Raw genomic sequence first — 56291 nt, 5'->3', positions numbered from 1 at the left:
CCGTGCGGCTCAACGCCCCGCGCATCGACTGGTTGATCGCGCTGCCGACCGGCCCGACCCGGCTCGCGTCACCGAGCAGCTCGAACCAGAACTTGTCCGACTGCGACGGCGAAATCGCCCAGCCGATGCCGTACACCGCCACAAACGCGACGAACGACCACACCGCGGCCATCCACCGGCGTTGGACCAAGAAGTACAAACCGGAGATAGCGGGCGTCAGCTTGATGCCCGCCGTGAAACCCACGCCCGCGCCACCGACCCAGTTGCGCGCACTCGCGAGCGTGCCGATCAGGATCGCGCACAGCACCAGGTTGATCTGCCCGTAGTTGAGCGTCGTGCGCACCGGCTCGATCCACAGCACCAGCGCGGTCCACATCATCGCGCGCCGCGGATCGCCCAGCTTCAACAGCTTGAGGCTCGTGCGCACGATGAAGTACAGGCAGGCCAGGCAGATCAGCTGCCAGACCCACCGCGACGCCTCCCACGGGATCCAGCTCATCGGCGTGAAGATCGCGGCCGCGAACGGCGGATACGTGAACGGCAACGGGAACACGTCCGCGTACTGGTCGAGCCGCCACTCGTACAGGTCGCCGGAGAACAGGTGCGGCGAGCCGTTGCGGTACACGAGCAGGTCGATCATGGTCATCTTGACCTGGAACTGGACCAGGAGCAGGTTCCCGACGACCGACAACCCAAGCAGCCACGGCGCTACGGAGAGCACACGCGCTTCCACAGCACGGAGTTTCACCCCGAAAACGTTACCCGAGGCAACGAACGGGGGTACCCCGGCGTCATAAGGACGGGAGAGATCGCAAGAGGGAGTTTCGTCAGTCATGTCTGTTGATGTTGTCGTCGCCGCCATCGCCGCCCTGGCCATGCTGGGGGTCGCGTTCGGAGTGTTCGCCGTGGCCGCCCGCACCAGGGGCAACGTGTAAAGCCGATGCAGCGCAAGCAAAAGGGGTGAGCCTCCTTTGTGGAGACTCACCCCTTCACTTGCATCTCACGTGCTTCTGCGGCGGTTAGAAATAGTGCGCACGACCGCCGACCGGCTTGCCCACTGCGCCGAGGACGGCGAGGATCGCGCCGATCACCAGAAGCACCACTCCGATGGTCGTCAGAATGCTGATACCGGCCAGCCATCCGACGACGAGCAGGATCAGACCGAGAACGATCATGACACCTCCAGGTGGGGAATCCTTCTCTGGGCTACCCCACAGAGGTCGGTACAAACCTAATCGAGTGAAGCGAGCAGTTCACGGGCTTCCCCGGTCCCCGCGGACCCCAGCTCCTCGTAGATCTGCACCGCTTCGGCCAGTGCCGTCCGAGCAGCTCCGCGGTCTCCCGCCGCGATGTGGGCCTTCGCCAGCCCAGCCAGCGCATCGGCCAGATCAGCGACGCTGTGGATGGCCCTCAGCATCGACACCGCCCTCTGGTACTGAACCGCGGCCTCGCCGTGACTCCCCATGGTCAGGTAGATGTCGCCGAGGGTCTCGTAGACCGTGGTCACGGCAACGGTGCCCACCCGGTCATCGAGCTCCGCGTACAGCGCGTCCGACTCGAGACACAGCTCAAGGCCGCGCGCGCTGTCACCCAGCAGGTGATGAACACGGCCGAGCGCACCCAGGAACAAAGCTCTTTGGTACTCGCTCACGAGCCCACCCACAGCGATGGGATGCACACGCTGCAACGCCTCCAACGCGTCCGGCAACCGCTCCTGCATTTCGAAGACAAATGCCAGACCACGGGAGACGTCCACACGCCCGTTGTTGTTGCCCCGCACCTCTTCACACCGCAGCGCGGAGCGCAGGTGGTGTTCCGCCTGGAGGTAGTCGGTTTTGGCGATGTACACGCCTCCGAGCGAACGGTGCAGCCGGGCTTGGCCGAAAACATCGTCCCGCCGTTGCGCTGCGGCCAGGGCGAGCAGTTCGGCTGCCTCGACCTCGACCAACCGCCTCGGTCGCAGCAACGGGAGGTGCAGGGTGTAGCCCAGCCGCCACACCAGATCGTCCGCGCCGGCTGCCACCATCTCCGTCAACACCCTCAGCAGCACCCTCCATTCGACGCGGAACCACTCATCTGCGGCCTGCCAGTCCGGGATCGCGGCCAGGACGACGGCAGGTGAGGGTGGCGCCAGCGGCGTCCAGCTGACGGTGAGCTCCGTCCGCTGGTTCGCCTCCAGCGAGGTGTGCAGGTAGTGGTCGAACATGCGGTGCAACGCATCGGCCCGCTGGTCCGGCGGCAACTCGGCGGCGCGCTCGGCGACGTAGTCCCGCACGAGGTCATGCAGGATGAAACGGGTGCCCTGAGCCATGACCAGGCTGCCGTTGGCGAGTTCGGTGAGCATCCGCCGGGCTTGCACGCGTGAGACCCCGGCGAGGCTCGCCGCGGCCTCGACGGAGAAGTCCGGACCAGGATGCAGACCCAGCAGCACGAACACTCCGGCAGCAGCCTCGCCGACCGCCCGCAACGACCACGAGAAGACCGCGCGGACACCAGAGGCGTCGTCGAGGTCGAGTGCGTCGAGCCGCTCCTGCTCCAGCTCGTCCGCGAGTGACGTGAGCGAATCCCCGAACGCCGCGCGGGCGGCCACGATGCCGAGCGCCAGCGGCAACCCCGCGCACCGCTTGACCAGCCGCAACACCGCGTCCGGCTCGGCCGCGACCCGAGCCGCGCCGATCCGGTCGGTCAGCAGGCCGACCGCGGCGGGCTCGTCCATCACGTCCAGCGCGACCGGCTGGGCGCCCTTCCTCGCGACCAGCCCGCTGAGCCGGTTGCGGCTGGTGACCAGCACCAGGTTCGCCGCACCACCGGGCAGCAGCGGACGGACCTGCGCCACGTCACGGGCGTTGTCGAGCAGCAGGAGCACCCGCCGTTCGGCCAGCGCCGACCGGTAGGCGGCGAGCAGTGCGTCCTCGGAGGCGGGGACGTCCTTCGCGGGCACGCCGAGCGCCAGCAGGAAGTCGCGGGCCGCGGTGAGCGGGTCCAGCGGCTCGGCCCGCGTGTCGAAGCCGCGCAGGTTCACGTACAGCTGGCCGTCCGGGAAACGGTCGGCGACCTGGTGCGCCCACTCGAGCGCGAACGCGGTCTTGCCGACCCCGCCGATGCCGTTGATGGCCGAGATGAGCACGGGTTCGCCCGGTCGCGTGGCCAGCATCCGGGTCAGCCGGGCCAGTTCCTCTTCGCGGCCGACGAAGTGCGGGACCCCGGCCGGAAGCTGACGCGGCACCGAGGCACTCGGCACCTCGCCGCTCAGCACCTGCTCGTGCGCCTCGCGCAGCCGTGGGCCGGGGTCGACGCCGAGCTCGTCGACCAGGCGGTCGCGGACCTCCTGGTAGACCGCGAGCGCCTCGGCCTGTTGGTTGGAGCGGTGCAGGGCGAGCATCAGCTGTGCCGAGAACGTCTCGCGCAACGGGTAGCGCCGCACCAGCGCCCGCAGCTCCGGCACCAGCACGTCGGTGTCGCGAGCCAGGTCCTGGTCGATTCGGCGTTCCAGCGCGACGACCTGCTCCTCCACCAGCCGCGGCACGTCGTCTCGGTGCAACGACTCCGAGGCGACGTTCGCCAGCACCGGGCCGCGCCACAGCTCCAGCGCGGCACGGTGTTCGCCCTGGCTCGCGAGCGCGCGGAAGCGGCTGAGGTCGAGCTGGTCCGGCCGGACCAGGGCCGAGTAGCCGCGCGACGACGTCTGCACGCAGTTCGCGTCCCCCAACGCCTGCCGCAGCCTGCTCACCGTCATCTGCAACGTCTTGTGCGCGCGGTCCGGGGCGGGCGGTTCACCGTCCCAAACGCGGTCGATCAGCTCGTCGACGGTCACGAGCTCGTTGGCGCGCAACAACAGCGTGGCCAGCAGGACACGGCCGCGGCCGGCGGGAACGGGAACCGGTACGCCGTCGGCGAGCACCTCCAACGGCCCCAGCACCCGGTACTCGGCGATCACACCAGGTGATTCTAGGTACGCGTCCAAGTCCTGAACACGCCGAAGGCCCCTCACGCAGAGGGGCCTTCGCACAGGTGGCACATCAGACGTTGAAGCGGAACTCCACCACGTCGCCGTCGGCCATCACGTAGTCCTTGCCCTCCATGCGGACCTTGCCCGCCGCCTTCGCCTCGGCCTTCGACCCCGCCGCGACCAGGTCCTCGAACGAGACGACCTCGGCCTTGATGAAGCCCTTCTCGAAGTCCGTGTGGATGACGCCCGCGGCCTGCGGGGCCGTCGCGCCCCGCGGGATGGTCCAGGCGCGCGCTTCCTTCGGGCCCGCGGTCAGGTAGGTCTGCAGGCCGAGGGTGTGGAAGCCGGCGCGGGCCAGCGAGTGCAGGCCCGGTTCGTGCTGGCCGATCGACTCCAGCAGCTCGCGCGCCGACTCCTCGTCGAGCTCCAGCAGCTCCGACTCGACCTTGGCGTCCAGGAACACCGCGTCGGCCGGGGCCACGAGCTCGCGCAGCTCCTTCATGCGGGTCTCGTTGCTCAGCACGCCCTCGTCGGCGTTGAAGACGTAGAGGAACGGCTTCGTCGTCAGGAGCGAGAGCTCGCGGATCAGCGAGTGGTCCACTTCGGACTGCGCGGCGAACAGGGTGCGACCGGAGTCGAGGATCTCCTTGGCCTTCTGCGCGGCCTCGAGGGCGGGACGGCGGTCCTTCTGCATCCGCGCCTCCTTCTCCAGGCGCGGGATGGCCTTCTCCAGGGTCTGGAGGTCGGCGAGGATCAGCTCGGTGTTGATCGTCTCCATGTCGGAGGCCGGGTCCACGCGGCCGTCGACGTGCACGACGTCCGGGTCGTCGAAGACGCGGATGACCTGGCAGATCGCGTTGGCCTCGCGGATGTTGGCGAGGAACTTGTTGCCGAGGCCCTCACCTTCCGACGCGCCCTTCACGATGCCCGCGATGTCGACGAACGACACGACGGCCGGCACCTCGCGCTCGGAGCCGAAGATCTCGGCGAGCTTGGTGAGGCGCGCGTCCGGCAACGGCACCACGCCGACGTTCGGCTCGATGGTCGCGAACGGGTAGTTCGCGGCGAGCACGTCGTTGCGCGTGAGCGCGTTGAAGAGGGTGGACTTGCCGACGTTGGGCAGGCCGACGATACCGAGGGTCAAACTCACGGGTGACGAGTCTACGGCAGGCCACGGTGATGTCCGATTCCCGCGAGCCATTGCCCGTTCCCGCTGGCAGGATCGTTGACATGGTCATTGACGAAGAGCACGCGTATCGGGTGTGCGCCGCACGTGACGCCCGTTTCGACGGGTGCTTCATCCACGCGGTCCGCACGACCGGCATCTACTGCCGGCCGTCGTGCCCCGCGGTGACCCCGAAGCGCCGCAACAGCCAGTTCTTCCTGACGGCCGCGGCCGCGCAGTCGGCCGGGTTCCGCGCCTGCCGCCGGTGCCTGCCGGACGCGGTGCCGGGCTCGCCCGAGTGGAACCTGCGCGCCGACCTGGCCGCCCGCGCGATGCGGCTGATCAGCGACGGCGTCGTCGAACGGGACGGCGTCTCCGGTCTCGCGTCGAAGCTCGGCTACTCGGAACGCCACCTCACCCGCGTCCTGACCGCCGAGCTGGGCGCCGGGCCGCTGGCTCTGGCCCGCGCCCACCGCGCGCACGCCGCCCGGCTGCTCATCGAGACGACCGAGCTGCCGTTCGCCGACATCGCGTTCGCGGCCGGGTTCGCGTCGGTCCGCCAGTTCAACGACACCATCCGCATGGTCTTCGCCTCGACGCCGTCCGACATGCGCGGCCGCGGCAAGGCCCCCGTCGGCACGCCGGGCCGGATCGTGCTGCGGCTGCCGTACCGGCCACCGTTCGACGCGGCCGGGATGCTCGCGCACTTCCGCGCGAACGCGCTGCCGGGCGTGGAGGAGGTGACCGCCGACTCCTACGCGCGGACGCTCTCGCTGCCCCACGGCGAGGCGACGGTCCGGCTGACGTTCCCCGCCGACCACGTCCTGTGCTCGCTGCGGCTGGCCGACATGCGCGACCTGGGGGCGGCGGTCTCCCGGGTCCGCCGGCTGCTCGACCTCGACGCCGACCCGGTGGCCGTGGACTCGTTCCTGGGCGCGGACCCGGTGATCGGCCCGCTGGTCCGCGCAACGCCCGGAATCCGGGTGGCGGGCAGCGTCGACGGGGCCGAGACCCTGCTGCGGCTGGTCGCGCCGTACGCCGGCGTGCCGTTGCAGGTCCCGGACGGCGCGTTGACCCACCTCTACTCGGCGGGCGACCACCCGGTCACCGAGGCGCTGGCCACCGGCAGACTCGCGGTGGACGTGGGGCGCTCGTTCGAGGACCTGACCGCGGAACTCGCACCCCTGGTCGGCCCACGAGTGGCCGACGAGGTGGCCATGCGGGTGCTGGGCGCACCGGACGTGCTGGTGCTCCCCGAGAGCATGCGATCCCTGGCTTCCCACGGCCCCGACTGGCGGCCGTGGCGCTCCTACGCGGGAGCACACCTGACGAGGAAGGCAGCAACATCATGAGCGTCGCGCACACGTCCACTGTGGACACCCCGGCGGGGCCGTTCACCGCGATCGTCGCGCCGGACGCAGCGGTGCTGGCCAGCGGCTGGACCGCGGACATCGCCCTGCTGACGCCCCAGATCCACGCGACCCTGATGCCGTCGGAGATCACGCCCAAGCGCGACCTGGGCGACGTCACCAAGGCCGTCATCGCCTACCACGAAGGCGACCTGACCTCGATCGACTCGGTGGAGGTGCGGCAGAAGTCCGGCCCGTTCCTGCAGCACGCGTGGGACGTTCTCCGCACGGTCCGCGCCGGCGAGCCCGTCACCTACAGCGAGTACGCGGAACTGGCCGGACGTCCGGCCGCGATCCGTGCCGCAGCCTCGGCCTGTGCGCGCAACTCCGCGGCGCTGTTCGTGCCGTGCCACCGGGTGATCCGGGTCGGCGGCAACCTGGGCGGGTTCCGCTGGGGCCTGGACGTCAAGCGCTGGCTGCTCGCCCACGAGGCCTAACCGACGAGGGTGATCTCCGGCGCGGACCCTGTCAGCAACTCCGTCTCGCACCGCGGGCACGGGGTCGTGACCGGGCCCGTGCCGGAGGCCAGGTGGCCTTCGAGGCCCAACCAGTCGTCGATCCCGTTGTCACGGCAGGTGTGGCAGCCGACGCGGTAGTGCAGCCGCACCCGCGGTTCCGCGGCCAGTTCGGAAGCCCGCACCTCAGGCTTCGTCAGGTCGTCGAACGGCGCCCACCACGACGTGATCCGGCACCGCAGTGCGCGCTCGGCACCGTGGTCGGTCGTGTCGAACGCGCTCACCCGGATCGGCGCGGGGTGCTCGTCGGTCGCGCACAGGCCGTACGACATGCCGTGCCGCAGCTGCACAACGCGCCCCACTCGGCGGCACACGAAGCAGTCGTGCGAGTACTCCAGCCGGTTCGACCACACGAAGTGGGCGGCCGGGGTGACCGTGACGCGCGCGGTGATCTCCACGTGGGACAGCACAGCCCGAGGCTAATGGCGCGACCCGAACGCTGCCGTGCGACGTCGCGGCTGAGCCCGTAACCCGCCTGCCGAGCAGCTAGGTGGATGAAGGGCGCCTTCCTCCACACCAGGTGGAGGAAGGCGCCCTTCATCCACCTCACCAGACGACGGGTTGCGGACAAGATTTCCGGCTACACCGCGCCGGCGTCCAGCCGCGCACTAACCCAGTGACACCTCCAGCGTGGATCCCGTGCGCGCCTTGCGGACCCTCAACCGGGTGGGAATTCGCTGCCGCAGTTCCTCCACGTGCGACACCAGTCCCACCACTCGGCCACCGGCGCGCAGCTCGTCGAGCGTGTTCATCACGATGTCGAGCGTGTCGGAGTCGAGCGTGCCGAAGCCCTCGTCGACGAACAGCGTGTCCAGCAGCGCGCCGCCGGTCTCGTTGGCCACGACGTCGGCCAGCCCGAGCGCGAGCGACAGCGAGGCCAGGAACGACTCGCCGCCGGACAACGTCTTCGCGGGACGGGACCGGCCCGAGTAGTCGTCCAGCACGTCGAGGCTCAGGCCGCCGCGGGTGCCGCGGGCGCCGGCCGAGTCGGAGTGCACGAAGCTGTAGCGGCCCTGGCTCATCCGGTGCAGGCGGGCGGACGCGGCGACGGCGACCTCTTCCAGCCGGGCGGCCAGCACGTACGAGCGCAGCGTCATCTTCTTCGAGTTCTGGCCGCGGCCGTTGATCACGTCGGTGAGCGCGTCCAGCTCCGCGTACGAAGCCTCCAGGGGCTCCAGCGACTTCCACTCGGCACGCAGCCGGGCCGCCAGCTGACCGACCCGGTCCAGCGCCGCGCGGGCACGGGCCAGGCGGGTCTGGGCCTCCGACGCGGCGGCACGGGCCGAGGACGCCGCGGCGGTCACCTCGTTCAGGTCGACGGCGGTGGACGGGTCGACCTCGGCCAGTTCCTCCAGGGTGGCCATGGCGGTGGCGCGGGCGCGTTCCCAGGCGGCGATGCGGTCGTCCAGGGCCTGCAGCTTGATCGCCGGACGGGCCGCGGACAGCGCGGTGTCCACGTCCGGGAAGCCAGCTTCGGCGGCCAGAGCGGCCACGGACGCCTGCTGCTCCTCGACGCGGGCGAGGGCGTTGGCACGGGCGGTGCGGCGCTCGTCCAGCTCCACCAGCGCCTTGGCCAGCCGCAGCAGGTGGTCGCGGCGGGTCAGGACGTCCTCGTGCTCACCGCGCGCCTTGTCCAGACGGGCTCCGCGTTCCTCCACGACCGCGACCAGCGACGCGTGCTCGGTGCACAGGCCGACCAGGTCCTGCTCGACCTCGGCCTTCTCGGTGCCCAGCTCTCGGGTCTTGGCCTCCAGGCCGACGAACTCGGTCTGCCGCTGCGAACGGGTGCGGGCCAGCTCCACGGCCGCGCGGTACTCGGCCAGCGCCGCCGCGGGCTCCTCGGACCCCAGCGCCTCCCAGCAGGCCTGGATGCGCAGCTCGGCGGCGTGGGCGGCGCGTTCGGCCTCGTTGCGGCGGTCCAGCGCGGCCTGTTCCTCGCGCGCGGCCTCTTCCTCGTCGGCCGCGTCGACGCCGCCCAGCATCGGTTGCGCGGGCGCCGGATGCGACGGAGAACCGCAGACCGCGCACGGCTTGCCGCGCTGCAGGGCCGCCGCCAGCTCGATCGCCATGTTCTCCAGGCGCTGGTGGCGAACCTGCTGCAGCACGTCCTTGGCCTTCTGGTGGACGTCGATCGCCTGGTGCAGCTCGTTCTTGGTGCGCTCCAACGCCTGCGTGGCGCCGGGCAGGGCCTCGGCCGCGTCGGCACGGGTCTTCAACGACTCCAGGCGGGCGGAGGCCTCGACGGCGGCGTCCAGCTGGGCGCGGCACTGCGCGAGGCGTTCCGGCAGCACCTCCAGCTCGGCGTTCAACGCCAGCAGGCGGCGTTCCACCTGGTACGAGGCGTGCTTGAGCTCCGACAGCCTGCGCTCGTCGGACTTCTGGCGTTCCGCCTCGGCGGCCAGCTCGGCCAGGCCGCCCGCTTCCTCGCGGTGGCGCTCGGCGTCCTCGCGCAACGTGGAACCGGAATAACCCAAGCGCGCCAACGCTTCCGCCGCACGAGCCTCGTCCCGGACCGCGAACTCGTAGGACTGCTGAAGTTTCGCGATCTCCCCGTACGCGGGGACCACCGGGATCGCGCGGCGGGCCGCATCCCGCTCGGCGAACCAGGAAGCCGAGTCGGCGGCCTCCACGCGGTCGAGCATCTCGCGGGCCTCGCGGACGCGGCGGATCTGGTCGGCCTGCACGCGGGCCTGAGCCAGCAGCGCGTCCGCGCCGTCGGCCACCCCCGCCGTCTCCTCCGACAACGCCTCGGCCTCGCGAACGGCAGCGGAAAGCCTGTCCAGCACCGATTCCAGCCAACCCGGCTCGAACGACGGCTCCTCGCCCGCGGCCTCGGCCACCCGGTGCATCAGCTCGGCGGCGGCCTGCCGGCGTTCCTCCAGCACCCGCCCTGCCACCACCCGCTTGTCGCGGAACCACTTCTCGACGTCGAGGAACCGCTCGGTGCCGAAGAGCTTCTCCAGCAACACCTCGCGTTCCGCGGTGTCCGAGCGCAGGAACCGGGCGAACTCGCCCTGCGGCAGCAACACCACCTGGAAGAACTGCTCGTACGACATGCCCAGCAGGTCTTCCACCGCGCGGGCCACGTCGTCGATGCGGGTGATGCCCTCGCCGTCCCAGCCTTCGAGCCACGTCAGCGAGCACTTCGCGGGCTGGGTGGTGAACCCGCCGCCGCGCTTCTTCGGCCGGTCGAACTCGGGCGAGCGCACGATCCGGAACCGCCGCGACTGCACGGTGAGCTCCAGCGACACCGACGTCGGCACCTCCGGGTCGGCGTACTCGCACCGCAGCTTCTTCACGTCACCACGAGCGCCCGGCACGCGGCCGAACAGCGCGAACGCCACCGCGTCCAGCAGCGTCGTCTTGCCCGCACCCGTGTCGCCGTGCAGCAGGAACAGCCCGTCGGCGCCGAGTTCGTCGAAGTCGACGACCTCCGGCCGCGGGTACGGGCCGAAAGCGGTGAGCTCCAGGCGGTGCAGCCTCATTGCTCCTGCTCCCTCGCGACAGCGGAGAAAGCCTCGCGCAGCAACGACATCTCGGCCTCGGTGGGCTCGGAGCCGCGGGCGTCGGACACGAAGCAGCAAGCTACTTCCTCGTCGGTGCGGCCGCGCACCCGATCCGCGTACGTCATGGCGTGCTGCAGGCCCTGCTCCGGCCGCCACTCCACGTGCACCGCGTGCTCGAACCTGGTCTGGAGCTGCCGCAACGCGTCCATCGGCCGCACCCGGTCGGTCAGCACGACCGACAGGAAGTGGTCTTCCAACGGGGTGTGCGCCGGATCTGCCAGCACATCCGCCAGCGTGCCGGTCACCGTCGCGAGCTTGCGCGGCACCGGGAGATCACGCCGCTCCACCCCGACGAGACCGCCCGCGTCCAGCTCCACCAGCCACACCGACTTGCGCTGCCGCGCCTCGGAGAACGAGTACGCCAGCGGACTGCCCGAGTAGCGCAGGTTCTCCGCCAGCGTCTGCGGGCCGTGCAGGTGCCCCAGTGCCACGTAGTCGACGCCGGAGAACACCTGCATCGACACGTCCTGCACACCGCCCACGGCGATGGTGCGCTCGGACTCCGACGGTGCCCCGCCCGTCACGAACGCGTGCGCCAGCACCACCGACCGCGCCCCGCGCGATGCCAGGTCAGCGCGAATCCGCCGCATCGCCTCGGTCAGCACGGGCGCGTGGCCCTTGTCCGCGACGCCGAGGACGTGCCGCGCCGGTTCCGGCTCCAGGAACGGAATCCCGTACACCGCGACGGGCCCGTGCTCGTCCGCCAGCTCGACGGGCTTGTCCAGCAACGAGATCTGCGTGCGCAGGTGCAGCCCGCCCGCCGCCGCGAACTCGCCGAACACCCCGATCCGCGCCGCCGAGTCGTGGTTGCCCGGCGTGATCACGATCCGCGCCCCGGCCGCGCGGATCCGCATCAGCACCCGCGCGCACAACGACACCGCGTCGGCCGACGGCACCGCGCGGTCGTAGAGGTCGCCGGAGATGACCACGACGTCGACCTTCTCGGTGGACACCAGGTCAGCGAGGCCGCTCAGCACCGACTCCTGCTCCACGAGCAGGTCGCGGCCGTGGAAGGTCCGGCCCACGTGCCAGTCGGAGGTGTGCAGGATCCGCATGGCACCAACCGTAGAGACGGGGTCCGACAAAACTCCGGGAGGGTTCCCGGCGTGTCACCCGATCGAGTTCAACATCTCTGGGGGAGCATCATCGGTGCCGTGACCGCAGTGATCATCACCGCCTCGCTCGTCCTGGCGCTCGTCTGCGCCGGGGCGCTGGTGTTCGTCCACCGCCTCTACCAGGACAGCGTCCGCCGCACCGACGAGGCGCTCCAGGCCATCACCGCCGAACGCGCGCGCTACGACGCCCAGCAGCAGGCCCTGCAGCGGTACGAGGTGGCGTTCTCCAGCGTGAGCGGCCGTGGTGAGCTGGGCGAACAGGTCCTGGTCGAAACAGCGCGCGCACTCGGCCTGAGGGAAAACCTCCACTACACGCTCCAGACGGACGTGGCAGGCGGCGGAGCGGTGCGCCCGGACATGGTCCTCAACGTCGGCGGCGGCCGGATGGTCCCGGTCGACTCGAAGATGTCCATGGCCTGCTGGGCGGAAGCGGTCGAAACGGACGATCCCCAGGAACGCCAGGACGCGCTGCGGGTGCACGTCCGCAACATCCGCTCCCGCGCCGCCGAACTGGCCGGCAAGGGCTACCAGCGCTGGGCCGACGCGATCTACGGCACGATCATGTTCGTGCCCAACGACGGCGCCGTCGTCGCCGCTCTGGACACAGATCCCGAACTGCTGCGCTGGCTGCTCGACCGCCGCGTCTTCCTGTGCGGGCCGACCGGGTTCGCCGTGATCGCGTCGAGCGCGATGTTCGCCGTCACGGAACGGGCGCTGGCCGACGACGTGGAGCAGGTCAGGCTGCAGGCCGGCCGCGCCAACCGGGCCGCCGACACCGCCATCGAGGCCGTCAACCTCTCCACCACCCACCTGCAGCGCTTCCTCTCCGCGCGACGGCGCGAGCTGGACGCGCTGGAGGGCTTCCGGGCGAGCGTGGAACCGCTGACCGAGGCCTCCGCCACCCCCACGCCGCTCCCGCTCGTCCGAAGGGCGGACGAGCAGTCCGCGTAAAACGCACGGAGCGTGCCGCCAGGTTGCTTCTGGGTGAGAAAGCAGCGGACCCACGAACACCTAATGGCGGAACGGCTACCGTGTGCGGCGTGAGTGACGTGCGCGACCGTTCGGCGGCCTTCGACGACGACATCGAGGACTACGACGCCGTTCCGTGGAACTACCGGGCCATCTTCGGGTCGTTCAAGGGCATCCCGTGGTGGGCCGCGATCCTGTCCGCGCTGGTCCCGGCGTTCATCGGCGCGTTCATCGACATCAACTCCAGCAAGACGGTCGGCTGGACGTTCAACGCCGTGTTCTTCCTCGGCGCGCTGGCCGGCATCCTGCTGGTCCAGCGCCGCAGCCTGTTCGCGCCGATGGTTCAGCCGCCGCTGATCCTCGCCGCCACGGTGCCGACGCTCGTGCTGCTCACCGGCGGCGTCCAGAAGGGCGGCATGTCCGCCATGGCGCTCGGCCTGGCCAAGCCGTTGATCGACAGCTTCCCGGTGATGGCCATCACGACCGGTGTCACGGTCGCGCTCGGCATCATCCGCATCGTCATCCAGAAGGACCCGAACCGGCCGTCCAAGGACGAGGTCCGCGAGGCCAAGGCCGAGCTGAAGTCCCGCAGCAAGCCCGCCCCGCGCAAGCCCGCGCGTGAGGAGGCCGCGGAGGAGGAGCGTCCGCGCCGCCCCCGTCCCGAAGGCGCGCCGGCCCGTCGGCCGCGTCCCGAGGGCGCGCCGGCACGCCGTCCGCGCCCGGAAGGTGCCGCCCGCGGTGAGCGTCCGGCAGGTCAGCGCAGGCCGCGGCCACCGCGCGAGGACCGCTAGCGGGTTGTTCGCCGTCGCCCGGCGAACCACGTACAACGGATCACGGACAACAAGCCCCTGACCAGCGCGCACTCTGCCAGCATGAGTGCGATGCCTAGGGGAGAACGTCCACTGGACGCAGGTGACAGTCCACTGCTGCTGTTCGCCGCAGACCTGAGACAACTGCGCACCGACGCGGGGAAACCGAGCTACCGGGAGCTGTCCCGGCGTGCCCACTTCTCGGCGAGCACGCTGTCCGACGCGGCGGGCGGCCGGAAGCTGCCCGGCCTCGACGTCACGCTCGCCTACGTCAGGGCGTGTCACGGCGACGAGGCCGCGTGGGAGAGGCGCTGGCACGACCTCGCCGTAGCCATGGCGCAGAGCAGGGCCGCCGACGGGCCGTCCCCGTACGTGGGCCTGAACCCGTTCACGATCGAGGACGCCGACCGGTTCTTCGGTCGCGAGGCGCTCACCCACACGTTGCTCGACCGGCTCGAACGCCAGCGGTTCCTCGCGGTGTTCGGCGCCTCGGGCGAGGGCAAGTCGTCGCTGCTCAGAGCGGGTATCGCGGCGAAGTTCACGAACGCGGCGATCTGCACGCCCGGCGCCGACCCCGACGCCGCCATCGCCGACGCGCTCGCGCGGAACCCGGACCTGCTGGTCGTCGACCAGTTCGAGGAGCTCTTCACGCTGTGCGAGGACGAGGTGCAGCGCGCGGCGTTCCTCGACGCCCTGCTCTCCGCCGACTGCCGCCGAGTGATCGCGATCAGGTCCGACTTCTACCCGCACTGCGCCCAGTACCCGAAACTCGCCGACGCTCTCACCGACGCACAGGTGCTTCTCGGCACGATGACCCCTGACGAACTACGGCGTGCCATCACGCAGCCCGCCGCCGCCATGGGCTGCACGGTCGAAACGGCCCTGTTGACCACTCTCGTGGCCGAGGCAGCGGGACGCAGCGGTGTGCTCCCCCTCGTCTCGCACGCGCTGCTCGAAACGTGGCACCGCAGGCGCGGCAACACGCTCACGCTCGCCGGCTACCAGGCCGCGGGCGGCATCCAGGGCGCGCTGGCCCAGAGCGCGGAAGCCGCGTTCGCCAGCCTCGACGACTCCGAGCAGCACCTCGCCAAGCAGCTCCTGCTCCGGCTGAGCTCCGACGGCACCAAGCGCCCGGTCCCGCGCCCGGAGGTCGTCGGCGAGGAGGTGCTGAACGTCCTCGCGGAGACCAGGTTGATCGCCGTCGGCGAGCACACCGTCGAGGTGACCCACGAGGCGCTGTTCCAGGCGTGGCCGCGGCTGCGGGCCTGGCTGGACGAGGACCGCGAGGGCCTCAGAACGCACCGCAGGCTCACCGACGCCGCCAGGACGTGGGTGGAGCTGGGACACGACACCGGCTCGCTCTACCGGTCCACCCGGCTCGCCGAGACCACCGAGTGGATCACCCGCGCCAGGCCGGAGCTGACCGGCACCGAACGCGAGTTCATCGACGCCTCCAAGGCCCTGCGACGCGGCCGCTCCCGCCGCCTCCGCTGGATCGCGGCCGGACTGTCGGCCCTGCTGGTGGCCACCACGGCCACGGCGGTGGTCGCCGTGCAGCAGCGGCGCGAGGTCGAGCGGCTCAGCCTCATCACGCAGTCGCAGCAGCTCGCGTCGGTCTCGGACGCGCTGTCCGTCAGCGATCCCCTGCAGTCCGCCCGCAAGGCGGTCGAGGCCTACCGGACCTACCCCACCACCGAGGCACGCAGCCGTGTGCTGAGCGCGGCGGCGGCCGCACGCGGACGCAAGATCGACCACAACGGCGCGTGGAGCGTCAGGATGGGCAAGGACACCGTCAACCTGATGGGGCCTGACGGGCTGATGCAGTACGACGCGGCCACCCTGTCACCGAAGGCGAAGTGGTGGTCCGGCCCGGACGACTACGTGTTCTCCTGGGACGTCGCACCGGACGGCCGTACGATCGCGGTGGTCATGCAGAACGGCCGGATCGTCCTCTGGACAGGCCGCCCCGGGACCGAAGCGGTCGTGCTCCAGGATCGCGGCGTGTCCGGCGGTCTCGCCTTCACGCCAGACGGCCACTCTCTCGTCGTAGGTGGCGATGTCTGGGACGTGTCCACCCACAAGCTCCAGTTCGCGATGCCGGTGGGCCCGGCCACCCGCTCGTTCGCGCTGACCGACCACCTCCTGGCGTTGCCGTACGGCGATACCGCCACGTTGTGGGACCTGCGGACGCACGAGCGGGCCGGCACCCTGCAGGTGCGGACCGGCGAGATCAACCGGATCCGCCTGCTGCCCGGCGACAAGCTCGCCGTGATCGCCACCACCGAGGGCCAGGTGCAGGTGCGCGACCTGGCGACCGGTGCGGTGGTCTCCACTCCGCCCGCGCACACCGGCCTCGTCCAGAGCCTCTCGCTCAGCGCCGACGGCACGGTGCTCATCTCCGCGGGTGAGGACGGTCGTGTGCACCTGTGGGACCTGACGCGCAACGCGGTCATCACGACGCTCACGGTCAACGAGCCCACCCGCGGCGCGGAGCTCACCCCGGACGGCACGCTGGCCGTGCTCACCCCGCGCGCCCTGCGGTTCTGGCCGCCGGGCAGCCTGCCGACCCGAGTCGGCTACACGGTCCAGGCACTCGCGATGGACGGTGGCGGCTCGGTGGTCACCCTCGACGAGATGGGCGTGATCGAACGCCGCGACGCCACCCTGCGCACGCGGCAGCGCGTCGAGACCGGAGCCGAACAGCCCGACGCCGGCCGGTTCAGCCCGGACGGCGAGCTGGTCGCGACGAGCCGGCCGTTCGCGGTGCGCGACGTGACCACGGGGAAGCCGGTCGTCGAGCCGGAAAGGATGTCGTTGACGTCGCAGTCGGCGGTCGCGTTCGGCGAGCAGCACATCGCCGTCGTGAACGCGGGCGCACCCGACGCCGTCTGGTCGCTCAAGGGCGCGGCCGAGCCGACGTACCTCGGGGGCGACGCGAGCGGCCCGCGCACGGCGGTCTCGTTCGGCCGGCGCGACCAGGAGGTCGTGCTCGCGCGCGGCGACGGCGAGGTGCAGGTGCACGAAGACGGCCTGAACACGCGCACACTGCCGCACACCCACTCCGCAGCCGTGCGGGTGCTCGCGCTCTCCCCCGGCCGCAAGTTCCTCGCGACCGGCGGCGACGACGGCCTGATCGCCCTCTGGGACACCAGGACGTGGCAGAAGCTGGGCGAGCTGCGCGGGCACGCGGAGGCGGTCACCGCGCTGCAGTTCAGCCCGGACGGCAACCGGCTCGTGAGCGGCAGCAAGGACCGCACGGTGATCGTGTGGGACGTGCGCGAGCGGACGACGTGGGCGACGTTGCGCGGGCATAGCCGAGGCGTCACGCACGTGGCGTGGGGCAAGGACGGCGGCACGGTGGTGACCGCCGGCCCCGATGGCATGGTGGTGTGGGGCCTGGACGTGGACCAGGCCCTGCGCACGCTCGGTTAGCGGACCAGGTCCTTGCGGAGCTCGCGCGGCAGCGCGAAGGCGATCTTCTCGTTGGCCGTGGTGATCTCCTCGACGTCGCCGTAGCCGTGCGACTCGAGGAACTTCAGCAGCTCCATCACCAGGATGTCGGGCACCGACGCGCCCGACGTGACGCCGACGGTCTCGACGCCGTCGAGCCACGCCAGGTCTACCTCCTTGGCGTAGTCGATCAGGTACGCGGCCTTCGCTCCGTGCTGCAGCGCGACCTCGACCAGCCGGACCGAGTTGGAGGAGTTCTTGGAGCCCACGACGAGCACCAGGTCGCACGACGGCGCCATCGTCTTCACCGCGGTCTGGCGGTTCGAGGTGGCGTAGCAGATGTCGTCGGACGGCGGGTCCTGCATCTCCGGGAAGCGGTCCTTGAGCTGCCGGACCCGCACCATGGTCTCGTCGACCGACAGCGTGGTCTGCGACAGCCAGATGACCTTCGACGGGTCGCGGACCTCGACGCGGGCCGCGTCCTCGGCGGTGTCGACGAGCTGCACGTGGTCGGGGGCCTCACCGGCGGTGCCCTCGACCTCCTCGTGGCCCTCGTGGCCGATCAGGAGGATGTCGTAGTCCTCCTTGGCGAACCGCACGGCTTCCTTGTGCACCTTCGTCACCAACGGGCACGTGGCGTCGATGGTGCGCAACGAGCGCTGCGCGGCCTCCTCGTGGACGGCGGGCGACACGCCGTGCGCTGAGAACACCACGAGTGCGCCCTCAGGAACCTCGTCGGTCTCGTTGACGAAGATGGCACCGCGGTCGGACAGGGTCTCCACGACGTACTTGTTGTGGACGATCTCCTTGCGCACGTAGACGGGTGCGCCGTACTGCTCGAGGGCGCGCTCGACCGTCTCCACGGCACGATCAACGCCCGCGCAGTAACCACGCGGCTTCGCCAACAGGACTCGCTTGGGCATGCCTCAAGGGTACCCAGGCGCAGTTCCTAGGCATTCCAGACGCGGTTGCGGCAGGCTAGTGGTCATGAAGCCACTGCCATTGGGTGTCCGCGTCGCCGCTGGACTCGCGGTGACCGCCCTCGAACAGGCGCGCAAGCTGCCGCAGCAGCTCGCCGGACTTCCCCTCACGGTGGTCAGCGAGGCGATGCAGTTGTCCATGCGCGTGCAGCAGCATGTGACCGAACTCGCCATCAAAGGAGACGACGTCCTCTCCGGACTGAGGCCCGCGGAGGAGGAGCCGGAGTGGGCGACCTTCGACGAGGACGAGACACCGGTCACCACGACCGCCGAGCTGCCGGCCGACGACCCGTGGGAAGAGGAGGAGCGGGCGATCGCCGAAGTGCCCGAGTTCCTGCCGTCCTACGACGAGCTGTCGATCGCCCAGCTGCGCGCGCGGCTGCGCAACCTGAGCCTCGAACAGCTGGAAGAGCTGCTGCGCTACGAGACGGCGCACGAGTCGCGGCCTGAGTTCGTCGGGATGCTCAACCGCCGGATCGCCACGGTCAAAGCTCAGTGAGTGAGGCAAAATCCACGCCGGAGAACCCGTGGCCGGTGCGGACGGTCGCCCGCAAGCTGCTCGACTGGATCAACCGGCTCGGTGAGGTCTGGGTCGAGGGCCAGGTCACGCAGCTCAACGCGCGCAGCTCCACGGCGTTCCTGACGCTGCGCGACCCCAGCGTCGACATGTCCATGTCGATCACCTGCAACGCCGGGATGATCCGCGAGCTGCAGCTCACCGAGGGCAGCCGCGTGATCGTGCACGGCAAGATCAGCTTCTACCCGAACCGGGGCACGCTGTCGTTGCGCGCGGACGAGATCCGCGCGGTCGGCATCGGCGAGCTGCTCGCGCGCATCGAGCGGTTGCGCAAGCTGCTGCACGCCGAGGGCCTGTTCGACCCGCGCCGCAAGCGCCGTCCGCCGTTCCTGCCGAACAAGATCGGTCTCATCACCGGCCGCGCCTCCGCGGCGGAGCGGGACGTGCTCACGAACGCGCGGAACCGTTGGCCCGCAGCGCACTTCCGCGTCATCAACGTCGCCGTGCAGGGTCCGACGGCGGTCACCCAGGTGATGACCGCGCTGTCCACTTTGGAACGTGATCCCGAGTGCGACGTGATCATCATCGCCCGCGGCGGCGGCAGCGTGGAGGACCTGCTGCCGTTCTCCGACGAGGCGCTGTGCCGCGCGGTCTCCCGGTGCCGCACGCCGGTGCTGTCGGCGATCGGGCACGAACCGGACACCCCGCTGCTGGACCACGTCGCTGACGTGCGTTGTTCGACGCCGACCGACGCAGGCAAACGGGTGGTTCCGGATGTCGCTGAGGAGAGTGAACGCGTTCGCCAGATGCGCGACCGCGGCCGGCGCGCGTTGCACGGCTGGGTCGATCGCGAACGCGAACTGCTCGACGCTTTGCGCTCCCGACCAGTGCTTTCGGACCCGTACGGTCCGTTGGAACGGCGAGCCGAGGAAGTGAAACGTTTTCGCGACCAGGGCCGCAGAGCCGTCACGCAACGTCTCGATCGGGAAGACGTCCACCTGTCGGGGACGAAAGCCCGCTTGACGACCCTCGGACCAGCCGCCACGCTGGCCCGCGGATACGCCGTTGTGCAACTCGTCACACCCGACGGGCCCGACGGCGTGTTGCGTTCTGTGACGGACGCGCCGAGCGGAACACAGCTGCGGGTACGCGTCGTTGACGGAGCAGTGCGAGCACTCGTGACCAGTTCGGATGCCGGAACGGAAGGGGGAGGTACCGATGATGCGTGATGCCGTGTTCCTGCCCCTGACCATGGAGGCGGCCGGGTCCTGCGGTTCAGGGCTGCGCACCAAGGCGGAGGCGGCGAACAAGGCCGCGGCGGACTGCTGGACGGCGCTGGTGGGCGACTGCGACAGCACGAGCCGCCGCACGCTGATCCTGACGTTGCACGACCTGAGCGAGGCCACCGCGGGCACGGTCCAGTACCGGCGTGTCGCGGAGGCCGAGGCGCTCATCGACGAGGCGGTGCGAGAGGGTGACGGCGAGGAGTTCGCGGAGGCGCTGGTCGGCTACGACCTGGCCGTCGCGACCGTGCTGAGCCGTCTGAGGAGCCAGTCCGCGTGAGTTCGGAAACACTCGGTTACGAAGCCGCCCGTGACGAGCTGGTCGAGGTGGTCCGCAAGCTGGAGGCCGGTGGCCTGTCGCTGGAGGACTCACTGGCCCTGTGGGAACGCGGTGAGGCGCTCGCCAAGACGTGTGAGCAGCATCTCGCCGGTGCGCGCGAGCGAATCGATGCAGCTCTCGCTGTGGTCGAGGAGGACGTTTCCGAGGGCTGATCCCGTGCAAGGATTCAGTTTGCCGATCACGAACCCGGCACGCTGAGTAGTCGCATGGAGGCGCGCAATGGTGAACACCCCCGCGGAACGACGTCGCGAAGCCCCGGACCGGAACCTGGCGTTGGAGCTCGTGCGCGTCACCGAGGCGGCGGCTATGGCCGCCGGCCGGTGGGTGGGCCGCGGCGACAAGAACGGCGGTGACGGCGCCGCGGTCGACGCGATGCGCAAGCTGATCCACACCGTCTCGATGCGCGGTGTCGTGGTGATCGGCGAGGGCGAGAAGGACGAGGCGCCCATGCTGTTCAACGGCGAGGAGGTCGGCAACGGCGAGGGCCCCGAGTGCGACGTCGCGGTCGACCCGATCGACGGCACCACGCTGATGTCGAAGGGCATGCCGAACGCGCTGGCCGTGCTGGCCGTGGCCGAACGCGGCGCGATGTTCGACCCGTCCGCCGTGTTCTACATGGAGAAGCTCGCGGTGGGCCCGGAGGCGGCCGACGTCATCGACATCACCGCCCCGCTCGCGGAGAACATCCGCCGGGTGGCGAAGGCCAAGCACAGCGACGTCTCCGACGTGAACGTGTGCATCCTGGACCGGCCGCGGCACGAGAAGATCGTGCAGGAGGTGCGGCAGGCCGGCGCGCGCATCCACTTCATCTCCGACGGCGACGTGGCGGGCGCGATCTCCGCGGCACGGCCCACGTCGGGCGTGGACATGCTGGTGGGCATCGGCGGCACGCCGGAGGGCATCATCGCGGCGGCGGCGCTGAAGTGCGTCGGCGGCGCGATCCAGGGCCGGTTGTGGCCCAAGGACGACGAGGAGCGCGAGAAGGCGATCGGCGCGGGCCACGACCTGTCCCGCGTGCTGACGACGAACGACCTCGTCTCCGGCGACAACGTCTTCTTCTGCGCCACGGGTGTGACCGACGGAGACCTTCTGCGCGGTGTGCACTACCGGGCGGGTGGCTGCACCACGCAGTCCATCGTCATGCGGTCCAAGTCCGGCACCGTGCGCATGATCGACGGCTTCCACAGCCTGCACAAGCTGCGCGAATACGCCTCCGTGGACTTCGACCTGCCCGAGGACGTGCAGCAGCCCCTGCCCTGAGGGGCAACTGTGAACGCTCCGTGACCAGACGAGTGACCCTAGTCACGATGTTCCTTTCGTCCCTAGTTTCCGAACTGACCCCGGCAACCCTGCGCCGGGTTCAGGAAGGAAACTCAACGATGAGGGCACGTTCGTTGTTCTCCGCAATCGCCGTGGCCGCGGGCGCCCTGCTCGCCTCGGCCGCCGCGGCCACCGCGGCTCCGGCCCCCACCGCCGACGGCGAGGTCTCGCCGATGATCGTCGGCGGGCACAACGCGACCCAGGTCTACTCGTGGATGGTCTCCCTGCAGAGCAACGGGAGCCACTTCTGCGGTGGCACGCTGGTCAAGGCCAACTGGGTCGTGACGGCGAAGCACTGCGTCGCCAGCAAGTCGGCGTCGTCGATCACCGTGCGGGTGGGCACCACCAAGTACACCAGCGGCGGCTCCACGGCACGCGGTTCGCGGATCGTCACGCACCCGTCCGCCGACCTCGCGCTGTTGCAGCTGGGCACGTCGGTCACCCAGACGCCCGCGCCCGTCTCGACCGCGTCCGGCCCGGTCGGCACCGCCACCCGCATCATCGGCTGGGGCCAGACCTGCCCGGTCGGCGGTGCCTGTGGCACTCCGGTGACCCTGCAGGAGCTCGACACGTCGATCGTCGCCGACAGCCGTTGCTCCGGCATCGCTGCGGCGTCGGAAATCTGCACGAACAACACCGACGGCAACAAGGGCGCCTGCTACGGCGACTCGGGCGGCCCGCAGGTGAAGTCCGTGAACGGCCGCTGGGAGCTCATCGGCGCGACCAGCCGTTCCGGTGGTGGCCCGACCTGTGCGACCGCTCCGTCGATCTACGTGGACGTCGCGTACTACCGCTCGTGGGTCAGCACGAACGTGGGCGGTCTGTAGTCCCGTAGGCCGGTAAACGCGTTCCGAGGGCCCGTCTCCCAACTGTTACGGAGGCGGGCCCTCCGCCGTGCAACCCGGGTGATCCTCCGGTCGTCTTCTTCGGCAAAGGATGAATCACTGAGGGGGTGCGCGATGCGGGTTCTGCTCGTGGCGGTCGCGTTGATGTCCGTGGCGGGGTGCGCACAGGGGGCCGTGCACGCCGAAACACCTGTTGCGACACCGACTTCGGTGTCCTCGGCGCCGTCTTCCAGTTCTTCCACGCCCGCGCCGTCCTCCGCGACGCCACCACCGTCCTCTTCGGAGACTCCGCCTCCCCCGCCCGCGCCGGTGGTGAAGCCGACGCCGTGCGACATCAGCGACGGCGCCTGCGTCCAGCTCTCCACGAACCAGTCGTGGATCGTGCGCGGCGACAAGATCGTCCACGGACCGGTGCCGATCACCAGCGGCCGCAAGGGATACGAGACGCCGGTCGGCAAGTTCCCGGTGCTGCGCAAGGTGAAGAACGAGTGGAGCCGCCCGTACAACGCGGAGATGCCGTGGTCGACGTACTTCACCGACAACGGCATCGCGTTCCACGAGGGCTCGCTGACCGTGCCGTCGCACGGCTGCATCCACCTGGACCCGCAGTCCGCCCAGTACTACTTCCAGAACCTCGCGATCGGCGAAACGGTTCAGGTCGTCCCGTAGTGGTTACCCCTTCATCGAGGGGTGATGAGTGATGATGCGAGTTCTCGTCGCGACGGTGCTCCTGACCCTCGGTTTCGCGGTACCCGCGCAGGCTGCGGCCGGTTGCACCGTCTACAACGGAGCGTGCCTGGAGAAGCACACCAACCAGGCGTGGCTCGTCTACAACGGCGTCCGGAGCTACGGCCCGGTTCACGTCAGCCACGGCAAGCCGGGGTACGAGACCCCGGTCGGCACGTTCTCCGTGCTGCGCAAGGTGAAGAACGAGTGGAGCCGCCCGTACAACGGGCCGATGCCGAACGCGGTGTACTTCACCACGACCGGCATCGCGTTCCACCAGGGTGACACGAACGTCCAGTCGCACGGCTGCGTCCGGCTGCCCGCCGACGCCTCGCTGGTGTTCTACGACAACCTGGCGATCGGCGAGCAGGTCCAGGTGCTGCCCTGACGGGCTCTTCAGGCACCACCGAGCAGTTTCCCGACAGTGGCCTCGATGCGGTCCACCCGTTTCATCGCGGCCTCGTGCCCGATCCCGTCGTCCTCCCTGGCGAGGGTGTAGATCACCCCGCCGGCGCCGGCGACGTGGTCGGGCACCCACACGATGCCGCGCTTCTCGAGCAGGTCGGCGACACCGTCGTCGGTGAGCTGGTTGTTGGCGGGTCCGACGATCAGCCGGACGTCCAGCCGTGCCACGGTCTCCGGGCTCAGCACGCCTCCTACCGCCGCCGGGACGAGCACGTCGGCCTCGACCTCGTACGCCTGGTCCGGCGGCACCCAGCCGAACTCGTCGGTCCGCCTGCTCTCGTCCACATCGGACACGATCACCTCCGCACCGGTCAGCGACCTGGCGACCAGCTCCCCCACCGAGCCGAACCCGCTGACCACCACCCTCCGCCCGGTCAGGTCGTCCGTGCCGAAGACGTGCCGTGACGCCGCTTTCAGCGCCGCCAGCACACCCCGCGCCGTAGGCACGCTCGACGACCCCGTGCCGCCGTGCTCCTCCGGCAGGCAGTAGGCGTACGGCGTCAGTTCCCTGAGCACCACCATGTCGTCAGGTCCCGTGCCGACGTCCGGCCCCGCGCGGTAGGCGCCGTCGAACTCGTTGATCAGATCGGCGTGGTCGAGCAGCACCTGCCGCCGCAGCTGCGGGGTCAGCGGTCGATCGACGACGATGACGCTCTTGGCGCCACCGTGCGGAATTCCCGCCGCCGAGCACTTGAGCGTCATGGCCTTCGACAACCGCAGCACGTCGGTGACGGCATCGGTGAACCGCTCGTAGGTCTTCATCCTGCACCCGCCGACCGCCGGTCCCGCCGTGGTCGAGTGCAGGGCGACCATCGTGGTCATCCCCGACCGCTTCCCGGTGCGGACGACGAGCTGTTCGTGTTCCCACATCTGCGTTCCTCCCCGAACTTCCGCCATGCTTGGGACCCGAAGTTAGGGTGATCGCCAGTGGTTGCGGTGCTGTGTCGAACTTCGTTCGGCAGAAGGGGCCGGTGAGCGGGATGGACGAACTTGATTCGGCGATCGTGCGGGAACTGCAGCGCGATGCCCGGCAGTCGAACCGCGACATCGCGCGCAAGGTGGGCGTGGCGCCGTCGACGTGTCTGGAACGCACCCGGCTGCTGCGCGAACGCGGCGTCATCCGCGGCTACCACGCCGACATCGCACCGGCCGCGCTGAACCGCGGCGTGCAGGCCCTGGTGGCGGTGCAGGTGCGGCCGTTGAGCCGGGTCGTGATCGACGCCTTCAAGGCCTTCGCCGCCCAGTTGCCCGAGGTGCTGTCGGTCTTCGTGATGGCGGGCAGCGACGACTTCGTGATCCACGTCAGCGCTCAGGACAACGAGCACCTGCACGCGTTCCTGGTCGACCGGTTGAGCCAGCGCAAGGAGATCGTCGGCTTCCGCACGTCGATCATCTTCCAGCACCTGGCCAAGCACGACCCGGCCCCGCTGCCGCGCGCCTGAGTCACTCGCAGGTGGCGAACAGGCCCGCGAGCACGAGTCTTCCCGTGCTCGCGGCTCCTGCCGGCCGCGGTCAGCTCCCGTCGCTGGAATGCCCGGGAAAGAGGTGCGCGGACGGGTTGAGCGCGACCGCGATGTTGTTGACCGCCGTCGCCGCCTCCCCGAACCCGGTGGCGATGAGCTTGACCTTGCCGGGGTACTGCGCGACGTCGCCGGCCGCGTAGACCCGGTCGAGCTTGGTCTTCATCGTGGTGTCGACGACGACCGCGCGGTGGTCGAGCTCCAGGCCCCACGACTCGATCGGCCCGAGGTCGGCGGTGAACCCGAGTGCCGCGACGACGGTCTGCGCGGGCAACGTCTTCACGTCCTCACCCTTGACCTTGACGTCCACTTCGGACAGCGGCTCGCCCCGCAGCGCCAGCACCTCGGCGTCGGTGATGATCTCGACGCCGAGCTCCCGCACCTGCCGCACGGTCGCGGCGTGCGCGCGGAAGTTCGCCCTGCGGTGCACGATCGTGACGCTGGCGGCGATCGGGTGCAGCGCGAGAGCCCAGTCGAACGCCGAGTCGCCGCCGCCCACGATGACGACGTGCTGCCCGGCGTGCTCGGCCAGCACCGGCACGAAGTGCACCATGCCGCGGCCCAGCCAGCCGTCGCCGGCGGGCAGCGGGCGCGGGTTGAACTCACCCATGCCCGCGGTGATCAGCACGGCCTTGGTCCTGATCGCAGAGCCGTCCGCGAGGCCGACCACCAGACCGTCCTCAGTGGACTCGAGCGTGCGTGCCTGGCGGCCGAGCAGGTAGGTCGGCTTGAACTGCCCCGCCTGCTCCACCAGACCGCTGACGAGGTCGCGCCCGCGCACCGCGGGGAAGCCGGCCACGTCGAAAATCATCTTCTCCGGATACATCGCCGTGATCTGGCCGCCCGGTTCCGGCAGCGCGTCGACGACGGCGACGTTCATTTCCCGGAAGCCTGCGTAGTACGCGGCGAACAACCCCGTGGGACCAGCGCCCACGATGAGGAGGTCGACGTCACGCTCCATGAGTGGTGCCCTTCTGCCAGTGGTGGGTGGCAGTGCTGTGATCGACCATAGAGACTCGGAAGCATGTCTGAACAGGAGTACCGCGTCGAGCACGACACGATGGGTGAGGTCCGCGTGCCGGTCGACGCATTGTGGAGCGCTCAAACACAACGCGCGGTCGAGAACTTCCCGATTTCCGGTCGAGGCCTCGAACGCGCCCAGATCAGGGCACTGGGCCTGCTCAAGGGCGCCGCGGCCCGCGTGAACGCCCGGCTCGGCGTCCTTCCCGCCGACATGGCCTCGGCGATCGCCTCCGCGGCCGACGAGGTCGCCGACGGCAAGTGGGACTCACAGTTCCCGGTCGACGTCTTCCAGACAGGTTCCGGCACGTCGTCGAACATGAACGCCAACGAGGTCATCGCGACCCTGGCGACCCGCTCCCTGCAGCGCGACGTCCACCCGAACGACCACGTCAACGCCTCGCAGTCGTCCAACGACACCTTCCCGACGACGCTGCGCGTGGCCGCCACCGAGGCCGTCGTGACGAACGTGATCCCCGCGTTCGAGCACCTCGCGTCGGTCCTGGAGTCACGTGCCGCGGATTGGGCCGACCTGGTCAAGTCCGGCCGCACGCATCTGATGGACGCCGTGCCCATCACCCTCGGTCAGGAGGCGGGCGCCTGGGCGTCGCAGGTCCGCTACTCGGTGGAACGGCTGCGGGCCTCGGTTCCACGCCTCGCGGAACTGCCCATCGGCGGCACCGCGGTCGGCTCGGGCCTGAACGCGCCGGAGGGCTTCGGCGCGGCCGTCGCCGCCGAACTGGCCTCCGCCACCGGCCTGCCGCTGGTCGAGGCCCGCGACCACTTCGAAGCCCAGGCCACCCAGGACGGCGTGGTCGAGATCTCCGGCCAGCTCCGCGCGAGCGCCGTGGCGTTGTTCAAAGTCGCCAACGACCTCCGCTGGCTCGGCTCCGGCCCCCGCACGGGCCTGGGCGAACTGGCCCTGCCGGACCTCCAGCCGGGCTCGTCGATCATGCCCGGCAAGGTCAACCCGGTGATCTCGGAAGCCACGATGATGGTCGTGGCCCAGGTCATCGGCAACGACGCCGCCGTCGCCTTCGCGGGCTCGCAGGGCAACTTCCAGCTGAACGTGATGCTGCCGGTCATCGCCCGCAACGTCCTGGAGTCGTGCCGCCTGCTGTCCGCCGTCGCGCGGCTGCTGGCCGACAAGGTCCTCACGGGTGTGGAGGCGCTGGCCTCGCAGATGCGCGAGTACGCCGAGTCGTCGCCGTCGATCGTCACGCCGCTCAACCGCTACCTCGGCTACGAGGAGGCGGCGTCGATCGCCAAGCAGTCGCTGAAGGAGCGCAAGACCATCCGCGAGGTGGTGCTGGAACGCGGTCACGTGCCGGGGAAGCTGTCCGAGGAGCAGCTGGACGCCGCGCTGGACGTGCTGAGGATGGCCCGCGGTGGGCGTTGACGTGCGGGTGGTCCGCAGGCAGTCACGGCGCCGAGTGACTGAGGTCGGTGTGGTGCCGGACGGCGGCGGCGCGTTCAGCGAACTGCTGGAGCGGGTGGACCATCCGCTGCTGAACCGCATCGACCCGTGTGGCTACCGCGAACTGGGCTCCGTCGACATGTCCGATTTCGTCGCGGCACTGGACGCGGTGGGCGCGGAGGGCCGTCAGTTCGACGACCTCCGCGCTCTTGCCGCGACGTGCGCCGCGGACCGGTCGCTGACGATGGAGTTCCTGGGCGACTGACAGGTCAGGAGTACATCGCGAGCCAGATGGCGATGTAGTGGCAGATAGCGGCCACCACGGTCGCGGCGTGGAAGAACTCGTGGTACCCGAAGACCTGCGGCCACGGATTGGGCCACCGGGTGGCGTAGAAGACCGCGCCGACGGTGTAGAGCGCCCCGCCCACCAACAGCAACACCAGCGCCGCGACCCCGGCGTGGTGCAGCAGCTCGGGCAGCACGAACACGGCCACCCAGCCCAGCGCGATGTAGATCGGCACGCCGAGCCACCGCGGCGCGTGCGGCCACGCCAGCTTCAGGGTCACACCGAGCACGGCGCCGATCCACACCACGGCCAGCACGACGCGACCGGTGCCGGGGTTCATCGCCAGCAGCGCGAACGGGGTGTAGGTGCCGGCGATGAACACGAAGATCATCGAGTGGTCCAGGCGCTTCATCCACGTGCGCACGCGGTCGGACTTCCACGTCACGCGGTGGTACAGCGCGGAGACACCGAAGAGTCCGAGGACGGTGAGCCCGTAGACGGAGGTGGCCAGGGCGGCACGTGCGGACACTGTGGACGCCGCCAGCGCGATCAGCGTCGCGCCGGTCGCCACCGAGGTGATGAACGACCAGAAGTGCAGCCACCCACGAAGGCGCGGCCGCAGTCCGGGCTGTGGAGGTGTGGTCGCTGTGGTCACGGCTTCCTAGGTTACGCGACCGTAGGTTTCCGACCGCGAGTCAGTGATGAAGCTTGCACGGCGTACGCTGTTCGGACGTGGCACTCCGCACCCGTGTGAAAAACGTCGCCATCCACCTCTACGAGTGGATTCTCCGGCGTGAGCTGAGCGAGAACACACAGGTGCCCAAGCACGTCGGTGTGGTTCTCGACGGCAACCGGCGGTGGGCCAGGGAAGCCGGGTTCACCGACGTCGCGCACGGGCACCGGGCCGGCGCGCGCAAGATCCTCGAGCTGCTCGACTGGTGCGGTGACGCCAAAGTGGAGGTCGTCACGCTCTGGATGCTGAGCACCGACAACCTCAACCGGCCAGCGGACGAGCTGGCGCCGTTGCTCGACATCATCGCCGACATCACCGACGAGCTGGCCGAGGACGGCAAGCCGTGGCGGGTGCGGCACGTCGGCGCGATCGACATGCTGCCCGCGGAACACGCGGAGCGCCTCACCAACGCCGCGAACAAGACCAAGGACCGCACCGGCATCCAGGTCAACGTCGCGGTGGCGTACGGCGGCCGGCAGGAGATCGCGGACGCGGTGCGCAAGCTCCTGCAGTCGCACGCCGAGCGGGGCGGCACCATCGAGGAGCTGGCCGAGGTCCTCGACGTCGACCACATCGCCGAGCACCTCTACACGTCCGGGCAGCCGGATCCCGACCTGATCATCCGCACGTCCGGTGAGCAGCGGCTCTCCGGGTTCATGCTGTGGCAGTCGGCGCACTCGGAGTTCTGGTTCTGCGAGGCCTACTGGCCCGGCTTCCGCCGCACGGACTTCCTGCGGGCGATGCGCGAGTACGCCAAGCGTCACCGCAGGTACGGCAACTGAACGACAAGGGGCGCCCACCGCGAGGGTGAGCGCCCCTTGTTCAGCGCGAGGACGAGATCACTCGCCGTCGTGGCCCCACTCGGAGCCGTCCTCGATGCCGCCGGCCGCGCAGGTCTCGGTGATGGAGGGCGAGTTCACCGGAACCGCCGCGCCGAGCACACCGACGTTGTTGCCGCACACGCCCGCAACACCGTTCAGGTTGTTCGCGTTGCCGACGATCAGCAGCGGAGCGTTCTCCCACTCGTGGCTCACGGCCATCGCCGGGGAGCCGGTGACCATCAGGAAGCTCGCCGCCGCGCCGAAAACGGCGCCTGCCTTCTTCAGCACGATTTCTCCTTGGAGAGTGTCAAAAGGGTTTCAAAAAGATCTGGGGGCGCCATGAATGACGCCCCCAGAGGCAGAACTGAAGAGGAGATCAGCCCTCGTCGACGATTCCGCCGGCGGCGCAGGTCTCGGTGATCGACGGCGAGTTGATCGGCACGGCACCGCCGAGAACGCCGACGTTGTTGCCGCAGGCGCCGATCGTGCCGTTGAGGTTGTTGCCGTTCAGCAGAACCAGCAGCGGGCCGTTCTTCCAGTGGTAGCCGCCGCTGTGGGCCTCGCCCGCCATGGCGGCCGGGGCGAACGCGAGCGACAGCGCGGCTGCGGCGGCAACCGCGGCACAAGCCTTCTTCACGTCATTCTCCTTCATGTCGGGTCATCCCCGTCATTTCCGGAGTCTTCGGGGATCTCCGGAGGGTGGGGTCTCCGGGCGGAGACGCTATCGGTGTTGATCTCGTTTGGCGGCCCGCGTGACCCCATTGTGTGACAACAAGATCAACAACATTCCCCGATCAGGTGGCCTTCGATTCACGATTCGGTCGCGAGTAAGACGCTGTGGTAGAGGCTCTACGCTCTTCGACTCATGGACGCTGACGAGCTCGTACGCGGATATCTGGTTCTCGGGCTGCGGCTCGGGCGCCTGGTGTCCGGGTTCGTCGACTCGTTCACCGGCGACCCCGCGCTGAGCCGCGCCGTCGACAACGAACCGCGGCTGGACCCCAAGGCGCTGGCGGGCCACGCGCGGCAGCTCCTGCGCGAGCTGCCCGGCACCGGCCTCGCCGACCAGCGCAAGCAGTTCCTCCAGGCGCACCTCGTCGCCTTGGAGTGCACCGCGCGCAAGCTCGCCGGCGAGCACATCACGTTCGTCGACGAGGTCGAGCGGTACTTCCAGGTCCGCATCCACCCCGGCGACCAGGACGCGTACGCCCAGGCGCACCGCAACCTCGACGTGCTGCTGCCCGGCCCCGGCTCGCTGCCGGAACGCCTGCACGCCTTCCGCACGGCCGACGAGGTGCCCGTGCGCAGGCTCCAGGGCGCCGTGCAGGCCGTCTCCAGCGCCCTGAGGGACCGGGTGCGGCGCAAGTACGCCCTGCCCGAGCAGGAGATCGTCGAGTACCAGATCGTCACGAACAGACCGTGGAGCGGCTTCAACTACTACCTCGGCGGCTACCGCAGCAGGGTCGCGATCAACGCGGACCTCGGCCACCGCATGTCGAACCTGCCGCACCTGGTCGCGCACGAGTCCTATCCGGGCCACCACACCGAGCACTGCCGCAAGGAGGCCGGCCTGGTCGGCAAGCGCGGCCACGCCGAGCAGTCGATCTTCCTGATCAACACGCCGCAGTGCCTGATGGCCGAGGGCATGGCCGACCTCGGCCTGCACGCCGCGGTCGGGCCGGGCTGGGGCGGCTGGGCGGAGCAGATCTTCCGCGACCTCGGGTTGCGAATGGACGGCGAACTGTCCGAAAAGGTGGAATCGGCGACGGCGGGCCTGCTCACCGTGCGCCAGGACGCCGCCCTGCTGCTACACGATCGTGGCGCGGATCAGGAGGACGTGGTTGCGCATCTGCGCAGGTGGCTGCTAGTCCCCGACCGCCGTGCCCGGCAGATGGTCCGATTTCTGGCTGATCCGCTGTGGCGCGCGTACACGACCACGTACGTCGAAGGAGTGCGCCTCGTGCGGGCGTGGCTCGACGTCCGCGCGCCCGGAGAGTCGCTCGACGACCGCTATCTGCGGCTCCTGGACGAGCCTCTGGTGCCGAAATCACTCGAATCGCAGATCCGCGACGGCCTGTCGTGGCTCGCCCGCAACACCCAGGAAAACACCATCTGACCAGCAAAAACACGGCTGCGGTCACGTTTCGGGAGGTTTTCCGGCAGATGACAAATCCGGATTCACCTGTGTGGCTTCATGCAGACGGGGTACTTCCGCAGGTAACTTCGAAACCGGCGGGACGCGACCACTGCGGACCGCGCAGGGAGGCTCTGATCGTGGCAGACAACGTCGCGAGGGGGCCGGCACCCGGCCCTCGTGGTCGACCTGCCTGACGCCACACCGGCGGAAGGCAAGACGATCAATCAGGGTTGTGCCTGGCCCAGCGAGGAGCGGACGCGGGTGCCGCGTTCGTGAGGGAGTTGCCGTGAACGCACGACGTCCCGCGAGCCGTTCCTCAGGCTCATCGCGCAGTTCCTCCCCCAGGCGCAAGTCCGCCGCTCCAGCCATCACGACATATGTGCTGGACACGTCGGTACTGCTGTCCGACCCTCTCGCCCCCACCAGGTTCGCGGAGCACGAGGTCGTGCTGCCGCTCGTGGTGATCAGCGAGCTGGAGGGCAAGCGCCACCACCCCGAACTGGGCTGGTTCGCGAGGGAAGCCCTGCGCCTGCTCGACGACCTGCGCTTGCGGCATGGTCGCCTCGATTCACCGATCCCCATCGGGGATCTGGGAGGCACCTTGCACGTCGAGCTCAACCACTCCGACCCGGAGGTGTTGCCATCAGGTTTCCGAACGGACTCCAACGACGCCCGAATCCTCGCCTGCTCCCTCAACCTCGCTGCTGAGGGGCGCAACGTCACCCTGGTGACCAAGGACATGCCGCTGCGGGTCAAGGCCGGATCGGTCGGCCTGCCGGCGGAGGAGTACCGGGCGCACGACGTCACCCTGTCAGGCTGGACGGGAATGTCCGATCTGGACGTTCCGCAGTCCCTGGTGGACAGCCTGTTCAAGGAGAACGTCGTCGACCCCACCCAGTACGAGGACCTGGAGCACATCGCGGAAATGCCCTGCCACACCGGACTCCGGTTGCTGGCGGGCACGTCGAGCGCTCTGGGCCGGGTGACCGCGGACAAGCAGATCAGGCTGGTGCGCGGAGATCGGGAGGCGTTCGGACTGCACGGACGGTCCGCTGAGCAGCGGATCGCACTGGACCTGCTGCTCGATTCCGATGTCGGCATCGTCTCGCTGGGCGGACGTGCGGGCACCGGCAAGTCGGCGCTGGCGCTGTGCGCCGGCCTCGAAGCGGTGATGGAACGCAGGCAGCACCGCAAGGTCGTGGTCTTCCGCCCGCTCTACGCGGTCGGCGGCCAGGAGCTCGGCTACCTGCCGGGCAGCGAGAACGAGAAGATGGGGCCGTGGGCGCAGGCGGTGTTCGACACCCTCGGCGCGCTGGTGAGCCAGGCGGTGCTGGAGGAGGTGCTGGACCGCGGGATGCTCGAGGTCCTGCCGCTCACCCACATCCGAGGCCGCTCGCTGCACGACTCCTTCGTGATCGTGGACGAGGCGCAGTCGCTGGAGCGCAACGTGTTGCTGACCGTGCTGTCCCGGCTGGGCAGCAACTCGCGGGTGGTGCTGACGCACGACGTGGCGCAGCGCGACAACCTGCGGGTGGGCCGGCACGACGGCGTGGCCGCGGTGATCGAGAAGCTGAAGGGCCACCCGCTCTTCGCGCACGTCACCCTGACCCGCTCGGAGCGTTCGCCGATCGCGGCTCTCGTCACCGAGATGCTGGAGGACTACGCCTCGTAGAAGGACGATGAACGGCGCTTTTGTCCGCCTGAGGTGGACAAAAGCGCCGTTCATCTTTTCCTAGTCCAGCGCGCGTTTCATGAAGCCGCGCAGACCGAGGCCGCCGAAGCCGGCGATCGCGACGACGAGCACGAGCAGCACGATCGGCAACGGGATGTGCGGCACGTTCGGCACGAGGTTCGCGCGCATGCCCTCACTCACGTACGTCAACGGGTTGAGCGCGCAGATCACCTTGAACCACAGCAGATCATCGCTCAGCGACCGCCACGGGAACTGCGAGGAACCCGTGAACAGCAACGGCGTCAGGATCACCGCGAACATCACGTTGACCCGGCGTGCGGGCACCGACGTGCCGATGACCATGCCGACGCTTCCGCCGGCCAGACAGCCGAGGACGATCACGACGAGCGCGCCGGGAATTCCTTCCCACGGCCACGACACGTCGAGCATTACGAACCCGACCGGCACCATCAGCACCGCCGCGAAGAACCCGCGGATCGCGCCGAACACGATCTTCTCCACCGCGACCAGCGGGATCGAGATCGGGGCGAGCAGCCGGTCCTCGATCTCCCGCGTCCACGAGAAGTCCAGCACCAGCGGCAGAGTCGTGTTCTGCAACGCGCCCAGGAACCCGTTCATCGCGATGATGCCGGGTAACAGCACCTGCGCGAAGTCGTTCTGGACGTAGCCGATGTCCCCCAGCACCTTCGCGAAGATGAAGAGGATGAAGAACGGCTGGATGATCACCTGCGCGAGGAAGCTCGGCAGCTCGCGGCCGGTGACGAAGACGTCGCGCCAGAGGATCGCCTGGAACGTCCTGAGTTGGCTCACCGAAGCTCCCTGCCGGTCAGGTGGATGAAGACGTCTTCCAGGCTGGGCTTGCCGATCGCGACGTCGCTGACGACGACGTCGAGGTCGCGCAGCACGTTCAGCACCGCGGGCAACGTGACCGAGGTGTCCGAGTCGGTGTAGACGCGGAACATGCTGCCGACCTCCTCCACCCGCTGCGCACCGTCCACTTCGGACAGGGCTTGGGTGATCTTGGCGGGCTCGTGGCCGTTCAGACCGACCGTGACGCTGACGGTGTTGCTGCCGGGCAGGTTCTTCGTCAGCTCGGCGGGCGTGTCGAGGGTGAGCAGCTTGCCGTGGTCGACGATGCCGACGCGGTCGCAGAGCTTGGCGGCCTCGTCCATGTCGTGCGTGGTCAGCACGACCGTGACGCCGTCCGCGTGCAGTGCCGCGATGCGTTCGTGGACGAAGAGCCTGGCCTGCGGGTCGAGGCCGGTGCTCGGTTCGTCGAGGAACAGCACCTTCGGGCGGTGCATCAGCGCGCGGGCGATCATCAGCCGTTGTGCCTGACCGCCGGACAACGTGTCGACGAGCGCCTTCTGGTGGTCCTTCAGACCCATCCGTTCGAGGATGTCGTCGGCGAGCTTCTTGCGCTCCACGGGCCCGATGCCGTGGTAGGCCGCGTGGAACAGCAGGTTCTGCCGCGCGTTGAGCGAGCGGTCGAGGTTGTTGCGCTGCGGCACGACAGCCAGCAGCTGCCGTGCCCGCTTGGAGTCGGCGACCACGTCGACGCCTTCCACGAGCGCCTGCCCCGAAGTGGGGCGGACCCGCGTGGTCAGGACGCCGACCGTGGTCGTCTTGCCCGCGCCGTTCGGGCCGAGCAGTCCGAAGACCTCACCGCGGCGGACGGTGAAGCTCAGCCCGTCCACCGCCGGTTTTTGTCCGGTTTTATAGACTTTGCGGAGATCTCTTACCTCTACCGCTTCGTCCATTTCTCACCAACCCCCTGGCAGCGGCCGTCCTTCCGCGAAGCCGGCTGCGGACTGGATGCCGAGAACTGCCTTGTCGTGGAATTCCTCCAGCGAGGTCGCGCCGGCATACGTGCAGGCCGAGCGAACGCCGGACGTTATCGCGTCCAGCAGATCCTCCACGCTCGGACGCACCGGGTCCAAGCGCATTTTCGACGTCGAGATGCCTTCTTCGAACAGGCCCTTCTTCGCGCGGTCGAACGCGTTGTCGCTGCGCGTACGGGCGGTGACAGCGCGTTTCGAGGCCATTCCGAAAGATTCTTTGTAGAGGTTTCCGCGCTCGTCGCGCTGCAGGTCACCGGGCGACTCGTAGGTGCCGGCGAACCAACTGCCGACCATGACGCTGCTGGCACCGGCCGCGAGCGCCAGCGCCACGTCGCGCGGGTGCCGCACGCCGCCGTCGGCCCACACGTGCTTGCCGAGCCTGCGCGCCTCTTTCGCGCACTCCGCGACGGCGCTGAACTGCGGCCGTCCGACGCCGGTCATCATGCGCGTGGTGCACATCGCGCCGGGCCCGACGCCGACCTTGATGATGTCCGCGCCCGCCTCGACCAGGTCCCGCACGCCCTCCGCGGTGACGACGTTGCCCGCCGCGACCGGCACGCTCGGGTTCGCCTCCTTCACGGCCTTCAGCGCGGTGATCATCTTCTCCTGGTGGCCGTGCGCCGTGTCCACGACCAGCACGTCGACCCCGGCCTTGATCAGCGCTTCGGCCTTGGCCCGCACGTCGCCGTTGACCCCGACCGCGGCGGCGACCCGGAGCTTGCCGTCGTCGTCGGTGGCCGGCTTGTAGATCTCGGCCCGCAGCGCCGTCAGCTCGGTCAGCACGCCGCTGAGCCGCTGCTCGTCGTCGATGCCGAGCGCCACCTTGTGGGTGCTGTGGTGGAGCTGGTCGAACACGTCCTGCGGCTTGGTGCCGAGCGGCAGCTGCAGGATGTCGGTGTTCATCACGTCGCCGATGCGCGTGAACCGGTCGACGCCCGTGAGCGCCGCCTCGTCCACGACGCCGATGGGCCTGTTGCCGTCGTCCACGACGATCACCGCGCCGTGCGCCCGCTTGTGCAGCAGGTTCCACGCGTCCGCCACCGCGTCGCCCGTGGTGAGCGTCAACGGGGTGTCCCAGACCGTGTGCCGCGCCTTGACCCACGCGATGATCTCCGCGACGGCCTCGGTGGGCACGTCCTGCGGGATGACGACGAGCCCGCCGCGCCGCGCGATGGTCTCCGCCATCCGCCGCCCGGCCACGGCCGTCATGTTGGCGACGACGATCGGGATGGTGGCCCCGGTGCCGTCCGAGGTGGACAGGTCAACGCCGAACCGCGACTCCACGGCACTGCGGCCGGGAATGAGGAACACGTCGTCGTAGGTCAGGTCGTAAGAGGGTCGATGCCCTTCGATGAACCGCACGTGCCTCCACGATACGCGGTGCGTCTCATCTGGGCATGCGCACTCAGTCGGAGTTGCACCACATCAGCACCGCGGGCCCGTCCGGCGTGACGACCGGCACCCACGCCTCGTCGACCTCGCCGATCTCCCCGAGCCGCAGCTCGCCCTCGCCTTCGCTGCCGCCGAACCACACACCGCCGACGGCCTTGCTCAGCCGGTGCCGCCAGCTGTCGTTCCGGGTACCGGCGCGCTTGACGTCGAACAGCTCGACGAGCTCGTCGAGCAGCTCAGGGGCGTGCAGCGGTACCAGGTAGCCCTCCACCTCACCCTGACGGCAGGCCGTCCCGCCGTACTGCTGCCGGTAGGTGACCCCCGTCTTCGCCCTCACGACGACGGCCAGCCAGCCGCCCGTCTCGAACGGGTCGAGATCGACGTACCTCATCACGGCGTCCAGACGTACCCGGCGGTCGTCGTGACCTTGACGAACCCGAGCCGCTCCAGAATCGGCCTGCTGTCCTCGCTGGCGTCGACCTGCAGGTACTTCGCGCCGCGACGCAGCGCCACCTCTGCCCGGTACGCGATGAGCGCCCGGTAGATGCCCCTGCCGCGCCACTCCGCGAGCGTGCTGCCACCCCAGAGCCCCGCGAACTCCGTCCCCGCCACGATCTCCAGCCGCGCGGACGACACGACACGCCCATCGGCCTCGGCGACGACGATGACGGTGTTCGGGTCGTCCTTCTTGTCGAGCAGGAACGGCACCATGAAGCCGACGTCCTTGCCGAACGCCTCGCTCGACGCCGCCACGAGCCGGTGGATGTCGTCTTCGTCCTTCGTCTCGCGCAGGACGATCCCGTCGACGTGGACCGGCGCGACCATCTCCTCCGCGAGCCCGACCACCACGGTCTCCGCGCTGTCGTGCACGAACCCGGCGGCCAGCAGCCGTTCGGGCAGCTCGACGGGCGTGTCGTGCCCCCACGTCTTCCACTCGACGCTCTGGTCGCGCGCGGTGAAGAAGTCGCGCTGCCGCGCGATGATCTCGTCGAGCTCGGTGCCTGCGACGCCGAGGTGGGTCGGTCCGGCCACGAAGCCGCGCCGACGTGGCCAGGACACCCGGAACACCGGCCCGTCCTGGTCGACCTGGGCGTCGGGGTCCGGGAAGGTCCACTCCGCGGAACGGGCCTGGTCGTCGAACGCGCGGAGCAGCGCGGCAGCATCGGTCACCGGCCCGACGCTATTGCTCGGGGCCGGGGAGCCGCACGCGATTTTCAGTCGTCCTGGACGCTGCCACCGCGCCGAGCGGCATCGGGGTTCAGCGAGGACGCGGGAGCGGCCTCACGCCGCGCGGCGGCAGCACACAACGCGGATCAGGCGGCGTCAGGCTTCGGGATTCGGTCGGGCAGCGGGCAGAAGCGCTCTCACCTCCTCGATCGTCGTGGCTTCGGAGGTGTCCTTGTCCGGCCGGTAGCGCACCACGCGGGCGAAGCGCAGGGCGACGCCGCCCGGATAACGCGGCGAGACCTGCACGCCGTCCAGCTCGATCTCGATCACCAGTTCCGGGCGGACCATGACGACCCAGTCGTTCTGCGAGGTCGCGATTTCCTGCAGGGTCTTGGTCTGCCAGGTGAGCAGCTCGTCGGTGAGGCCCTTGAAGGTCTTGCCGACCATCACCGGCGGGCCGCCGTCCGGATCGCGGGCGCCCAGGTGCAGGTTCGACAGCCAGCCGCGGCGGCGGCCGCTGCCCCACTCGACGCCGAGCACGATCAGGTCGAGGGTGTGGACGGGCTTCACCTTCTGCCAGGCGCGGCCTCGTCTGCCGGCCGCGTAGGGCGAGGACAGCGACTTCACCATCACGCCCTCGTGGCCTGCGGACAGAGCGGCCGTCACCACCGACGCCGCCTCCTCCGGTGACGGGTCGAGCGCGCCCGGGATGACGTGCCGGCCCGCCACCTGGCGCAATGCGGCCAGGCGGTCGCGCAACGGCTCGTCCAGCAGGTCCTCGCCGTCGAGGTGCAGGCAGTCGAAGAAGTACGGGTGCAGGAGCAGCTCGCGCTCGTCCTGCGCGCCGAACCGGCTCATCGTCTCCTGGAACGGGCGGGGTCTCCCCTCGTCGGTCAGCGCCAGCGTCTCGCCGTCGAGCACCACCGACGTGCACGGCAGGCCGCGGACGAGCTCGACCAGTTCCGGCACCGTCTTGGTGATCTCGCGCAACGTGCGGGTGTAGACGTGCACCTCGTCGCCGGAGCGGTGCACCTGGATGCGCGCCCCGTCGAGCTTGTGCTCCACCACGCAGCTGCCGAGCTCGGTCAGCGCCTCGTCGAGCGACTCCGCCGGGGACGCGAGCATCGGCCGCAGAGGACGGCCGACCTCCAGCCGGAACGCCTCCAGTGCCGCCGCGCCGCCGTCCAGCGCGGCCACCGCCGTCTCCGGTAACCGGCCGGACAGCATGAACGCCCGCCGCACCGTCTCGCCCGGCACGTCCGCGGCCGAGGCGATCGCGTCCAGCATCACGCCTTCCAGCGCGCCCTGGCGCAGCTCACCGGTCAGCAGGCGGCGTAAGAAGTCCTGCTCCGCCGCGGTGGCACGGCCGAACAGGGCGGCCAGCAGGTCAGCCCGGCGCTGCGCCGAGCCCTTGCCGGACGTCCCGGCCACCTCGGCGAGCGCGGCGTCGACCTGGGCGACCGTGAGACCGGCCTGGGCCGCCGGGGGCACGGACAGGTCGAAGACCGTCCGCCAGCCCGCACCGATGCGGCCCTGCCGCGGCGTGCCGATGAGGAACGACACCACCGCGACCACGACGTCGGCCGACGCCGCGCGCAGCAACGCCGACAACGCCTTGACCTTGGCCAGGCGCGATCGGGTCGCCGCCACGGCGGCCGACGTGTCGACCAGTTCGGAAAGGAGCACGGTCTCATGGTGCACCCGAGCACTGACAATTTCTGGAGGCTCAGGCTAGGCTGACCGCGACAACCGTTCTACCTGGGGGTTTATCGCGCCATGCGGGCTTTCAAGATCGTCGCTGCCATCCTGCTCGTCGCCGCCGTCACCACGCTCACGCCTGGCATCGGCGAGAAGCGCGAGCACATCCTGGGCGACGGCACCGTCGAGACCCAGCGCGAGCACATCCTCTAGGCCACTGGCCCGCGACTCGTCCCAGACGCGCCAAGCGCGGCGCGCCTGTTGTCGATGAAGGGCTCCTTGCTCCACCTGGTGTGGGTCAAGGGCGCCTTCATCCACGTCGCCACGCGCCTGGCGAAGCCTGATCGCACGGGTGCACGGCAGTGCGGCAGATCTGGCACGCCCGGCGGGAGCGGCGAACCCGACCGGGATGAACGGCGCAACGCGTCGCCGCTCAAGTTCCTGGCATTGGACCTCACGTGGATGAAGGAACCCTTCATCCACAGCGAACACATGCTCTAGGCCGCCGCGATCTCCCTGACCGCCTCGCGCAGGCGGTCAGGCGTGAGTGCCGCGTAGCCGAGCACCAACCCGGGCCACATCGGCGTGCGCGTGTACTGCGCCAACGCCCACACGTGCACCCCACGCTCGGCAAGCCTGCTCTTCAACGCGAGGTCGTCCGTCCCGTCGGGCATGCGCAACACGACGTGCAACCCGGCCGCGACGCCGATGGGCTGCCACGCAGGGAGGTACTCCGCAACGGCCTCCAACAGCGCGTCCCGCCGCTTCCGGTAGAGCGCGCGCGTGCGCCGCAGATGGCGGTCATAGCCGCCCGTCCGCAGCATGTGCGCGAACGCGGCCTGCGGGATCGTCGCGGTGCCCATGTCGTTGTACTTCTTGCGTTCCACGATTCCCTCGCGCAGCCGCTCCGGCACCACCAGCCACCCGAGCCGCAACGCCGGCGCCAGCACCTTGCTCGTCGTCCCCTGGTACACCACGTGCTCCGGCGCCAAGGCCTGCAACGCCCCGAGCGCCGGCCGGTCGTACCGATGCTCGGCGTCGTAGTCGTCCTCGATGATCAGCCCGTCGCGTTCGCGCGCCCACTCCACCAGCGCCCGCCGGCGTTCCGGATGCAGCACCACGCCCAGCGGGAACTGGTGCGCCGCCGTCACCAGCACGGTCCGGCAGTCCGTTTTGGACAGAAGATCGACCCTGATCCCCTTGTCGTCCACCGGAATCGGCACGGTGTTGAGTCCGTGCGACTGCAGCATGTGCTCGCCGCCGAAGTGGCTCGGTTCCTCGATCGCGATGCTGCCGCGCACCAGGCGGGCAACGAGCTGAAGCCCGTCCGCCGAGCCGTTGGTGATCACCGCGTCCTTCGCCACGACGGCCCTGACCCGCGCCAGGTAGTCGACGATCTCCTTGCGCAGCCCCGCGAACCCGGCCGGATCCGGGTACGCCAGGTCGTCGTCGGGCAGCTCCGCGAGCGCCGCCCGATGTGCCGCAACCCATTCCGCACGAGGAAAAGCGCCCAACGCGGGCAACCCGGGCCGGAGGTTGAACCGCCACCGCTCCGGCGGTTCCGGCACACCGCACTCGTCGGCGGGCCCGAGGCTCGCGACCGTCGTCCCCGACCCGCGCCTGCTGGTGAGATACCCCTCCGCGACGAGCTGCGCGTAGGCCGACGTGACGGTCCCGCGCGCCACCCCGAGCTGCGCCGCCAGGTCCCGGCTCGACGGCAACCGCGTCCCCGGCGTGAGCCGCCCGTCGCGGATGGCCCGGCGCAGCTCGACCTCGACCCCGCGCCGCCGCTGGTGCCCCGGCAACAGCAGCTCCCGAAAAGTGGTCCAGTTCGCGACCATGGAAGTGGAGCTTAAACCTGGACCAGTTCGGCGCAAGGCTCTGAGCATGAAACTCGGGGTGGCCGCGGGAGCGACAGCGGCAACGATCGTCGGCGCGTCCGTACCCGTCACCGGCATGCTGGAGGGCTATCCGCTGCTGACCGGCCAGGCCATGCGCTACCTGCTGGGCGCAGCAGTGCTGCTGCTCGTGGCCCGCCGTCTGCCCATGCCGTCGTGGCGCGATATCCCGCCGTTGCTGGGCGTCGTCGCGACAGGGATGCTCGGCTTCAACGCCGTGCTGATCGCCGCGCAGCAGTACGCGGAACCCGGCTTCGTGGCCGCCGTGATGGGTGGCGCACCGATCGCGTTGGCCCTGTTGTCCCGCCAACGCACGACATCCGCCGTTGTGGGCGCGGTGGTGGTGGCTGCGGGCATCGTGCTGTTGTCCGGCGGCGGCACGTGGCACGGGCCCGGTCTGGTGCTCGCCTTGCTGACGATGGCCGGCGAGGTCTGCTTCACGCTGTTCGCGGTCGGCGTCGTGCGCCGCCTCGGAGTGCTGGGCGTGGCGACCTGGACCTGTCTGCTCGCGGCGCTGATCGGCGCGGTGGTCGGCACGTTCATCGGCGGGTGGCAGATGCCGGACGCGCGGCAGGCCTCCGCGCTCGCGCTGCTGGCGGTGGTGGTGACCGCGCTGGCGTTCGGCCTCTGGTACTTCGCCGTGAACCGCCTTGGCTCTGACCGCGCCGGCGTGCTCATCGGACTGATGCCGGTCTCCGGCCTCGTGACGTCCGTGTTGTTGGGCGCTCAGCCACTCACGCTGGTGTCCGCTGCCGGTGCCGCCACGGTGGCACTCGGATGCGTCATCGGGCTTCGCGGGGATCCCCGTGCATCGGACGCCAAGCGTCGTGAGCTCCCCCTGACGACGCAGGAGAAGCTCACGACGCCCTGACGGTCACGACAGGTCCGGGCCCTGCGAACGCAGGTCGTCGACCTTCGACATCGCATCGCGCAGCTCGCCGAGCCACGCCTCCGCGTGCTCGCCCACCAGGCGAACGGCCCACGCCAGGGCGTCCGCGCGGGAACGGGCGACCCCGGCCGCCACGAGCGTGTCGAGCACCTGGCGTTCCGGCTGGCGCAGGCGCGTCATCACCGGCACGGCCAGGTGCGTGAAGAGCTCGCGCGTGCTGCCCTGGACCGCGCCCCAGGCCACCTTGCGGCCGTAGCGGTGCTCGGCCTGGCGCGCGATCTCGATGCGCTCGTCGCGCGTCTCCTCCCGCCAGCGGGAGATGCGGCCCGACTCGGCCGCCGCCCGCGAGGCGTCGTCGAACTCGCCTTCCAGCGCCGGGAGCGTGCCGATGACGGTGATCTCCTCGCGGTCGACGATCACCTCCGGCGCGCCGGTGAACCACCCGTCCGGGAGTCGACCCGCGAACCACGCCGCCGCGTCGTCGGCCGACGGCAGGTCAGCCTGCTGCCACCCGCCTCGCCCTCGCCATCCACGTCCCATTTCAACCACCCCTGATTACATGATTACGTCATTGCTGACGTTACGCCTGCAATCAGCCGGTGGTGTTCGCCGTCAGCGAAGTGACCAGCGCTTCTGCCGAAACGACCGGCCTGTCGCACACGTAGCCGCGGCACACGTACGCCGCCGGCGCCTCGTCGACCAACGGGCGGTCTTCCAGCAACGGAGTCGCGCCGGGCTCACCGGCCACGACGACGCCGCCTCCTGGCACATGAGCGACCGCCGCCGCCCACAGCGACGCACGGCGCGAGTCGTCGGCACCGACGACGGCCACCTGCAGCGGCCCTGCTACCAGCGTCTCGGCCACGGTCAGCCAGTGACCGGCGAACCGAGGAGCCCGCGCGGCCAGCAGACCGGCACGCGTCACGGCCTCCGACGCCGCCGTCAGATACCGGGAAGGATCACTGGTCAGCAGCGAAGCCGTCAGCAACGCCGAGGCCAGCGAAGACGCACCCGAAGGCGACGCGTTGTCGGTCGAGTCGGCAGGACGGCGAACGAGAGCCTCCGCGTCGTCAGCGGTGTCGTAGTAGGCCCCGGGAGAACCAGCAACCGCGAAACGAGAGAGTGCGGTGTCCAACAGGCCACACGCCAGGTCAAGCCAGCGAATCGAACCGGTGACCTGGTGCAACGCCAACAACCCATCCGCGACGCAGCCGTAGTCCTCCAGCACCCCGAACGACGGCCCGGCCACGCCATCACGCGAGGTCCGCAGCAACCGCCCCTCGACGAGGTGCACCGAGGCCAGCAACGACGCCGCCTCCGAGGCCGCCTCGATCCACGACGGCTCCCCGAAGAACGCCCCGGCCTCGGCCAGCGCGGCGATCGCCAGCCCGTTCCACGCGGCGACCACCTTGTCGTCCCGGCCAGGCTGCGGGCGCTGAGCACGAACAGCCAGCAACGAGGCCCGCACGTCCTCCCCCGGCTCCGACACGAACCGCAGCGTCGACTTGCCGTCCTCGAAGTTCGGCTCCTCCGTGACCCCGAAAGCCGCAGCAGCAGAACCAAGTTCCTCGAACGACCACACGTAAGTCAGGCCCTCGACGCCATCGGTGTCGGCGTCCAGCGAGGCCGCGAACCCGCCCTCGGCCGTCCGCAGGTCGCGCAGCAGGAACGAAGCCGTGTCCCGAGCCACCCGCACGTACCGTTCCGACTCGGTCACCCGCGCCAGATGCGTGTAGAACCGGAGCAGCAAAGCGTTGTCGTACAGCATCTTCTCGAAGTGCGGCACGACCCACGACGCATCGACGCTGTACCGCGCGAACCCACCGCCGAGCTGGTCGTACATGCCGCCGTTGGCCATCGCGTCGGCCGTCGACGTCGCCATCGAGATCGCCTCGACCGACCCGGTGCGTTCGTGGTGCCGCAGCAGGAACTCGCACACCATCGACGGCGGGAACTTCGGTGCACCACCGAACCCGCCGTTGCGCCGGTCGAACTCGCCCAGCAGCGACACCACCGCACCCGCCAGCGCGTCAGCGTCCACAGCAGACGGGGGCAACGGCGCCGAGTTCCGTGAAATCTCCTCCACCACAACGGAAGCGGATTCCAGGATCTCCGCGGGACGCGTGGTCCACGCCGCCGACACCGCCTCGATCAGCTGCGTGAACGACGGCATCCCAGGGCGAGGCGACGGCGGGTAGTACGTCCCGGCGTGGAACGGACGGGCGTCCGGCGTGAGGAACACCGTCATCGGCCACCCGCCGTGGCCGGTCATCGCCTGCGTGACCTCCATGTACACCGCGTCGACGTCCGGACGTTCCTCACGATCGACCTTCACCGCGACGAAGTTCTCGTTCACGGCAGAAGCCACCGAATCGTCCTCGAACGACTCATGTGCCATCACGTGACACCAATGACAGGCCGCGTATCCGATGGACAGCAACACCGGGACGTTGCGCCGTCGTGCCTCCTCGAACGCCTCCGGGCTCCACGGCCACCAGTCGACCGGGTTCTCGGCGTGCTGCTGGAGGTACGGCGACTGGGCGTGTGCCAGTCGATTCACCATGCCCCCAGTGTCCCAGCCGCGGCCGGAGAAGAAATTTCGCGGACAGCGGCAACCTTTTCGGGGCCGGTGGCAACCAGGTGTCGTTCCTCAGAGGCAAAGGCTGAAAGAGAGCACCACATGTTCCCTCGCCCACCTGCGAAGCATCGTGTGCGTCGGTTGTTCAGGCGCCGCGGTTTCCTGGCGGCCCTCGTCCTGTCCGTCGTGGCCGGCACCACGTTCGTGGTCCACTCGGCCCTCGCGGAAACCGTGGACACGAAGTCCTGGTACGTGCTGGTCAACCGCAACAGCGGCAGGGCGCTGGACGGCCTCGCCTGGGCGACGAGCGACGGTGCGGCGGTGGTGCAGTGGGGCCGGCACGGCGGGGCCAACCAGCAGTGGCGGTTCATCGCCGCGGGCGACGGGTACTTCCGGGTGCAGAACCGGAACTCCGGCAACGTGCTGGACGACAACGGCTGGTCGAAGACCGCCGGTTCCGCGATGGTGCAGTGGCGCGACCTGAACGGTGCCAACCAGCAGTTCCGCGTGGAGAAGTCGTCAGATGGCTACGTGCGGCTGATCAACCGCCACAGCGGCATGGCCGTCGAGGTCCAGGGCGGTGACAAGGCCGACGGCGGCCGCATCGCCCAGTACTACGACTGGGGCGGCCCCAACCAGCAGTGGCAGCTCATCACGGCCGGCAGCGGGGCAGGCACCACCAGCACCACCACCACCACGCCCGCCAAGCCCGCCACGCCGAGCATCGGCGTGCCGACCAGCCAGGCCCCGGCCGGCACCAGTGCGACGACCACGTCCGCGACTCCGGCCACCGGTGACAACAACGGTCGAGGCGACTCGGCGACCCGTTTCATGGGCAGCAGCACGGTGCTCATCGGCGGCTCGATGTCCGAGGCCTCCGCGACCGCAGCGCCGTTCGACGTGCGCTACAACTACGTGCACAGCCAGCCCGCACCCTCTTCGGACTACTACACGGCAGCACGCTGCAAGGCCGAGTGGTCGAGCTGGTGGGGCTGCTGGAACGGCGAGACCACGGCGCCCGGCACCTACGTGACCTGGAACGACGAGCGCGTGTCGAAGGTGACGTACCAGGGCAAGCCGCGCCCGCAGAAGTACTTCTGGACCTGGTACTCGTTGCGCGACCTCGGTGACCTGGCGGGACAGGGCGACGGTCCGGGCGAGGTCGTCGCCATCAACAGGACCGACCTGCTCACGCGCTACCTGAACGACTACCGCTTCTTCCTCCAGAAGATCGGCACGTCGCCGGACATGATCGACATCGAGCCCGACTTCTGGGGCTACGTCCGTTCGCTCGGCGATCCGCACAAGGTCGCCGCGCAGGTCACCGCCTCGAACCCAGCGGACTGCGGATCTTACGAGAACAGCGCCGCCGGACTCGCCGGCTGTCTGATCGCGATGGCGCACAAGTACGCGCCGAACACGGGCGTGGGCTTCCACCTCACCTGCTGGGACTGGGAGAGCGACCTGCAGCGCTGCGTCAAGGACTACGCGGCTCTGGGGGCGAAGAACGCCGACTTCCTCGTCTCCGACGTGGTGGACCGCGACGCGGGCTGGTACGCGCTGCCGGCGCACGGTGGCCGCAACACCTACTGGAACGACCAGAAGGCCAACGCCGCACTGGGGTTCTACAAGACCATGGCCGAGTCGGTGGGCAAGCCCGTGGTCCTGTGGCAGATCCCCGTGGGCAACATGGCGCAGAACAACACCCTCAACCACTACCAGGACGACAAGGTGGACTGGCTCTTCGGGCACCTGGACCAGGTGGCGAACGCACATGTCGCGGCCCTCCTGTTCGGCCCGGGGCACAACGAGCAGACGACGGCCGAGACCGACGGCGGGAACCTGATCAACAAGACGATCGCCTACCGCAACTCCGGTGGCACCGCTCTCAAGTAGACGCGCGCCCGCAGCCGCCACGCCGGAACTTCCCCGGCGTGGCGGCTAATTCACCTGCGCGAGCAGCGTCTCTCGATCAGACTCGGCTTCGTGCTGCTCACCATGACCACCACCCACCAGCCGGCGACCGACCTCGGTCACCTGCTGCACAAGCACCCGGACCGGGCCCAGTCCTTCACGACGAGCTCGGGCGTCGCGCACGTCTTCTACCCGAAGGCGACGAACGAGGAGTGCACGGTCGCGCTGCTCCTGGAGGTCGACCCCATCGCGCTGGTGCGAGGTCCTGGCAGCGCACTCACCCAATACGTCAACGACCGCCCGTACGCGGCCGGATCGCTGCTCACGGTCGCGCTCGGCAGCGTGTTCCGCACCGCGATGAACGGCCGCAGCGAGAGCTACCCGGAGCTCGCACGGACGCCGATTCCCCTGGTCATCCGCATTCCCGCGCTGCCACACCGGCTCGCGGACCGGTTGTTCACGCCGCTCGGCTGGACCGTCGAGACGAAGGAACACGGCGACTCGCGGTACGGCGACGTCACGCTGACCGGCGTCAACAAGCTCAGCGACGCGTTGAAGCACCTCTACGTGCTGCTGCCCGTGCTCGACGGCGGCAAGCACTACTGGGTCGCCGCCGACGAGGTCGACAAGCTGCTCAAGGCCGGTGACGGCTGGCTCGCCACGCACCCGGACAAGGAGCTGATCACCACCAGGTACCTGGCCCGCAAGCGCCCGCTCGTGCTGTCCGCGCTGGAACGTCTCGCCGAGGTCGACGAGGTCGAGCCGGAGGAGCTGGACAACGCGCTCGCCGAACCGAAGATCTCCCTTGCCGCGCAGCGCAAGGAGGCCGTGATCACGGCGTTGAAGGAAGCGCGGGCCAAGCGCGTGCTCGACCTCGGCTGCGGTGGTGGCGCGTTGCTGCGCGAGCTCGTGAAGGAACCGGAGTTCACCGAGATCCACGGTGTCGACGTGTCCGCGAAGGCGTTGCAGGAGGCCGCGCGCAAGCTGAAGCTCGACCGCATGCCCGACCGGGTGCGCGAGCGGATCACGTTGCGGCAGTCGGCTCTGACGTACGCGGACACCGCGCTGGCCGGGTACGACGCGGCGGTGCTGATGGAGGTCGTCGAGCACGTCGACCCGTCGCGCCTGCCCGCGTTGGAGCACTCGGTGTTCGTGGTGGCACGACCGGCGACCGTGCTGGTGACGACGCCGAACGTCGAGTACAACGCGCTCTTCGAGACGCTGCCCGCCGGGCAGATGCGTCATTCGGACCACCGTTTCGAGTGGACTCGGGCGGAGTTCCGCGAGTGGGCGGACGGCGTCGCCGCACGCCGTGGCTACCGCGTGCGGTACGTGGGGATCGGGCCGGAGGACGCCGAGCGCGGCGCCCCGACCCAGATGGCCGTGTTCGACCTGGGGGACGAGGACTGATGGAACTGAAGATCCCGGACCTGTGTCTGGTGGTGCTGGTCGGCGCCTCCGGTTCCGGCAAGTCCACGTTCGCGCGCAAGCACTTCCTGCCCACGCAGGTGCTGTCGAGCGACTACTTCCGCGGGCTCGTGTCCGACGACGAGAACGACCAGACGGCGTCCGCGGCGGCGTTCGACGTGCTGCACTACGTGGCGGCCAAGCGACTGGAGGCCGGCAAGGTCACCGTCGTCGACGCCACCAACGTGCAGGCGCCCGACCGCGCCAAGCTGATCGAGGTCGCGAAGAAGGCCAACGTGCTGCCGGTCGCGATCGTGCTCGACACCCCGACCGAGGTCTGTCTCAGGCGCAACGCACAGCGCCCGGACCGCGACTTCGGCGCACACGTCGTGAAGCGGCACCGGGCGGCGTTGCGGCGGTCGTTGAAGTTCCTCGGCAAGGAGGGCTTCAAGCGCGTCCACGTGCTGCGCTCCGAGTCTGAAGTGGACAGTTCGGTCATCGTCTACGAGAAGCTGCTCAACGACCTGCGGCACGAGACCGGCCCGTTCGACGTGATCGGTGACGTGCACGGCTGCCGTGCCGAGCTGGAGGAGCTGCTGGTCGAGCTGGGCTACGAGATCCAGCGCGACGACGAAGGCCGCGCGGTCGACGCGATCCCGCCGGGCAACCGCAAGGCGGTGTTCGTCGGCGACCTCGTGGACCGCGGCCCGGACACGCCCGGCGTGCTGCGCCTCGTGATGGGCATGGTCGCCGCCGGACACGCCTTGAGCGTGCGCGGAAACCACGAGGAGAAGCTCGTGCGGGCGTTGCGCGGCCACAAGGTGACGGTCCGGCACGGGCTGGAGAAGTCGCTGGAGCAGCTCGCGCACGAGACCCCGGAGTTCCGGCGTGCTGCCGAGAAGTTCTGCGACGGCCTGATCGCGCACTACGTGCTGGACGGCGGAAATCTCGTCGTCGCGCACGCCGGTCTGCCAGAGCGCTACCACGGCCGCGCGTCGGCCAAGGTGCGCAGTTTCGCCCTGTACGGCGACACGACCGGAGAGGTCGACGAGTACGGCCTGCCGGTCCGGTTGCCGTGGGCGAACGACTACCGCGGTGCCGCGATGGTGCTGTACGGGCACGTCCTGGTGCCGGAGGCCGAGTGGATCAACAACACCATGTGCCTGGAGACGGGCGTGGTGTTCGGCGGCAAGCTGACCGCGTTGCGCTACCCGGAGAAGGAGCTCGTCGCCGTCAAGGCGCACCAGACCTGGTACGAGAACGACCGGCCGTTCCCCGCACCGGTGGCCGAGCGCGCGCCGGACGTGCTGTCGCTGACCGACGTCACGGGCCTGCGCCGGGTCGACACGTCGCTGATGGGCGCGGTGACGATCCGCGCGGAGCAGTCGGCGTCGGCACTGGAGGTGATGAGCCGGTTCGCGATCGACCCGCACGACCTGCTCTACCTGCCGCCGACGATGGCGCCGTGCGCGACCTCGGCGCGCGACGACGTGCTGGAGCACCCGGACGAGGCCTTCGCCGAGTACCGGGCGGCGGGTGTCGCGCAGGTGATCTGCGAGGAGAAGCACATGGGCTCCCGCGCGGTGCTGCTGGTGCGCAAGGTCGGCGGCGCGATCTACACGCGCACCGGCCGGACGTTCTTCGACGGCGAGCTCGGTGAGTCGCTGTTGTCGCGCGTGCGTTCGGCCTGCGCCGGCCTGTTCGACGAGCTCTCAACGGACTGGCTGCTCATCGACGCCGAGCTGATGCCGTGGAACGCCAAGGCGTCCGGGCTGATCCGCGAGCAGTACGCGGCGGTCGGCGCGGCCGCGGCCGGAGCACTGCCGGTGGCGGTGGAGGCCCTGGAGACGGCTGCTGCGCGTGGTGTCGACGTCTCGGAACTGCTCGCGCGCACAGCTCAGCGGGCGTCGAACGCGGCCGCGTACCGGCAGGCCTACGAGCGCTACTGCTGGCCGGTGGAGGGACTGGACGGCGTGCGGATCGCGCCGTTCCAGCTGCTGGCGGCGGAGGGGCGGACGTTCCACGACCGGTCGCACCTGTGGCACCTGGAGACGCTCGGCCGGCTGGAGGGACCGTTGTTCCAGCGGACCCGGCGCCTCGTCGTCGACACCGCGGATCCCGCGGCCGGCGTGCGGTGGTGGGAGGAGCTCACCGAGGCCGGCGGTGAGGGCATGGTCGTGAAGCCGCTGGCGAACTCGGCCGGACGCGTCCAGCCGGGTGTGAAGGTGCGCGGACGGGAGTACCTGCGGATCATCTACGGCCCGGACTACACCTCGCCGGAGAACCTCGAACGGCTGCGCAAGCGCGCTCTCGGCCGCAAGCGCGGACTGGCCCTGCGCGAGTACGCCCTGGGCATCGAGGCGCTGGAACGCGTCGCGCGCGGCGAACCCCTGTGGCGCGTGCACGAATGCGTTTTCGGTGTGCTGGCCCTCGAATCGGAACCGGTGGACCCACGACTGTGATTCTGGAAGCGATCATCGGGTCGCACGCCTACGGGCTGGCGACCTCTTCGTCCGATGTGGACAGACGTGGCGTGTTCGTCGCGCCCACGGAGGCGTTCTGGCTGCTGGAGAAGCCGCCGACCTCGGTGGAGGGGCCTGATCCGGAACAGCTCAGCTGGGAGGTCGAGCACTTCTGCAAGCTGGGCCTGAAGTCGAACCCGACGGTGCTCGAAACGCTGGTGAGCCCGCTCGTCGAGGTCATCACGCCGCTGGGAGAGGAGCTGCGGGAGCTGCTGCCCGCGTTCCTCTCCCGGTACGCGGTGCGGGCGTTCACGCGCGCGACGGAGATGCAGCTGTCGCGCGCGGGGCGCAACCTCAAGCCGAAGCAGCTCATGCACGTCGTGCGGTTGCGGCTGGTCGGGCTGAACCTGCTGCGCACCGGCCGGTACGAGATCGCGGCGGACCGGTCGCTGCTGGGTATCCGGGACGGGTCGGTGCCGTGGGACGACGCGGTGGCCTGGGCGCATCGGCTCGGGGACGAGCTGGCGACGGCGGACGGGCCGTTGCCGGAGGAACCCGACCGGGCTCGGGTGCAGGACTGGCTGGTTTCGGTGCGCAGGAGGGCGTTGTGAGCTACGAGGTTCCGGACCTGAGCGCGGTCGTCGACGAGCAGTCGCACGACCTGCTCTTCGCGACCGTGTCCGGCGCGCACCTGTACGGCTTCCCGTCCCGCGACTCCGACGTCGACCTGCGCGGCGTGCACGTGCTGCCGCTCGCGGAGGTCGTCGGGCTGCGGCGCGGCCCGGAGACCAAGGAGCGGATGTGGGTGCGGGACGGCATCGAGATCGACCTCGTCACGCACGACGTGGAGAAGTTCTGCCGACTGCTCACCCGCCCCAACGGCTACGTGCTGGAACAGCTGCTCTCGCCGCTGGTCGTGCACACCACCGACGGCCACCGCGAGCTCGCGGAGCTGGCCGCCGGGTGCCTGACCTCACGTCACGGGCACCACTACCGCGGGTTCGCCGTGACGCAGTGGCGGCTGTTCGAACGGACCGGCGAGATCAAGCCGCTGCTCTACACGTTCCGCGCGCTGCTGACCGGGGTGCACCTGATGCGCACCGGCGAGGTCGTCGCGCACCTGCCGACGTTGCTGGAGAAGCTCGACGGTCCGGAGTACCTGACCGCGCTCATCGAGGCCAAGATCCTCGGCGAGCACCGGGCGCTGGCGGGCGTGGCCGCACGACCGGCTCCCGAACGGCTGGAGGCCGACCTCGCGCACTGGCAGGAGGAGCTGCAGAGGGCGCGAACCGCCAGCGACCTGCCCGAGCACCCGCCCGCGTTCGAGGCGGTGCACGAGTTCGTGATCGCGACGCGGCTGGGCTGAGCCGGTAGCCGGAAGTCGTGCCCGCAACTCGCCGTCTGGCGAGGTGGATGAAGGAGCCCTTGACCCACCCCAGGTGGATGAAGGAGCCCTTCATCCACGTCACTGCCCAGCAGGCCGGTTACGACAAGACCTCTGGCAAGGCGCTCAGTCCTTCTTCTCCGGCGACTCCGCCGGCTTCTCGTCCGCGGCCGGCTCGTCGAACGACGCGGGCACGCGCTTGAGGTGCTTGTTCATCGACTTGACGAGGAAGAACACCGCGATGAAGAAGACGATCAGCAGCACGAGGCCGACCGGGGAGGACTTGCCGAAGTCCTCCCCCTGACCGCCCTTGTCGTTCTCGTTCGAGTTCGACGGTTGCCGCACAGCCACGATCGCGACGGTGTCGTACCAGGGGTGGTTCACCCCTAGACCTTAACTCCGGCGAACAGGTCGTTCTCCGGCAGCGTCGAGTCGACCAGCGACCGCACCAGCTCGTACTCCTCGGTCGGCCAGACCTCTCGCTGCAGGTCCTGCGGGATCGCGAACCAGCGGCTGGTCGGGTCGATCTGGGTGGCGTGGGCCTTGAGGGCCTCGTCGCGGACCTCGAAGTAGTCCGCGCACTCGACCTGCGTGGTCACGCGTTCCATCACGTCGGGGCGGCTGGCGTCCCAGTTCGCGAGCCACTCGGTGTACGGCGACTCCAGGCCGCGGGCCTCCATGGCCTCGTGGAACGCCGACAGCTTGGCGCGCGAGAAGCCGTGCGAGTAGTAGACCTTCTGGGTCTCCCACGGCTTGCCGAGCGACGGCTCGAAGTCGGGATCCGCCGCGGCGTCCAGCGCGGCCATCGAGACCTCGTGCGTGCGGATGTGGTCCGGGTGCGGGTATCCACCGTTTTCGTCGTACGTCACCACGACGTGCGGGCGGAAGTCCCTGATCACCTCGACCAGCGACGGCACCGACTCCTCCAGCGGCACGAGAGCGAAGCAGCCCTCGGGCAGCGGCGGCTTCGGGTCGCCCTCGGGCAGACCGGAGTCCTTGAAGCCCAGCCAGCGGTGCTGGATGCCGAGGATCTTGGCCGCGCGGGCCATCTCCTCGCGGCGGACGTCGATGATGTTCTCGAGCACGTCCGGCTTGTCCATCGCCGGGTTGAGGATGCTGCCCGCGCCACCGTCGGTGCAGGTCACGACCATGACGTCGTGCCCTTCCGCGATGTAGCGGGCCATCGTGGCCGCGCCCTTGCTCGACTCGTCGTCGGGATGTGCGTGCACTGCCATAAGGCGCAGCTTGTCGGCCATGACCCCCGTGGTCCTCCTGTGTGAACGGTCCTGCGACACTCAACAACCGAACGTCGGGCACCATTGTTCCCCAGTCATCGAGGAGGGCGCGGGAAAGTGTCGCAACGCGCGCTTCCGGAGGGGCGGTACGGCAGCAGCCGCAAACCGCTGAACAAGTGGGCACGGTGGGGGTTACTCGCTGTAGCCGTGGCCGTGGGTGCCGTGGTGGCCTTCGTCGGTTACCGAAATCTCGGCACAAAGCCGATCGAGGCCAAGCAGACCGCGTTCATCATCCTCGGCGACGACAGCGTGAAGGTCAGTTTCGAGGTTTCCCGAGATCAACCGGAGCGACCAGCCGTTTGCATCATTCGGGCCCGTTCCAAGGACGGGGACGAAGGAGGCAGACGCGAAGTTCTGGTGCCGCCAGGGAATTCCGTCGTCGTCGAGACAACAGTTCTCCGCACCTCGAAGCCGCCGGTCACCGGCGAGGTGTTCGGGTGCTCTTACCAGGTTCCCCCCTACTTGTCCACGAGCTAGCGGCCAAGCGGGTGATCTGCGGTTTAAACGGCGAGACTGGGAACAAATCGCCGTCGCTGAACGTTGTCCACGTGTTACTCTTGAGGCTCAAGCACGGCCCCGGCGCGGGCCGTGTTTTTCCGTTCCGGGCCCACGGCCCGGGAACTATCTGGTGCACACACGTGCGCCAGAGCAAGACGAGGAGTTGGTGACCGTGAGCGACACCCAGGTGACCTGGCTGACCCAGGAGGCCTACGACCGGCTCAAGGCGGAGCTGGACGAACTTATCGCGTACCGCCCGGTCATGGCTGCCGAGATCAACGCCCGCCGCGAGGAGGGTGACCTGCGCGAGAACGGCGGCTACCACGCCGCCCGCGAGGAGCAGGGCAAGCAGGAGGCGCGCATCCGCCAGCTGCACGAGCTGCTCCAGGCCGCGAAGGTCGGCGAGGCCCCCACCACCAAGGGTGTCGCGGCGCCGGGCACGGTGCTGACGATCCGCTACGAAGGCGACGACGAGACCGAGACCTTCCTGCTGGCGACCCGCGAAGAGGGCGCGCACGGCGAGATGGAGGTCTACTCCCCGTCCTCGCCGCTCGGCAAGGCTCTGAACGGCGCGAAGGACGGCGAGACCGTCGAGTACGAGCTGCCCAACGGCAAGCTCCAGAAGGTCACGCTGATCAAGGCGCTGCCGTACGCCGGGTAGTCAACCTCGCAAGACGTTCTCAAAGGCACAGGGCCGGTCACTTCGGTGGCCGGCCCTTCCCTTTCTTCACGCGTTCCAGGAGCGGCCGAACTCGTGGCGGCACCGGCGTCGAGAGCGCGATGGAGGTCGACAGCCTGCGCACGTGCGGTACGTCCACGACGCGGTCGACCACCCGCTGCAGGTCCGCGTTCGACCTCGCGACGATCCTCATGAAGAGGTCGCCCTGCCCGGTCGTCGCGTGCACCTCGCACACCTCGGGGATCGCGGCCAGCCCCTCGCACACCTCGGCACGTCGTCCCTGGGCGATCTCGACCACCGCGAACGCCGTCAGCCCGTAGCCCATCGCGCCGAGGTCCAGGGCCGGCGGGAACCCGGTGAGCACGCCGCGCTCGACCAGCCGGTCAAGGCGCGCCTGCACCGTTCCGCGGGCAACACCCAGCCGGCGGGAGCATTCGAGGACGCCGAGCCGCGGCTCGTCCGTCAAGAGCAACAGCAGCCTGGCGTCCAGTTCGTCCACCGGCTGGTCAGAGTGACCACTCTGCTGATCTGAAGGCACAGATCACTGTACAAAATGCACAGCGAATTCGCTGACTGTTGCTCACCCTGCTAGGTCGAATCATGCTGTGAAGCATGACGCAGCAGCTTGACGACGTGAGCTACGACCAGCTCCGGCAGCTCGTGGGGTTGGTCGACTACGACGCGACCAAGGACCCCTTCCCCGTGCGCGCCATGGACGCCGTGGTGTTCGTCGCGGGCAACGCCACGCAGACCGCGTGGCTCTACCAGGTGGCGTTCGGCATGGAGCTCGTGGCCTACGCGGGCCCCGAGACCGGCCAGCGCACCCACAAGTCGTTCGTGCTGAAGTCGGGCTCGGCCCGCTTCGTGATCCACGGCGGCGTCCAGCCCGGTTCCCCGCTGCTCGACCACCACCGCAAGCACGGCGACGGTGTGGTCGACCTGGCGCTGGAGGTCGGCGACGTCGACCAGTGCATCAAGCACGCCCGCGAGCAGGGCGCGACGGTGCTGGAGGAGCCGCACGACGTGTCCGACGAGCACGGCACCGTCCGGCTCGCGGCCATCGCCACGTACGGCGAGACCCGCCACACGCTGGTGGACCGCTCCCGGTACCACGGCCCCTACCTGCCCGGATACGTCGCCAGGACGTCGACGGTGAAGCGGCCGGAAGGCGCGCCGAAGCGCCTGTTCCAGGCCGTCGACCACTGCGTCGGCAACGTCGAGCTCGGCAAGATGGACTACTGGGTCGAGTGGTACAACCGCGTCATGGGCTTCGTGAACATGGCGGAGTTCATCGGCGACGACATCGCCACCGACTACTCGGCGCTGATGTCCAAGGTCGTCTCCAACGGCAACCACCGGGTCAAGTTCCCGCTGAACGAGCCGGCGATCGCGAAGAAGAAGTCGCAGATCGACGAGTACCTGGAGTTCTACGAGGGCGCCGGCGTGCAGCACATCGCGCTGGCCACCAACGACATCATCAGGACCGTCACGGCCATGCGCGACGCGGGCGTCGAGTTCCTGGACACGCCGGACAGCTACTACGACGACCCGGAGCTGCGCGCCCGGATCGGCGAGGTCCGCGTGCCGATCGAGGTCCTCAAGGAGCACCGCATCCTGGTCGACCGCGACGAGGACGGCTACCTGCTGCAGATCTTCACCAAGCCGATCGGCGACCGTCCGACCGTCTTCTACGAACTGATCGAACGGCACGGCTCGCTGGGCTTCGGCAAGGGCAACTTCAAGGCCCTCTTCGAGGCGATCGAGCGCGAACAGGAGCGGCGCGGCAACCTCTGATGGCGATCCCCCGGTAAGGTGCTTAACGGGGGATACACATCGTGGGGAGGTGGCATGGCACTCGCACGACGCGTGGCCGCGGTGGTTCCGCTGGTCGGAGCCGTGACCACGGCTGCGGCACTGACCGGAGCGGCGTTCTTGACCGTGGCGCACGCCGGGTGTGACGAAGCCGGCCGCTTCGTCCGCACCGGCCAGTCGATCGAGTTCGTCGGCGGCTGCGTCAACGGCGCCGACCTTCCGGCGGCGCCCACAGCCGAGGCCGACAACGTCGACAAGTTCGGCGGCTCCAAGAAGCCTTAGCAACAACGCACGCGGGGGCCCCGCGTTTCCTCCAGGGAAACGCGG

Annotated in this window: 56 protein-coding genes (1 of these 56 running past the window's edge); 31 read left to right on the top strand and 25 right to left on the bottom strand. The window is 69.6% G+C overall.

Annotated elements, in window-relative coordinates; genetic code table 11:
- The 4 genes from ABZV40_RS24830 to ychF all read right to left on the bottom strand — a co-directional run.
- Positions 1–748, bottom strand: partial view of a mannosyltransferase gene (locus ABZV40_RS24830; RefSeq protein ID WP_355445926.1) — the 5' portion only. 467 nt of this gene lie to the left of the window's left edge; only the first 748 of its 1215 coding nucleotides appear in the window; it begins with the start codon at positions 746–748; its stop codon lies beyond the left edge, outside the window.
- A 271-nt stretch (positions 749–1019) separates the two neighbouring features.
- The gene (locus tag ABZV40_RS24825; protein ID WP_086662791.1) at positions 1020–1175 is read right to left on the bottom strand and encodes a DUF6131 family protein; all 156 of its coding nucleotides are present in this window, start codon (positions 1173–1175) and stop codon (positions 1020–1022) included.
- Positions 1176–1231: 56 nt separating this feature from the next.
- A complete protein-coding gene (locus ABZV40_RS24820) occupies positions 1232–3937 on the bottom strand; it encodes a BTAD domain-containing putative transcriptional regulator (protein ID WP_355445923.1) in 2706 nt (901 codons plus the stop codon).
- 82 nt (positions 3938–4019) lie between these two features.
- A complete protein-coding gene (ychF, locus tag ABZV40_RS24815) occupies positions 4020–5099 on the bottom strand; it encodes a redox-regulated ATPase YchF (RefSeq protein WP_355445920.1) in 1080 nt (359 codons plus the stop codon).
- A gap of 80 nt (positions 5100–5179) precedes the next feature.
- Between ychF and ABZV40_RS24810 the strand changes: the two genes are divergently transcribed.
- Positions 5180–6466 carry an AlkA N-terminal domain-containing protein gene (locus tag ABZV40_RS24810; RefSeq protein ID WP_355445917.1) on the top strand — a complete coding sequence of 429 codons (1287 nt, stop codon included), beginning with the start codon at positions 5180–5182 and terminating at the stop codon, positions 6464–6466.
- Complete coding sequence (locus tag ABZV40_RS24805) at positions 6463–6960, top strand: methylated-DNA--[protein]-cysteine S-methyltransferase (RefSeq protein WP_355445914.1); 498 nt, start codon at positions 6463–6465, stop codon at positions 6958–6960. The genes ABZV40_RS24810 and ABZV40_RS24805 overlap by 4 nt, the downstream gene beginning before the upstream one ends.
- Here the strand turns inward: ABZV40_RS24805 and ABZV40_RS24800 are convergent.
- The 3 genes from ABZV40_RS24800 to ABZV40_RS24790 all read right to left on the bottom strand — a co-directional run bounded on the left by ABZV40_RS24800 (position 6957) and on the right by ABZV40_RS24790 (position 11659).
- Positions 6957–7448 (bottom strand): hypothetical protein, encoded by a 492-nt coding sequence (locus ABZV40_RS24800; RefSeq protein WP_355445911.1) that lies wholly within the window; start codon positions 7446–7448, stop codon positions 6957–6959. The two genes, ABZV40_RS24805 and ABZV40_RS24800, sit on opposite strands and share 4 nt — an antisense overlap.
- Positions 7449–7646: 198 nt before the next feature.
- The gene (locus ABZV40_RS24795) at positions 7647–10523 is read right to left on the bottom strand and encodes an SMC family ATPase (RefSeq protein ID WP_355445908.1); all 2877 of its coding nucleotides are present in this window, start codon (positions 10521–10523) and stop codon (positions 7647–7649) included.
- Entirely contained in the window at positions 10520–11659 is a 1140-nt protein-coding gene (locus ABZV40_RS24790; protein WP_355445905.1) for an exonuclease SbcCD subunit D, read from the bottom strand. The genes ABZV40_RS24795 and ABZV40_RS24790 overlap by 4 nt, the downstream gene beginning before the upstream one ends.
- A 99-nt stretch (positions 11660–11758) precedes the next feature.
- Between ABZV40_RS24790 and ABZV40_RS24785 the strand changes: the two genes are divergently transcribed.
- The 3 genes from ABZV40_RS24785 to ABZV40_RS24775 all read left to right on the top strand — a co-directional run bounded on the left by ABZV40_RS24785 (position 11759) and on the right by ABZV40_RS24775 (position 16929).
- Positions 11759–12670 carry a DNA recombination protein RmuC gene (locus ABZV40_RS24785; protein ID WP_355445902.1) on the top strand — a complete coding sequence of 304 codons (912 nt, stop codon included), beginning with the start codon at positions 11759–11761 and terminating at the stop codon, positions 12668–12670.
- A gap of 89 nt (positions 12671–12759) precedes the next feature.
- The gene (locus ABZV40_RS24780) at positions 12760–13479 is read left to right on the top strand and encodes a DUF6542 domain-containing protein (RefSeq protein WP_355445899.1); all 720 of its coding nucleotides are present in this window, start codon (positions 12760–12762) and stop codon (positions 13477–13479) included.
- A 90-nt stretch (positions 13480–13569) separates the two neighbouring features.
- Positions 13570–16929: a WD40 repeat domain-containing protein gene (locus tag ABZV40_RS24775; protein WP_355445896.1), complete on the top strand. Its 3360-nt coding sequence runs from the start codon at positions 13570–13572 to the stop codon at positions 16927–16929.
- Here ABZV40_RS24775 and ABZV40_RS24770 read toward each other — a convergent pair.
- Entirely contained in the window at positions 16926–17870 is a 945-nt protein-coding gene (locus ABZV40_RS24770) for a 4-hydroxy-3-methylbut-2-enyl diphosphate reductase (RefSeq protein ID WP_355445894.1), read from the bottom strand. The genes ABZV40_RS24775 and ABZV40_RS24770 overlap by 4 nt on opposite strands.
- A 64-nt stretch (positions 17871–17934) precedes the next feature.
- Between ABZV40_RS24770 and ABZV40_RS24765 the strand changes: the two genes are divergently transcribed.
- From ABZV40_RS24765 to ABZV40_RS24730, 8 genes are all read left to right on the top strand, one after another.
- The gene (locus tag ABZV40_RS24765; RefSeq protein ID WP_355445891.1) at positions 17935–18426 is read left to right on the top strand and encodes a lipid droplet-associated protein; all 492 of its coding nucleotides are present in this window, start codon (positions 17935–17937) and stop codon (positions 18424–18426) included.
- Entirely contained in the window at positions 18423–19673 is a 1251-nt protein-coding gene (xseA, locus tag ABZV40_RS24760) for an exodeoxyribonuclease VII large subunit (protein ID WP_355445888.1), read from the top strand. The genes ABZV40_RS24765 and xseA overlap by 4 nt, the downstream gene beginning before the upstream one ends.
- Positions 19663–20007: a sugar ABC transporter substrate-binding protein gene (locus ABZV40_RS24755; protein WP_355445885.1), complete on the top strand. Its 345-nt coding sequence runs from the start codon at positions 19663–19665 to the stop codon at positions 20005–20007. The genes xseA and ABZV40_RS24755 overlap by 11 nt, the downstream gene beginning before the upstream one ends.
- On the top strand, positions 20004–20219 hold the full coding sequence (locus ABZV40_RS24750) for an exodeoxyribonuclease VII small subunit (protein WP_112228817.1): 216 nt from the start codon (positions 20004–20006) through the stop codon (positions 20217–20219). Before ABZV40_RS24755 ends, ABZV40_RS24750 begins: the two co-directional genes overlap by 4 nt.
- A 67-nt stretch (positions 20220–20286) precedes the next feature.
- The gene (gene glpX, locus ABZV40_RS24745; protein ID WP_090099826.1) at positions 20287–21327 is read left to right on the top strand and encodes a class II fructose-bisphosphatase; all 1041 of its coding nucleotides are present in this window, start codon (positions 20287–20289) and stop codon (positions 21325–21327) included.
- Between the two features lie 119 nt (positions 21328–21446).
- Positions 21447–22214, top strand: a complete 768-nt coding sequence (locus tag ABZV40_RS24740) for a serine protease (RefSeq protein ID WP_355445881.1) — start codon at positions 21447–21449, stop codon at positions 22212–22214.
- A 132-nt stretch (positions 22215–22346) separates the two neighbouring features.
- Entirely contained in the window at positions 22347–22901 is a 555-nt protein-coding gene (locus tag ABZV40_RS24735) for a L,D-transpeptidase (protein WP_355445878.1), read from the top strand.
- A 31-nt stretch (positions 22902–22932) separates the two neighbouring features.
- Positions 22933–23346 carry a L,D-transpeptidase gene (locus ABZV40_RS24730; RefSeq protein WP_355445875.1) on the top strand — a complete coding sequence of 138 codons (414 nt, stop codon included), beginning with the start codon at positions 22933–22935 and terminating at the stop codon, positions 23344–23346.
- 8 nt (positions 23347–23354) lie between these two features.
- Here the strand turns inward: ABZV40_RS24730 and ABZV40_RS24725 are convergent, their stop codons facing one another.
- Entirely contained in the window at positions 23355–24293 is a 939-nt protein-coding gene (locus ABZV40_RS24725; RefSeq protein ID WP_355445872.1) for a Glu/Leu/Phe/Val dehydrogenase dimerization domain-containing protein, read from the bottom strand.
- Positions 24294–24403: 110 nt separating this feature from the next.
- On the opposite strand from ABZV40_RS24725, the gene ABZV40_RS24720 reads away from it, so the two are divergent.
- The gene (locus tag ABZV40_RS24720; RefSeq protein WP_355445869.1) at positions 24404–24865 is read left to right on the top strand and encodes an Lrp/AsnC family transcriptional regulator; all 462 of its coding nucleotides are present in this window, start codon (positions 24404–24406) and stop codon (positions 24863–24865) included.
- Between the two features lie 70 nt (positions 24866–24935).
- On the opposite strand, the gene ABZV40_RS24715 is transcribed toward ABZV40_RS24720, so the two are convergent.
- Positions 24936–25904: an NAD(P)/FAD-dependent oxidoreductase gene (locus ABZV40_RS24715; protein ID WP_355445866.1), complete on the bottom strand. Its 969-nt coding sequence runs from the start codon at positions 25902–25904 to the stop codon at positions 24936–24938.
- Positions 25905–25967: 63 nt separating this feature from the next.
- Here ABZV40_RS24715 and ABZV40_RS24710 point away from each other — a divergent pair, with 63 nt between their 5' ends.
- Together ABZV40_RS24710 and ABZV40_RS24705 are read left to right on the top strand one after the other, a co-directional pair.
- Complete coding sequence (locus tag ABZV40_RS24710) at positions 25968–27362, top strand: class II fumarate hydratase (RefSeq protein ID WP_355445863.1); 1395 nt, start codon at positions 25968–25970, stop codon at positions 27360–27362.
- Positions 27352–27645, top strand: coding sequence for a hypothetical protein (locus ABZV40_RS24705; protein ID WP_355445860.1), 294 nt, complete (start codon positions 27352–27354; stop codon positions 27643–27645). Before ABZV40_RS24710 ends, ABZV40_RS24705 begins: the two co-directional genes overlap by 11 nt.
- A gap of 4 nt (positions 27646–27649) precedes the next feature.
- Here the strand turns inward: ABZV40_RS24705 and ABZV40_RS24700 are convergent, their stop codons facing one another.
- Positions 27650–28321, bottom strand: coding sequence for a hemolysin III family protein (locus ABZV40_RS24700; RefSeq protein WP_355445857.1), 672 nt, complete (start codon positions 28319–28321; stop codon positions 27650–27652).
- Between the two features lie 77 nt (positions 28322–28398).
- Here ABZV40_RS24700 and ABZV40_RS24695 point away from each other — a divergent pair, with 77 nt between their 5' ends.
- A complete protein-coding gene (locus ABZV40_RS24695; RefSeq protein ID WP_355445854.1) occupies positions 28399–29181 on the top strand; it encodes an isoprenyl transferase in 783 nt (260 codons plus the stop codon).
- Between the two features lie 57 nt (positions 29182–29238).
- On the opposite strand, the gene ABZV40_RS24690 is transcribed toward ABZV40_RS24695, so the two are convergent.
- Positions 29239–29508 (bottom strand): hypothetical protein, encoded by a 270-nt coding sequence (locus ABZV40_RS24690; RefSeq protein ID WP_355445851.1) that lies wholly within the window; start codon positions 29506–29508, stop codon positions 29239–29241.
- Positions 29509–29596: 88 nt separating this feature from the next.
- The gene (locus ABZV40_RS24685; protein ID WP_355445848.1) at positions 29597–29872 is read right to left on the bottom strand and encodes a hypothetical protein; all 276 of its coding nucleotides are present in this window, start codon (positions 29870–29872) and stop codon (positions 29597–29599) included.
- 213 nt (positions 29873–30085) lie between these two features.
- Between ABZV40_RS24685 and ABZV40_RS24680 the strand changes: the two genes are divergently transcribed.
- Both ABZV40_RS24680 and ABZV40_RS24675 read left to right on the top strand, forming a co-directional pair.
- The gene (locus tag ABZV40_RS24680; RefSeq protein ID WP_355445845.1) at positions 30086–31336 is read left to right on the top strand and encodes a DUF885 domain-containing protein; all 1251 of its coding nucleotides are present in this window, start codon (positions 30086–30088) and stop codon (positions 31334–31336) included.
- Positions 31337–31736: 400 nt separating this feature from the next.
- The gene (locus ABZV40_RS24675; protein WP_355445841.1) at positions 31737–33029 is read left to right on the top strand and encodes a PhoH family protein; all 1293 of its coding nucleotides are present in this window, start codon (positions 31737–31739) and stop codon (positions 33027–33029) included.
- Positions 33030–33089: 60 nt separating this feature from the next.
- On the opposite strand, the gene ABZV40_RS24670 is transcribed toward ABZV40_RS24675, so the two are convergent.
- The 6 genes from ABZV40_RS24670 to ABZV40_RS24645 all read right to left on the bottom strand — a co-directional run bounded on the left by ABZV40_RS24670 (position 33090) and on the right by ABZV40_RS24645 (position 39136).
- Entirely contained in the window at positions 33090–33860 is a 771-nt protein-coding gene (locus ABZV40_RS24670) for an ABC transporter permease (RefSeq protein WP_355445838.1), read from the bottom strand.
- Entirely contained in the window at positions 33857–34810 is a 954-nt protein-coding gene (locus ABZV40_RS24665; protein ID WP_355445835.1) for an ABC transporter ATP-binding protein, read from the bottom strand. Before ABZV40_RS24665 ends, ABZV40_RS24670 begins: the two co-directional genes overlap by 4 nt.
- A 3-nt stretch (positions 34811–34813) precedes the next feature.
- Complete coding sequence (locus ABZV40_RS24660; RefSeq protein ID WP_355445832.1) at positions 34814–36253, bottom strand: GuaB1 family IMP dehydrogenase-related protein; 1440 nt, start codon at positions 36251–36253, stop codon at positions 34814–34816.
- Between the two features lie 43 nt (positions 36254–36296).
- Positions 36297–36674: a DUF6210 family protein gene (locus ABZV40_RS24655; RefSeq protein ID WP_355445830.1), complete on the bottom strand. Its 378-nt coding sequence runs from the start codon at positions 36672–36674 to the stop codon at positions 36297–36299.
- Entirely contained in the window at positions 36674–37453 is a 780-nt protein-coding gene (locus ABZV40_RS24650) for a GNAT family N-acetyltransferase (RefSeq protein ID WP_355445827.1), read from the bottom strand. Before ABZV40_RS24650 ends, ABZV40_RS24655 begins: the two co-directional genes overlap by 1 nt.
- Positions 37454–37606: 153 nt before the next feature.
- Complete coding sequence (locus ABZV40_RS24645) at positions 37607–39136, bottom strand: ATP-dependent DNA ligase (protein WP_355445824.1); 1530 nt, start codon at positions 39134–39136, stop codon at positions 37607–37609.
- A gap of 90 nt (positions 39137–39226) precedes the next feature.
- Between ABZV40_RS24645 and ABZV40_RS24640 the strand changes: the two genes are divergently transcribed.
- Positions 39227–39361, top strand: coding sequence for a hypothetical protein (locus tag ABZV40_RS24640; RefSeq protein ID WP_355445821.1), 135 nt, complete (start codon positions 39227–39229; stop codon positions 39359–39361).
- Positions 39362–39427: 66 nt separating this feature from the next.
- Complete coding sequence (locus tag ABZV40_RS24635) at positions 39428–39649, top strand: hypothetical protein (RefSeq protein WP_355445819.1); 222 nt, start codon at positions 39428–39430, stop codon at positions 39647–39649.
- Here the strand turns inward: ABZV40_RS24635 and ABZV40_RS24630 are convergent.
- On the bottom strand, positions 39646–40989 hold the full coding sequence (locus ABZV40_RS24630) for a PLP-dependent aminotransferase family protein (protein ID WP_355445816.1): 1344 nt from the start codon (positions 40987–40989) through the stop codon (positions 39646–39648). The two genes, ABZV40_RS24635 and ABZV40_RS24630, sit on opposite strands and share 4 nt — an antisense overlap.
- 46 nt (positions 40990–41035) lie before the next feature.
- On the opposite strand from ABZV40_RS24630, the gene ABZV40_RS24625 reads away from it, so the two are divergent.
- A complete protein-coding gene (locus tag ABZV40_RS24625; RefSeq protein WP_355445814.1) occupies positions 41036–41917 on the top strand; it encodes a DMT family transporter in 882 nt (293 codons plus the stop codon).
- A gap of 3 nt (positions 41918–41920) precedes the next feature.
- On the opposite strand, the gene ABZV40_RS24620 is transcribed toward ABZV40_RS24625, so the two are convergent.
- Both ABZV40_RS24620 and ABZV40_RS24615 read right to left on the bottom strand, forming a co-directional pair.
- A complete protein-coding gene (locus tag ABZV40_RS24620) occupies positions 41921–42475 on the bottom strand; it encodes a hypothetical protein (RefSeq protein WP_355445812.1) in 555 nt (184 codons plus the stop codon).
- 52 nt (positions 42476–42527) lie between these two features.
- The gene (locus tag ABZV40_RS24615; RefSeq protein ID WP_355445809.1) at positions 42528–44498 is read right to left on the bottom strand and encodes a thioredoxin domain-containing protein; all 1971 of its coding nucleotides are present in this window, start codon (positions 44496–44498) and stop codon (positions 42528–42530) included.
- Between the two features lie 147 nt (positions 44499–44645).
- Here ABZV40_RS24615 and ABZV40_RS24610 point away from each other — a divergent pair, with 147 nt between their 5' ends.
- From ABZV40_RS24610 to ABZV40_RS24590, 5 genes are all read left to right on the top strand, one after another.
- Positions 44646–46409, top strand: a complete 1764-nt coding sequence (locus ABZV40_RS24610; protein ID WP_355445806.1) for an RICIN domain-containing protein — start codon at positions 44646–44648, stop codon at positions 46407–46409.
- Between the two features lie 90 nt (positions 46410–46499).
- Positions 46500–47837, top strand: coding sequence for a 3' terminal RNA ribose 2'-O-methyltransferase Hen1 (locus ABZV40_RS24605; RefSeq protein ID WP_355445803.1), 1338 nt, complete (start codon positions 46500–46502; stop codon positions 47835–47837).
- Positions 47837–50296, top strand: a complete 2460-nt coding sequence (locus ABZV40_RS24600) for a polynucleotide kinase-phosphatase (protein WP_355445800.1) — start codon at positions 47837–47839, stop codon at positions 50294–50296. Before ABZV40_RS24605 ends, ABZV40_RS24600 begins: the two co-directional genes overlap by 1 nt.
- Positions 50293–50907, top strand: coding sequence for a nucleotidyltransferase domain-containing protein (locus ABZV40_RS24595; RefSeq protein WP_355445798.1), 615 nt, complete (start codon positions 50293–50295; stop codon positions 50905–50907). The genes ABZV40_RS24600 and ABZV40_RS24595 overlap by 4 nt, the downstream gene beginning before the upstream one ends.
- Positions 50904–51662: a nucleotidyltransferase domain-containing protein gene (locus tag ABZV40_RS24590; RefSeq protein ID WP_355445796.1), complete on the top strand. Its 759-nt coding sequence runs from the start codon at positions 50904–50906 to the stop codon at positions 51660–51662. Before ABZV40_RS24595 ends, ABZV40_RS24590 begins: the two co-directional genes overlap by 4 nt.
- 144 nt (positions 51663–51806) lie before the next feature.
- Here ABZV40_RS24590 and ABZV40_RS24585 read toward each other — a convergent pair whose 3' ends face one another.
- Both ABZV40_RS24585 and mca read right to left on the bottom strand, forming a co-directional pair.
- Complete coding sequence (locus tag ABZV40_RS24585) at positions 51807–52034, bottom strand: hypothetical protein (protein WP_355446155.1); 228 nt, start codon at positions 52032–52034, stop codon at positions 51807–51809.
- A gap of 32 nt (positions 52035–52066) precedes the next feature.
- Positions 52067–52936 (bottom strand): mycothiol conjugate amidase Mca, encoded by an 870-nt coding sequence (mca, locus tag ABZV40_RS24580; RefSeq protein WP_355445794.1) that lies wholly within the window; start codon positions 52934–52936, stop codon positions 52067–52069.
- A gap of 96 nt (positions 52937–53032) precedes the next feature.
- On the opposite strand from mca, the gene ABZV40_RS24575 reads away from it, so the two are divergent.
- Both ABZV40_RS24575 and greA read left to right on the top strand, forming a co-directional pair.
- Positions 53033–53452, top strand: coding sequence for a DUF4307 domain-containing protein (locus tag ABZV40_RS24575; RefSeq protein ID WP_355445791.1), 420 nt, complete (start codon positions 53033–53035; stop codon positions 53450–53452).
- Between the two features lie 184 nt (positions 53453–53636).
- Positions 53637–54134 carry a transcription elongation factor GreA gene (gene greA / locus ABZV40_RS24570; protein ID WP_229813464.1) on the top strand — a complete coding sequence of 166 codons (498 nt, stop codon included), beginning with the start codon at positions 53637–53639 and terminating at the stop codon, positions 54132–54134.
- Positions 54135–54171: 37 nt separating this feature from the next.
- Here the strand turns inward: greA and ABZV40_RS24565 are convergent, their stop codons facing one another.
- On the bottom strand, positions 54172–54651 hold the full coding sequence (locus ABZV40_RS24565) for an Lrp/AsnC ligand binding domain-containing protein (RefSeq protein WP_355445788.1): 480 nt from the start codon (positions 54649–54651) through the stop codon (positions 54172–54174).
- A 113-nt stretch (positions 54652–54764) separates the two neighbouring features.
- On the opposite strand from ABZV40_RS24565, the gene hppD reads away from it, so the two are divergent.
- Positions 54765–55946, top strand: a complete 1182-nt coding sequence (gene hppD, locus ABZV40_RS24560) for a 4-hydroxyphenylpyruvate dioxygenase (protein ID WP_355445786.1) — start codon at positions 54765–54767, stop codon at positions 55944–55946.
- Positions 55947–56000: 54 nt separating this feature from the next.
- Positions 56001–56246 carry a hypothetical protein gene (locus ABZV40_RS24555; RefSeq protein ID WP_355445783.1) on the top strand — a complete coding sequence of 82 codons (246 nt, stop codon included), beginning with the start codon at positions 56001–56003 and terminating at the stop codon, positions 56244–56246.
- Positions 56247–56291: the final 45 nt, after the last annotated feature.

The sequence above is a fragment of the Lentzea sp. NPDC004782 genome (genome assembly GCF_040609115.1).
Lineage (GTDB): Bacteria > Actinomycetota > Actinomycetes > Mycobacteriales > Pseudonocardiaceae > Lentzea.
The sequence above is the reverse complement of the archived record's forward strand: the minus strand, read 5'-3'. Positions and strand labels throughout refer to the sequence as shown.

What these genes read in the sequence shown, in the direction of transcription:
- ABZV40_RS24825 (WP_086662791.1), bottom strand. Translation starts at nt 1,175, where the DNA reads ATGATCGTTCTCGGTCTGATCCTGCTCGTCGTCGGATGGCTGGCCGGT.
- ABZV40_RS24810 (WP_355445917.1), top strand. Translation starts at nt 5,180, where the DNA reads ATGGTCATTGACGAAGAGCACGCGTATCGGGTGTGCGCCGCACGTGAC.
- ABZV40_RS24805 (WP_355445914.1), top strand. Translation starts at nt 6,463, where the DNA reads ATGAGCGTCGCGCACACGTCCACTGTGGACACCCCGGCGGGGCCGTTC.
- ABZV40_RS24795 (WP_355445908.1), bottom strand. Translation starts at nt 10,523, where the DNA reads ATGAGGCTGCACCGCCTGGAGCTCACCGCTTTCGGCCCGTACCCGCGG.
- ABZV40_RS24790 (WP_355445905.1), bottom strand. Translation starts at nt 11,659, where the DNA reads ATGCGGATCCTGCACACCTCCGACTGGCACGTGGGCCGGACCTTCCAC.
- ABZV40_RS24775 (WP_355445896.1), top strand. Translation starts at nt 13,570, where the DNA reads ATGCCTAGGGGAGAACGTCCACTGGACGCAGGTGACAGTCCACTGCTG.
- ABZV40_RS24770 (WP_355445894.1), bottom strand. Translation starts at nt 17,870, where the DNA reads ATGCCCAAGCGAGTCCTGTTGGCGAAGCCGCGTGGTTACTGCGCGGGC.
- ABZV40_RS24765 (WP_355445891.1), top strand. Translation starts at nt 17,935, where the DNA reads ATGAAGCCACTGCCATTGGGTGTCCGCGTCGCCGCTGGACTCGCGGTG.
- ABZV40_RS24755 (WP_355445885.1), top strand. Translation starts at nt 19,663, where the DNA reads ATGATGCGTGATGCCGTGTTCCTGCCCCTGACCATGGAGGCGGCCGGG.
- glpX (WP_090099826.1), top strand. Translation starts at nt 20,287, where the DNA reads ATGGTGAACACCCCCGCGGAACGACGTCGCGAAGCCCCGGACCGGAAC.
- ABZV40_RS24740 (WP_355445881.1), top strand. Translation starts at nt 21,447, where the DNA reads ATGAGGGCACGTTCGTTGTTCTCCGCAATCGCCGTGGCCGCGGGCGCC.
- ABZV40_RS24735 (WP_355445878.1), top strand. Translation starts at nt 22,347, where the DNA reads ATGCGGGTTCTGCTCGTGGCGGTCGCGTTGATGTCCGTGGCGGGGTGC.
- ABZV40_RS24730 (WP_355445875.1), top strand. Translation starts at nt 22,933, where the DNA reads ATGATGCGAGTTCTCGTCGCGACGGTGCTCCTGACCCTCGGTTTCGCG.
- ABZV40_RS24725 (WP_355445872.1), bottom strand. Translation starts at nt 24,293, where the DNA reads ATGTGGGAACACGAACAGCTCGTCGTCCGCACCGGGAAGCGGTCGGGG.
- ABZV40_RS24720 (WP_355445869.1), top strand. Translation starts at nt 24,404, where the DNA reads ATGGACGAACTTGATTCGGCGATCGTGCGGGAACTGCAGCGCGATGCC.
- ABZV40_RS24715 (WP_355445866.1), bottom strand. Translation starts at nt 25,904, where the DNA reads ATGGAGCGTGACGTCGACCTCCTCATCGTGGGCGCTGGTCCCACGGGG.
- ABZV40_RS24710 (WP_355445863.1), top strand. Translation starts at nt 25,968, where the DNA reads ATGTCTGAACAGGAGTACCGCGTCGAGCACGACACGATGGGTGAGGTC.
- ABZV40_RS24685 (WP_355445848.1), bottom strand. Translation starts at nt 29,872, where the DNA reads ATGAAGGAGAATGACGTGAAGAAGGCTTGTGCCGCGGTTGCCGCCGCA.
- ABZV40_RS24680 (WP_355445845.1), top strand. Translation starts at nt 30,086, where the DNA reads ATGGACGCTGACGAGCTCGTACGCGGATATCTGGTTCTCGGGCTGCGG.
- ABZV40_RS24665 (WP_355445835.1), bottom strand. Translation starts at nt 34,810, where the DNA reads ATGGACGAAGCGGTAGAGGTAAGAGATCTCCGCAAAGTCTATAAAACC.
- ABZV40_RS24655 (WP_355445830.1), bottom strand. Translation starts at nt 36,674, where the DNA reads ATGAGGTACGTCGATCTCGACCCGTTCGAGACGGGCGGCTGGCTGGCC.
- ABZV40_RS24640 (WP_355445821.1), top strand. Translation starts at nt 39,227, where the DNA reads ATGCGGGCTTTCAAGATCGTCGCTGCCATCCTGCTCGTCGCCGCCGTC.
- ABZV40_RS24630 (WP_355445816.1), bottom strand. Translation starts at nt 40,989, where the DNA reads ATGGTCGCGAACTGGACCACTTTTCGGGAGCTGCTGTTGCCGGGGCAC.
- ABZV40_RS24625 (WP_355445814.1), top strand. Translation starts at nt 41,036, where the DNA reads ATGAAACTCGGGGTGGCCGCGGGAGCGACAGCGGCAACGATCGTCGGC.
- ABZV40_RS24620 (WP_355445812.1), bottom strand. Translation starts at nt 42,475, where the DNA reads ATGGGACGTGGATGGCGAGGGCGAGGCGGGTGGCAGCAGGCTGACCTG.
- ABZV40_RS24615 (WP_355445809.1), bottom strand. Translation starts at nt 44,498, where the DNA reads ATGGTGAATCGACTGGCACACGCCCAGTCGCCGTACCTCCAGCAGCAC.
- ABZV40_RS24600 (WP_355445800.1), top strand. Translation starts at nt 47,837, where the DNA reads ATGGAACTGAAGATCCCGGACCTGTGTCTGGTGGTGCTGGTCGGCGCC.
- mca (WP_355445794.1), bottom strand. Translation starts at nt 52,936, where the DNA reads ATGGCCGACAAGCTGCGCCTTATGGCAGTGCACGCACATCCCGACGAC.
- hppD (WP_355445786.1), top strand. Translation starts at nt 54,765, where the DNA reads ATGACGCAGCAGCTTGACGACGTGAGCTACGACCAGCTCCGGCAGCTC.
- ABZV40_RS24555 (WP_355445783.1), top strand. Translation starts at nt 56,001, where the DNA reads ATGGCACTCGCACGACGCGTGGCCGCGGTGGTTCCGCTGGTCGGAGCC.